Source organism: Peptoniphilus sp. HMSC075B08, from assembly GCF_001815405.1.
In the GTDB taxonomy this organism is placed as follows: domain Bacteria; phylum Bacillota; class Clostridia; order Tissierellales; family Peptoniphilaceae; genus Peptoniphilus_A; species Peptoniphilus_A harei.
This window is the reverse complement of record NZ_KV820429.1, coordinates 46,622-104,292: the sequence shown is the minus strand read 5'-3', so window position 1 is coordinate 104,292 and position 57,671 is coordinate 46,622. Positions and strand designations below refer to the sequence as shown.

Annotated in this window: 50 protein-coding genes, 1 riboswitch and 1 other annotated feature (1 of these 52 cut by a window edge); of the genes, 41 read left to right on the top strand and 9 right to left on the bottom strand. The window is 35.6% G+C overall.

Going from position 1 to position 57,671, the window contains the following annotated elements; translation table 11 throughout:
* The 7 genes from HMPREF3023_RS00940 to HMPREF3023_RS00910 form a co-directional block, all read left to right on the top strand.
* Window positions 1-674: the final stretch of a TrkH family potassium uptake protein gene (locus HMPREF3023_RS00940; protein ID WP_070699992.1), read on the top strand. The gene continues 781 nt to the left of window position 1, outside the view; the window shows 674 of its 1,455 coding nt (coding positions 782-1,455); the start codon falls outside the window, past its left edge; it ends in the stop codon at window positions 672-674.
* Window positions 674-2,041: an NAD-binding protein gene (locus HMPREF3023_RS00935; RefSeq protein WP_070699991.1), complete on the top strand. Its 1,368-nt coding sequence runs from the start codon at window positions 674-676 to the stop codon at window positions 2,039-2,041. The genes HMPREF3023_RS00940 and HMPREF3023_RS00935 overlap by 1 nt, the downstream gene beginning before the upstream one ends.
* Before the next feature lie 4 nt (window positions 2,042-2,045).
* Window positions 2,046-2,717, top strand: coding sequence for a uracil-DNA glycosylase (locus HMPREF3023_RS00930; RefSeq protein ID WP_070699990.1), 672 nt, complete (start codon window positions 2,046-2,048; stop codon window positions 2,715-2,717).
* Window positions 2,718-3,101: 384 nt separating this feature from the next.
* Window positions 3,102-3,875 carry an alpha/beta hydrolase family protein gene (locus HMPREF3023_RS00925; protein WP_070699989.1) on the top strand — a complete coding sequence of 258 codons (774 nt, stop codon included), beginning with the start codon at window positions 3,102-3,104 and terminating at the stop codon, window positions 3,873-3,875.
* Between the two features lie 272 nt (window positions 3,876-4,147).
* Window positions 4,148-4,849, top strand: coding sequence for a DUF5058 family protein (locus HMPREF3023_RS00920; RefSeq protein ID WP_070699988.1), 702 nt, complete (start codon window positions 4,148-4,150; stop codon window positions 4,847-4,849).
* A gap of 10 nt (window positions 4,850-4,859) precedes the next feature.
* Window positions 4,860-5,528, top strand: coding sequence for a hypothetical protein (locus HMPREF3023_RS00915; RefSeq protein WP_070699987.1), 669 nt, complete (start codon window positions 4,860-4,862; stop codon window positions 5,526-5,528).
* Between the two features lie 8 nt (window positions 5,529-5,536).
* Complete coding sequence (locus tag HMPREF3023_RS00910; RefSeq protein WP_070699986.1) at window positions 5,537-6,646, top strand: M20/M25/M40 family metallo-hydrolase; 1,110 nt, start codon at window positions 5,537-5,539, stop codon at window positions 6,644-6,646.
* A 251-nt stretch (window positions 6,647-6,897) separates the two neighbouring features.
* On the opposite strand, the gene rd is transcribed toward HMPREF3023_RS00910, so the two are convergent.
* Window positions 6,898-7,059 carry a rubredoxin gene (gene rd, locus HMPREF3023_RS00905; protein ID WP_070699985.1) on the bottom strand — a complete coding sequence of 54 codons (162 nt, stop codon included), beginning with the start codon at window positions 7,057-7,059 and terminating at the stop codon, window positions 6,898-6,900.
* Between the two features lie 121 nt (window positions 7,060-7,180).
* Between rd and HMPREF3023_RS00900 the strand changes: the two genes are divergently transcribed.
* Window positions 7,181-7,618 carry an ATP-binding protein gene (locus HMPREF3023_RS00900; RefSeq protein WP_246829156.1) on the top strand — a complete coding sequence of 146 codons (438 nt, stop codon included), beginning with the start codon at window positions 7,181-7,183 and terminating at the stop codon, window positions 7,616-7,618.
* A gap of 149 nt (window positions 7,619-7,767) precedes the next feature.
* Here the strand turns inward: HMPREF3023_RS00900 and pepD are convergent, their stop codons facing one another.
* Both pepD and tyrS read right to left on the bottom strand, forming a co-directional pair.
* Window positions 7,768-9,159 (bottom strand): beta-Ala-His dipeptidase, encoded by a 1,392-nt coding sequence (pepD, locus tag HMPREF3023_RS00895; protein WP_070699984.1) that lies wholly within the window; start codon window positions 9,157-9,159, stop codon window positions 7,768-7,770.
* Window positions 9,160-9,166: 7 nt separating this feature from the next.
* The gene (gene tyrS, locus HMPREF3023_RS00890; protein ID WP_070699983.1) at window positions 9,167-10,393 is read right to left on the bottom strand and encodes a tyrosine--tRNA ligase; all 1,227 of its coding nucleotides are present in this window, start codon (window positions 10,391-10,393) and stop codon (window positions 9,167-9,169) included.
* A 200-nt stretch (window positions 10,394-10,593) separates the two neighbouring features.
* Here tyrS and HMPREF3023_RS00885 point away from each other — a divergent pair, with 200 nt between their 5' ends.
* From HMPREF3023_RS00885 to HMPREF3023_RS00825, 13 genes are all read left to right on the top strand, one after another.
* Complete coding sequence (locus HMPREF3023_RS00885; RefSeq protein WP_070699982.1) at window positions 10,594-11,784, top strand: NAD(P)H-hydrate dehydratase; 1,191 nt, start codon at window positions 10,594-10,596, stop codon at window positions 11,782-11,784.
* A gap of 131 nt (window positions 11,785-11,915) precedes the next feature.
* Window positions 11,916-12,260: a type II toxin-antitoxin system PemK/MazF family toxin gene (locus HMPREF3023_RS00880; protein ID WP_070699981.1), complete on the top strand. Its 345-nt coding sequence runs from the start codon at window positions 11,916-11,918 to the stop codon at window positions 12,258-12,260.
* Window positions 12,261-12,419: 159 nt separating this feature from the next.
* The gene (locus HMPREF3023_RS00875; protein ID WP_070699980.1) at window positions 12,420-13,172 is read left to right on the top strand and encodes a WecB/TagA/CpsF family glycosyltransferase; all 753 of its coding nucleotides are present in this window, start codon (window positions 12,420-12,422) and stop codon (window positions 13,170-13,172) included.
* An 11-nt stretch (window positions 13,173-13,183) separates the two neighbouring features.
* Window positions 13,184-15,133, top strand: a complete 1,950-nt coding sequence (gene tkt / locus HMPREF3023_RS00870; RefSeq protein ID WP_070699979.1) for a transketolase — start codon at window positions 13,184-13,186, stop codon at window positions 15,131-15,133.
* Window positions 15,134-15,280: 147 nt separating this feature from the next.
* Window positions 15,281-16,198, top strand: a complete 918-nt coding sequence (locus HMPREF3023_RS00865) for a DMT family transporter (RefSeq protein ID WP_070699978.1) — start codon at window positions 15,281-15,283, stop codon at window positions 16,196-16,198.
* Between the two features lie 72 nt (window positions 16,199-16,270).
* Window positions 16,271-17,350 (top strand): hypothetical protein, encoded by a 1,080-nt coding sequence (locus HMPREF3023_RS00860; RefSeq protein ID WP_070699977.1) that lies wholly within the window; start codon window positions 16,271-16,273, stop codon window positions 17,348-17,350.
* Window positions 17,351-17,352: 2 nt separating this feature from the next.
* Entirely contained in the window at window positions 17,353-18,231 is an 879-nt protein-coding gene (locus tag HMPREF3023_RS00855) for a mechanosensitive ion channel family protein (protein WP_070699976.1), read from the top strand.
* A complete protein-coding gene (locus tag HMPREF3023_RS00850) occupies window positions 18,218-18,442 on the top strand; it encodes a DUF951 domain-containing protein (RefSeq protein WP_005957132.1) in 225 nt (74 codons plus the stop codon). Before HMPREF3023_RS00855 ends, HMPREF3023_RS00850 begins: the two co-directional genes overlap by 14 nt.
* Before the next feature lies 1 nt (window position 18,443).
* Window positions 18,444-19,652 carry a threonine ammonia-lyase gene (gene ilvA, locus HMPREF3023_RS00845; protein WP_070699975.1) on the top strand — a complete coding sequence of 403 codons (1,209 nt, stop codon included), beginning with the start codon at window positions 18,444-18,446 and terminating at the stop codon, window positions 19,650-19,652.
* A gap of 189 nt (window positions 19,653-19,841) precedes the next feature.
* Window positions 19,842-20,666 (top strand): triphosphoribosyl-dephospho-CoA synthase, encoded by an 825-nt coding sequence (locus HMPREF3023_RS00840; protein ID WP_070699974.1) that lies wholly within the window; start codon window positions 19,842-19,844, stop codon window positions 20,664-20,666.
* A complete protein-coding gene (gene citC / locus HMPREF3023_RS00835) occupies window positions 20,659-21,651 on the top strand; it encodes a [citrate (pro-3S)-lyase] ligase (protein ID WP_070699973.1) in 993 nt (330 codons plus the stop codon). The genes HMPREF3023_RS00840 and citC overlap by 8 nt, the downstream gene beginning before the upstream one ends.
* Window positions 21,638-22,162 (top strand): citrate lyase holo-[acyl-carrier protein] synthase, encoded by a 525-nt coding sequence (gene citX, locus HMPREF3023_RS00830; RefSeq protein WP_070699972.1) that lies wholly within the window; start codon window positions 21,638-21,640, stop codon window positions 22,160-22,162. The genes citC and citX overlap by 14 nt, the downstream gene beginning before the upstream one ends.
* 79 nt (window positions 22,163-22,241) lie before the next feature.
* Window positions 22,242-23,429 (top strand): NADP-dependent isocitrate dehydrogenase, encoded by a 1,188-nt coding sequence (locus HMPREF3023_RS00825; RefSeq protein ID WP_210400899.1) that lies wholly within the window; start codon window positions 22,242-22,244, stop codon window positions 23,427-23,429.
* Between the two features lie 89 nt (window positions 23,430-23,518).
* Here HMPREF3023_RS00825 and HMPREF3023_RS00820 read toward each other — a convergent pair whose 3' ends face one another.
* Window positions 23,519-25,795, bottom strand: a complete 2,277-nt coding sequence (locus HMPREF3023_RS00820) for a hydratase (protein WP_070699971.1) — start codon at window positions 25,793-25,795, stop codon at window positions 23,519-23,521.
* 370 nt (window positions 25,796-26,165) lie between these two features.
* On the opposite strand from HMPREF3023_RS00820, the gene HMPREF3023_RS00815 reads away from it, so the two are divergent.
* From HMPREF3023_RS00815 to metA, 8 genes are all read left to right on the top strand, one after another.
* Window positions 26,166-27,017, top strand: coding sequence for a DUF6282 family protein (locus HMPREF3023_RS00815; protein ID WP_070699970.1), 852 nt, complete (start codon window positions 26,166-26,168; stop codon window positions 27,015-27,017).
* 10 nt (window positions 27,018-27,027) lie between these two features.
* Window positions 27,028-28,323 carry an SLC13 family permease gene (locus tag HMPREF3023_RS00810; protein ID WP_070699969.1) on the top strand — a complete coding sequence of 432 codons (1,296 nt, stop codon included), beginning with the start codon at window positions 27,028-27,030 and terminating at the stop codon, window positions 28,321-28,323.
* 98 nt (window positions 28,324-28,421) lie between these two features.
* Window positions 28,422-29,342: a LysR family transcriptional regulator gene (locus HMPREF3023_RS00805; protein WP_070699968.1), complete on the top strand. Its 921-nt coding sequence runs from the start codon at window positions 28,422-28,424 to the stop codon at window positions 29,340-29,342.
* Window positions 29,343-29,559: 217 nt separating this feature from the next.
* A complete protein-coding gene (locus tag HMPREF3023_RS00800) occupies window positions 29,560-30,849 on the top strand; it encodes a 2-hydroxycarboxylate transporter family protein (protein WP_070699967.1) in 1,290 nt (429 codons plus the stop codon).
* 16 nt (window positions 30,850-30,865) lie between these two features.
* On the top strand, window positions 30,866-31,147 hold the full coding sequence (citD, locus tag HMPREF3023_RS00795; protein ID WP_070699966.1) for a citrate lyase acyl carrier protein: 282 nt from the start codon (window positions 30,866-30,868) through the stop codon (window positions 31,145-31,147).
* A 4-nt stretch (window positions 31,148-31,151) separates the two neighbouring features.
* A complete protein-coding gene (gene citE / locus HMPREF3023_RS00790; protein WP_070699965.1) occupies window positions 31,152-32,051 on the top strand; it encodes a citrate (pro-3S)-lyase subunit beta in 900 nt (299 codons plus the stop codon).
* Window positions 32,041-33,588, top strand: coding sequence for a citrate lyase subunit alpha (gene citF / locus HMPREF3023_RS00785; protein WP_070699964.1), 1,548 nt, complete (start codon window positions 32,041-32,043; stop codon window positions 33,586-33,588). The genes citE and citF overlap by 11 nt, the downstream gene beginning before the upstream one ends.
* A 444-nt stretch (window positions 33,589-34,032) precedes the next feature.
* Window positions 34,033-34,264 (top strand) — a binding site (T-box leader).
* Window positions 34,265-34,326: 62 nt separating this feature from the next.
* Window positions 34,327-36,123 (top strand): homoserine O-acetyltransferase/O-succinyltransferase family protein, encoded by a 1,797-nt coding sequence (metA, locus tag HMPREF3023_RS00780; protein WP_070700088.1) that lies wholly within the window; start codon window positions 34,327-34,329, stop codon window positions 36,121-36,123.
* 93 nt (window positions 36,124-36,216) lie between these two features.
* On the opposite strand, the gene HMPREF3023_RS00775 is transcribed toward metA, so the two are convergent.
* Both HMPREF3023_RS00775 and gap read right to left on the bottom strand, forming a co-directional pair.
* The gene (locus HMPREF3023_RS00775; RefSeq protein ID WP_070699963.1) at window positions 36,217-37,074 is read right to left on the bottom strand and encodes a PPK2 family polyphosphate kinase; all 858 of its coding nucleotides are present in this window, start codon (window positions 37,072-37,074) and stop codon (window positions 36,217-36,219) included.
* Window positions 37,075-37,190: 116 nt separating this feature from the next.
* Window positions 37,191-38,210, bottom strand: coding sequence for a type I glyceraldehyde-3-phosphate dehydrogenase (gene gap, locus HMPREF3023_RS00770; protein WP_070699962.1), 1,020 nt, complete (start codon window positions 38,208-38,210; stop codon window positions 37,191-37,193).
* 106 nt (window positions 38,211-38,316) lie between these two features.
* Here gap and HMPREF3023_RS00765 point away from each other — a divergent pair, with 106 nt between their 5' ends.
* The 3 genes from HMPREF3023_RS00765 (at window position 38,317) to HMPREF3023_RS00755 (ending at window position 41,248) form a co-directional block, all read left to right on the top strand.
* Window positions 38,317-38,907 (top strand): HDIG domain-containing metalloprotein, encoded by a 591-nt coding sequence (locus HMPREF3023_RS00765; protein WP_070699961.1) that lies wholly within the window; start codon window positions 38,317-38,319, stop codon window positions 38,905-38,907.
* Between the two features lie 90 nt (window positions 38,908-38,997).
* Window positions 38,998-39,222 (top strand): preprotein translocase subunit SecG, encoded by a 225-nt coding sequence (locus HMPREF3023_RS00760; RefSeq protein ID WP_070699960.1) that lies wholly within the window; start codon window positions 38,998-39,000, stop codon window positions 39,220-39,222.
* 22 nt (window positions 39,223-39,244) lie between these two features.
* On the top strand, window positions 39,245-41,248 hold the full coding sequence (locus HMPREF3023_RS00755; protein ID WP_070699959.1) for a sodium-translocating pyrophosphatase: 2,004 nt from the start codon (window positions 39,245-39,247) through the stop codon (window positions 41,246-41,248).
* Window positions 41,249-41,367: 119 nt separating this feature from the next.
* Here the strand turns inward: HMPREF3023_RS00755 and HMPREF3023_RS00750 are convergent, their stop codons facing one another.
* Complete coding sequence (locus HMPREF3023_RS00750) at window positions 41,368-41,970, bottom strand: CPBP family intramembrane glutamic endopeptidase (protein WP_070699958.1); 603 nt, start codon at window positions 41,968-41,970, stop codon at window positions 41,368-41,370.
* 232 nt (window positions 41,971-42,202) lie between these two features.
* Window positions 42,203-43,630, bottom strand: a complete 1,428-nt coding sequence (locus HMPREF3023_RS00745; protein ID WP_070699957.1) for a leucyl aminopeptidase — start codon at window positions 43,628-43,630, stop codon at window positions 42,203-42,205.
* A 174-nt stretch (window positions 43,631-43,804) separates the two neighbouring features.
* Between HMPREF3023_RS00745 and HMPREF3023_RS00740 the strand changes: the two genes are divergently transcribed.
* The 4 genes from HMPREF3023_RS00740 (at window position 43,805) to HMPREF3023_RS00725 (ending at window position 47,783) form a co-directional block, all read left to right on the top strand.
* Window positions 43,805-44,722 (top strand): DMT family transporter, encoded by a 918-nt coding sequence (locus tag HMPREF3023_RS00740; RefSeq protein ID WP_070699956.1) that lies wholly within the window; start codon window positions 43,805-43,807, stop codon window positions 44,720-44,722.
* A 73-nt stretch (window positions 44,723-44,795) separates the two neighbouring features.
* On the top strand, window positions 44,796-45,422 hold the full coding sequence (locus HMPREF3023_RS00735; RefSeq protein ID WP_070699955.1) for a cytidylate kinase-like family protein: 627 nt from the start codon (window positions 44,796-44,798) through the stop codon (window positions 45,420-45,422).
* A gap of 218 nt (window positions 45,423-45,640) precedes the next feature.
* Entirely contained in the window at window positions 45,641-46,633 is a 993-nt protein-coding gene (locus tag HMPREF3023_RS00730; RefSeq protein WP_070699954.1) for a helix-turn-helix domain-containing protein, read from the top strand.
* 97 nt (window positions 46,634-46,730) lie between these two features.
* Window positions 46,731-47,783, top strand: coding sequence for an enoyl-CoA hydratase/isomerase family protein (locus tag HMPREF3023_RS00725; RefSeq protein WP_070699953.1), 1,053 nt, complete (start codon window positions 46,731-46,733; stop codon window positions 47,781-47,783).
* Between the two features lie 38 nt (window positions 47,784-47,821).
* On the opposite strand, the gene HMPREF3023_RS00720 is transcribed toward HMPREF3023_RS00725, so the two are convergent.
* The gene (locus tag HMPREF3023_RS00720; RefSeq protein ID WP_070699952.1) at window positions 47,822-48,430 is read right to left on the bottom strand and encodes a DUF4230 domain-containing protein; all 609 of its coding nucleotides are present in this window, start codon (window positions 48,428-48,430) and stop codon (window positions 47,822-47,824) included.
* A 158-nt stretch (window positions 48,431-48,588) separates the two neighbouring features.
* On the opposite strand from HMPREF3023_RS00720, the gene HMPREF3023_RS00715 reads away from it, so the two are divergent.
* The 5 genes from HMPREF3023_RS00715 to HMPREF3023_RS00695 all read left to right on the top strand — a co-directional run.
* On the top strand, window positions 48,589-49,941 hold the full coding sequence (locus tag HMPREF3023_RS00715) for a hemolysin family protein (protein WP_070699951.1): 1,353 nt from the start codon (window positions 48,589-48,591) through the stop codon (window positions 49,939-49,941).
* Window positions 49,942-50,796: 855 nt separating this feature from the next.
* Window positions 50,797-51,717 (top strand): DnaJ domain-containing protein, encoded by a 921-nt coding sequence (locus HMPREF3023_RS00710; protein WP_070699950.1) that lies wholly within the window; start codon window positions 50,797-50,799, stop codon window positions 51,715-51,717.
* Window positions 51,718-51,759: 42 nt separating this feature from the next.
* Complete coding sequence (clpB, locus tag HMPREF3023_RS00705) at window positions 51,760-54,342, top strand: ATP-dependent chaperone ClpB (RefSeq protein WP_070699949.1); 2,583 nt, start codon at window positions 51,760-51,762, stop codon at window positions 54,340-54,342.
* A 298-nt stretch (window positions 54,343-54,640) separates the two neighbouring features.
* Window positions 54,641-56,434 carry an S-layer homology domain-containing protein gene (locus tag HMPREF3023_RS00700; protein ID WP_070699948.1) on the top strand — a complete coding sequence of 598 codons (1,794 nt, stop codon included), beginning with the start codon at window positions 54,641-54,643 and terminating at the stop codon, window positions 56,432-56,434.
* Between the two features lie 551 nt (window positions 56,435-56,985).
* Window positions 56,986-57,155, top strand: a riboswitch (Lysine riboswitch).
* Between the two features lie 106 nt (window positions 57,156-57,261).
* The coding region (locus tag HMPREF3023_RS00695) for a transporter substrate-binding domain-containing protein (RefSeq protein ID WP_144019619.1) at window positions 57,262-57,671 on the top strand (410 nt) is incomplete at its 3' end.

Below are 57,671 nucleotides of genomic sequence, written 5' to 3'. Positions count from 1 at the left end.
AGGAAGTTCTACAAAATGATGAATTAAAACTTTGGATTTCTATAATCATAGGAGCTATTACCCTAATAACTCTAGACCTATATTCTAAGGGTTATCCATCACTTTTCATGGCCTTTAGAGACTCAGCTTTCCAAGTAACATCAATATCCTCTACATCTGGTTTTGCCAATGCAGATTATGAACTTTGGCCAAGTTTTTCAAAATTCATCTTGTTGATCCTAATGCTCTTTGGTGGTTGTGCAGGTTCCACTGGTGGCGGGATGAAAATAGTAAGGATTTCAATTTTATTAAAATTAATAAAAAGAGAAATGAAGAAGGCCACTCACCCTAAGGCAGTTCTTCCTGTGATGTCAGATGGCAAGTCTTTGTCAGACGAAGTTGTCCTAGGTATTAACGCCTATCTAGGAACTTATTTTGTGATAGCAGTCCTATCAACAGCTTTAGTTACGCTTTCTGGAGTAGATGTTATAACAGGATTTTCTTCAGTTGCTACGACCCTATCAAATGTTGGTCCAGGCTTTGGAGATATTGGTCCTACGAAAAACTTTTATTTTTATAGCGACTTTTTTAAACTCTACTTCAGTGTCCTTATGCTTTTAGGTAGACTTGAATTCTTTACAATAATGGCACTTTTCACAAGAGGAAGACATAGAAAGGAAATTATTAAGTTATAATGAAGATTTTAATTATAGGTTCTGGAAAGGTTGGTTCAACTATTGCCAAGGCCTTGAGTCTTGAAAAATATGAAGTTGACCTAGTGGATAGGGACGAAAAAAACTTTGAAGAGATAACAGATAGCGTAAATAAAATAAGGGCCGACGTCTTGGAAGAAGAATTTGTCATTAACCATGACCTTAATAAGTACGACTACGCCATTATAGCAACAGATAGCGACAAGACTAACCTAATAATGGCGTCAATCTTTAAGGGACTAGATGTAAAAATAATTCTTCGTCTCGATGAAATGGAAAATATTTCTGAAATAGGAATTATAAAAAATTCTCTTCCAAATGTTGTGAATGTATTTAACTTAAGCCTTGAAACTGCAAAACTTGTTACCAAGCTAATTGGGTCTACAGAATATTATGAGGCAGACTATTTTGGCAAGGGCAAGATAGAAGTCACAGGTCATTACATTGACATGGATGAGGAATTTGAAAATCAAAAGATAAAGGACATTGGGTCTCTTTCTACAATCCTAGTTGTTGGAATCCTAAGAGAAGGGGACTTAATTGTTCCCGACGGAGAAACTGTCCTAAAGTCTGGTGACTATATCTACCTTATGGGCCTTTCCTTTGACATAAGAAACTTCAAACACGCCCACTTTGAAATCAAGGAAAAGGAAGAGGAGAGAGATGTTGTAATTGCATCGGGAGACTACAACTTCAACAAGCTTATCTCAAACCTTGAAAATATAAATTTAAAAATAATCGAACCAGACAGGGAAAAATTTGAAAATTACAGGAGAAATATAAACAGGGCATTTGTAGTAAATAAAAAACTTAAAAATGACAAAATTTTTAGGGAAGAAGCCATTTCTAAGGATGGGGTCTTCATATCCATGACAGACTCTGATGAACTAAATATTGTCCTTGGACTACTTGCAAGAAGTCATGGGATTGCAAAAAATATTATCATTCAAAAGGATAATAACTACGACACAATTTTGGAGAGCCTTGGAATTTATAGGGTCATTGATCCCAAAGTTATTGTTGCCAACGAAATCATCAAGGCAATAAACACTGACATGAAGGTGTCAATCAACTATATGTTTGGTGGCAAGGCTCAAGTTTATGAAATAAAAATTCCAGACGACTTTGTCTACATTGGCAAGAAACTTTCTGAAATCAATCTCCATAAGGAAATTATTATTGGTGGGATAATTAGGTACGACAACTCTGCCGTTATCCCAAGGGGAAATACGAAAATTGAAAAGGGCGACAGGCTTGTCATCTTCTCTACTAATGAAAGTAGAAAGGAACTTGAAGAGCTAATCGACCCAAGTCTAAAGAAGAGTATCTTTGACTTCTTCAGGAGGTAATTTTGTGAAGGAAATTTTAAAAAATGATTGGCAAGAAATTTTGGAAGAAGAGTTTGAAAAGGACTACTACAAGGACCTTAGAAAACTTTTAATTAAAGATTATAAAAATTATGAAATATTTCCAAAGGTTCAAGATATTTTTAACGCCTTTCACTACACTTCTTACAAGGACCTAAAGGTTTTGATCTTGGGTCAGGACCCCTACCACAATGTGGGCCAGGCCCATGGACTTGCCTTTTCTGTCAAGGAAGGTGTGGCAATTCCACCCTCACTTAGAAATATTTATAAGGAACTAAATTCTGACTTAGGAATAGAAATTCCACAAACAGGTTACTTAAAATCATGGGCAGACCAGGGGATAATGCTTCTTAACACCACCCTAACAGTTAGGGCCCACCAACCCATGAGCCACTCAAAAATTGGATGGGAGATCTTCACCAACGCAGTCATAGAAAAAATTAGCGAGAAGAAAGATCCAGTAGTTTTTATTCTCTGGGGCAACCACGCCAAGGCTCGCAAGAAGTTTATAAAGCCTGGCAACCACCTCATCATTGAAGGAGTTCATCCATCTCCACTTTCAGCATCGAGGGGATTTTTTGGATCAAGACCCTTCTCAAGAGCCAATGAATTTTTAAAAGAAAATGGTGTCACACCACCAACTTGGGAAATAAAATAATAAAGATTTAAGCAAGGAAACTATTCCTTGCTTTTTTATTGCCCAAATTTTTTAAAATTTTATAAAAAATTGACTTTGTAATAAAGTATAAGATTATAAAAATTTATGAAGTTATAAGAAATTTCAAGTTCATAAAAAACTGTGAAGTCACAAATATTTCTCAGGTCTTAACAAAATAAGAAGTCTTAAAAAAATATAAAGCTATAAAAAACTTCTAGGTCTTAATAAAATAAGAAGTCACAAAAAGTTAAGAGCTTACAAAAATTTATAAGTTCATAAAATTTTATTATTTAAAATAGAGGATTAATAAATCCTAAAAAATAAAATGAAAGTAAGTCTCCAAAATTTTTTCTTTTCTTTGCTATAATGGAATAGAGGTGAATTATGGAGTATTTAAAAACAAGCTATTCAGATATAAAGGAAGTTATGATAGGTAAAGTCCCTGCAGTAATAATTGAACCAAAAGAAGAGACTAATAAGACCCTAGTTTTTTATCACGGCTGGGGATCAGATAATGAAAGTCAAATCTTTAGGGGAAATATTTTTGCAGCTTATGGCTACAAGGTCGTCCTCCCAGAAGCCAGGTACCATGGTGAGAGAAATGTGGAAAAGATTGACCACGAAGACCAGGCTGTAGAGGGAAAATATATTTTAAAGGTCATTATGCACAACATAGAGGAAGCTCCTTCTATCTTTAACTACATTGAAGAAAATTATCCAGGAAATGAAGTCGCAGTGGGAGGTCACTCCATGGGTGCTATTACTGCTGGAGGACTTTATGCCTTTAAGAAAGACCTCAAGATGGCCTTTGTCTTTAACGGGATAAACAATTGGGAAGAACTTGTGCGTGGAGTTAATGAACTTAAAAATAAGGACAATATTGACGAGAGAGAATTTAGGATTAACGAATTTTTCCTAGACATGAACCCAATGGATAGTCCAGAGGCTTTTAAGGATAGGCCTATTGTTCTTTTTAACGGAAGAAACGATGATATAATCTACCCAGCTGGCCAAGAGTCCTTTGTCAAGGAAATTGAAAAAGTTTATGAGGACAAAAAACTCTTGGGCTTTAAACTTTTTGACATGACCTACCACCAAATAACAACTCAAATGCTTGAAGAAGCTATTAAATTTTCTAAGGAAATAGGTAAATTTTAATTAGAAAGACTTAATAAGTTAAAGAAAATTTAATTTATTAAAATGACGAATTAAACTATGATTTAATTGATTTTTTGTATTTAATAAAAAATAGAAAATAAAATAAAAAAATTTAAAAAATTTAATAAAACTTATGAAGACCTGATAAAAACTCTATTTCATCAGGTCTTTTTTGTTTGTTTTTATTAATTATTGTATTTAAGTATAGGTTTACAAGGAAAAAGGATTGTGTTATACTGTCGATAATTTATTCAAAAAAGGGAGGAATAATTATGAAAGATCAATGGCAGTTTGCCAACAGTCCACTTATGTATATGGTTTGTTCTGTTGGTATCATCTTAGTTCTTTTCCAAGGGACTTATCTTTTGAGAAGGGCCCTAAAGGCTACGAAGGAAATGAACATGGATAAGAAGAAAATCAAAAAGGGAATAGTGACAGCGGCGGTTTCATCTATTGGACCTGCACTTGGTATTTGTGGATCCATACTTGCACTTATTGTTACTCTTGGTGCACCAGTCACAGCTCTTAGGATGTCAGTAATTGGTGGAACAAATTACGAAACCATGGCTGCAAACTTTGGTGCCAAGGCAATGGGTTCAGAACTTGCTACAACAATGGACCCAACAGTTTATGCCAATGCTCTTTGGACACCTGCTCTTGGTGTAATGGGTTGGTTAATCTTTATGATAGTTTTTGGCCACAAGATGGAATCTGTAAACCACATCCTTACTGGTGGTAGGAAGGCACTTCTTCCTGCAGTTTCTGTGGGAGCTATGCTTGGAGCCTTTGCATATTTTTGTGTAGACAACCTATCAAAGGTAAACACAAATCCAAAGGTTACTTTTGCAACTGTATTTGGCTTCATAATTATGTTTATCTGCCAAAAGTTGGGCAAGAAGTACGCTTGGTTAAAAGACTGGGGACTTACTTTTGCAATGTTTATTGGTGCAATTGCATCTCAATTAATATTTTAAGGAGGAAAAAATGACAGCTTACGAAAAATTTTCTCAATCAATTCACAAGTTTGGAAGACTTACAATGGCTCTTGGCATGATTGCTGTACTTCTTCCACCAATGCTTATGACTTTTTATTATGGATATAATCCAGGTCTAGCAGCCATAATAGCAGGTGCAATTTCACAAATGTCTGTATCAGGAGCCTTTTACTTTTCAGAACCAATTGCCAACTATCCAATAATTGGGGCAGCAGGTCTATACATGTCAACCCTATCAGGAAACAGTGTCAATTTAAAAATTCCTGCGGCAGTATCAGCAATTTCTGGTTCAGGCTACAAGCAAGGAACAGATGAAGGTTCAATGATGGGAACAATAGGTATTGCAGTTTCAATTTATGTTGCAACATTCTTTGTAATTATATCAACAATTTTTGCCCAAACTGTAATCGTCAATTTGCCAGACCACGTCAAAGAAGTTTTGACTCTTATAATTCCAGCACTTTATGGAGGAATCTTTGCACAATTTTCTGTTAAATCTTTTAAGACAGGAGTTTTTGCCTTAGTTGTTGCCTTTGTTATGTCTAAGATTGTTGCCCTAATACCATTTAATGCAACATTCCTAATAACTCTTGTTACAGTTTTCTCATCAATTTACTTTGCAAAAACACAATTGGAAACTATTAATAAGAACTCATAGGAGGAAATATGAAGGACTTTGAAAGAGAAAAACTTTTAGAAATTTTTGAAGACTTACTTTTGATCCACTCTCCTTCTTATAGAGAAGAGAAAGTGGCAGAATATATAATAAATTTTGTAAAAGAACTTGGTGGAGAAGTCTATCTAGACCAGTCACAAGATAAATATGGGGGCAAGGCTCCTACAATTTTTGCAAAATTTAAGGGAGATGGAGAAGGTGTTACTTTTTCATCTCACATGGATGTAATTGAACCTAACAAGGGTTTAAAAATTATAAAAGAGGATAAAATTTGGAAAAGTGATGGCAACACAACTCTTGGAGGCGACGACAAGGGAGGGCTTGCAGCAATTCTATATTCAATTTATTATCTTGTTAAAAATAATATTAAACACAGAGACATTTATGCAATTTTCACACCTGGAGAAGAAGTGGGAATGCTTGGTGCAAGAAATATAAATTGGAAAGAAGTTTATAAAAATATGAATCCTGCCAAAAATATGATTGTAGTTGATAACGCAGGATCTTGTGACAAGGTGGCCTACAAGGCACCTACATCTTATTCTTATAAATTCAAGATAGGAGGCAAGTCTGCCCATGCAGGCATTGAGCCAGAGAAGGGAATATCAGCAATTATGATTGCAGCTAAGGCTCTATCTCAATTTAAGAACCTAAGGATTGACGAGTTTACAACAGCAAATGTCTCTAAGATAAATTCTGATTTTCCAAAAAACGTCGTTCCAGATTATCTCGAATTCTCTGGAGAGATAAGAGGTCACGACAAGGACCATGTTTTAGAAATTTTAGACGAATATCAAAAAATTGTAGGGGGCTTGACAGAAGATTTTGACTTTGAAAAAACTTTGGACTATCCAGCTCTTGCTCCAAGTGATATGGAATTTGCAAAAGAAGTTATAAAATCTTACAAGAATGTAGGGGTAGATGCAAAAGAAGTAATAATTGGTGGTGGATCTGATGCCAACTTCTTTGCCGAAGAGGGCTTTAACTCTCTTATAGTTGGAGTTGGAATGGAAAAGGTCCACACAAAGGAAGAGTATATAGTTTTAGAAGATCTAGAAAATACCACGAGAGCTCTTATAGATTATCTGAAGCTTGATTAAGAAAAAATAAATATGAGAAAGAGGTCATGAGTTTTATATAAAAGAAGGCTCATGACTTTTTTATTTGAGATTTTAGAAAATATTATAACTGTGGATAAATAAAAAGAAATTAGAGAAAAAATCTCATAGATATTTATAAAAAAGTGGATATTAATCTACAAATGTAGATAAAAAAAGAAAATTGTGGATAAAAATTTAAAATTTATAAAAAGCTACACAAAAAAAGAAGGCCTAAGCCTTCTTTAATATTATTATTCAACAGGTTCGAAGTCTGATTTTTCTGCTCCACAAAGAGGGCAAACCCAATCTTCAGGTAGATCAGCAAATGCAGTACCAGCTTTAACGCCGTTATCTTCGTCGCCTACTTCAGGATCATAGATGTATCCACAAAGTGTACATTCGTATTTTTTCATTTTTATCTTCCTCCTATTAAAATTTATGCTTTTTTCCAAGCTTAAATACATTATAACAAATTGCTAAATATAATACAGTAAAATTTTAAAATTAAATACCTTCATAGTTTTTGGAGTTTAAATGAGAGAAGTAATGGGTAATTTTCTAGTAGATGGAGTGAGAATTATGGATACTTTATATAGATTTAATGGTTCTGTATATAGCGATTTATCTCTAATAAAGGGTTTTTTGGATTCAGCCATGAGAGATTTAAATCCTTATATTGCCGACCAAGAGAAATTATTTGATATAAAAGTTATTTTAAATGAGCTTGTAATAAATGGAGCAATCCATGGTAACCAAGAAGACCTTAGAAAGAAGGTCTATTTGAATTTGCTTATAAAAGATGATTTTTTAAAAATTATTGTTTCAGATGAGGGAAGGGGCGTTGACCACGACACTTCCTCCTATGATTGTGGAGAAAAAAAGTGCAATGGCAGGGGTCTAGTTATTGTTGAGGCCTTAACTGACCAGTTAATCCTAAATCATAACGAGGTCATCGCAATTAAAAATCTTTGATACTTTATTAATTGATAAATTATATATATAGGAAATTTATGTAATTTATTAATTTATAAATAATAGAATAATTTTTATAGAGAAACCCCTAGGGGTTTCTTTTTTTGCAAGAAAAAATGGCTGCCAAATGACAGCCATTCTTTATTTTATTAAAGAGCCTTTAAAACTTTTACAAGATGGTCGTAAACCCTCTTAGTTGAAGAAATTGAAAGAGTTTCCTTTTGTGTGTGAGCTCCAACAGTGTCTGGTCCAATGGAGATGATGTCTAAGTCTTTATTTTTCTTGTAGAAGACACCACATTCAAGTCCGCCATGTGTGAATTCTTCTTCCATTTCCTTTCCTGTAATCTCTTTGTAGATTTTCTTTACAATTTCTCTAAAGTCAGATTCTTTTCTGTATTCCCATTCTGGATAAGGATTGATAAATTCTGCTTGGCAGTCATATTTTTCAACTATATCCAAGTAAATTTTGCCAAATTCTTCTGAAAGTGAAGAAGATGCAAATCTTAGTGAAACAAAAACTTCTATTGCGTCATCAAGTTTTTTTGCAATAGCAAGATTTGATGATGATTCAAGAACTTTTTTCTCTTCATTTAAGAAAGTGTGTGGTCCAGTTGGAAGTTCTAATAAATAGTTTGCAAGTTTTTTAGTGTCATCCTGAGTTAAGACTTTTCCCTTGTGAGAAATTTCCTTACATTCTATTATAAGTTCTCCTGCCACATCCTTGAACTTATCTTTTACAAAGTCAATTGCTTCTTCAAGAGCTTTTTCATCTGCCACAAGAGAAAGTCTACCTTCTCTTGGGATGGCATTTTGTTTTGTTCCACAGTTGATGTCAATTAATTTTGCATCATCAAGCTTATTGATGATCTCAGCCATAACCTTGATCATGTTGCCCCTGTTGTTGGCAATTTCCATACCAGAGTGTCCACCTAAGAAGCCGTGAAGGTGAAGGTCAAAGGCCTTGCCAGAATAATCTTCTTCTTTAAAGATAAATCTTGATTTAAGAAGTTTTCCACCTGCAGATGAAACTGTTAGGACACCTTCTTCTTCAGAGTCAATGTTGATAAGGTACTTGGCATCAAGATGTTTTGCATCAAGGTCCTTGGCACCGTGCATGTCAGTTTCTTCTGACACTGTTACTATTATCTTTAGTGGACCGTGTTCTTCTTCTGCAAGAGCCATTGCCATGGCAACACCAATTCCATTGTCTGCTCCAAGAGTTGTGTCATTGGCGTGAAGAGAATCTCCATCAACAATAAGTTCAATTGGATCAGTTTCAAAGTTGTGCTTAGAGTCCTTGCCCTTTTCACAAACCATGTCCATGTGACCTTGTAGGATAACCTTAGGCTTATCTTCCATGCCACTTGTTGCAGGCACTTCCATAATAATATTTAGGCTGTCATCTTGAACAACTTCGTAGCCCCTTTCTTCTCCAAACTTCTTTAAAAAGTCTGAAACTCCCTTTTCATTACCAGATTCTCTTGGAATTTGTGATAATTCTTCAAAATAATCAAAAACTTTTTTTGGTTCTAAATTCATCTTAACCTCACTTTATAATAACCTTGTGGTAAACTTTTTTACCCTTCCTAATGATAATTTCTCCATCCTTGAAGCTATCTTTTGTGATTTCAAGTTTAGGGTCATTTATTTTTTCGTCGTCAATGCTAACGCCACCTTGTTGGATTAGTCTTCTACCTTCGGAGTTTGTCTTGATAAGTCCAAGCTCAGTCATAAGGTTTAAGATTCCCACAGGTTCGTCAAACTTTGCAGCTTCAAATTCAGTTGAAGGAATATCTTCTGATGCCTTGTCGCCGCCAAATAGGGAGTGAGAAGCATCAAGAGCAGCCTTAGCAGCTTCTTCGCCGTGAATGTCCTTTACAACTTCAAAGGCAAGAACTTCTTTAGCCTTGTTTATTTCTGCGCCTTCTAATTTTTCGTATTCAGCAATCTTATCAAGTGGAAGCATAGTAAGAAGCTTCATGAACTTAATAACATCTCTGTCGTCGCAGTTTCTTAGGTATTGGAACATTTCGTAAGGTGTAGTCTTTTCTGGGTCAAGCCAAATTGCTCCTGCCATAGTCTTACCCATCTTGATTCCTGCTGCAGTAGTAAGAAGCTTAAATGTCATGGCATAAACCTTGTCGCCTTCAAGCTTTCTTACAAGTTCATAACCACCAAGTATGTTGGACCATTGGTCAGATCCACCAACTTCTAGCTTACATCCATACTTCCTGTAAAGGTATAGGTAGTCATAGGATTGCATAAGCATGTAGGAGAATTCAAAGAAAGTAAGTCCTTCTTCCATCCTGTTCTTGTAGCAATCAAATTGTAGCATCCTGTTAACAGAGAAGTGGATACCAATTTCTCTAACAAATTCTAGGAAGTTTAACTTAGTTAACCAGTCGGCGTTGTTTTCAATGTAGCCCTTGCCGTCAGAAAAATCTAAGAAGCTAGAAATTTGTTCCTTAAATCTTCTTGCGTTGTAATCAATAGTTTCCCTGTCCATAAGAGATCTCATGTCAGACTTGCCTGATGGGTCACCAATAGTTGTAGTTCCTCCACCAAGTAGGGCAATAGGCACGTGGCCAGCCTTTTGCATGTGTTGCATAACCCTAATTTGGATAAAGTGACCAAGAGTTAGGGAGTCAGCAGTTGCATCAAAGCCAACGTAAAAAGGAACTGATTCCTTGCCAAGCATTTCCCTCAGCTCGTCTTCATAAGTGCATTGGTCTAAGTAACCTCTCTCGCTTAAAATATCGTATACATTTTCCATAAATTCCTCCAAAAAAATAAAAAAGGCCCCGTGAACGAAAGGACGCATTCGTGGTACCACCTTTCTTCGCCGAGGCCTCAAAAATTAATAGACTCCAATATTGTAATTCAGCTTTCGCTTACTGTATATCTTCAACGTCTTATATTCATACTATTTATGATATAATAATCGAAAATAAAATAAATGTCAATGGTGATAAAATGCTTGGTATAGATATAGTAGAAATTTCTAGGATAAAAAAACTAATGGAGGAAAAGGAAAATTTTCTTCCAAAAGTTTTTAATGAAGATGAGATAGAAAGAATTAAAAAGAGAAAAGACCCCTATGAAAGGGCAAGTGGAATCTTTGCTGCCAAGGAAGCTGTGGCTAAGGCTCTTGGGACAGGTCTTGGAAAAATTTCTTTTAAGGACATAAAAATAAAATACCAGGGAGATGCCCCTTACGCAGAAGTATTTGATATGAAATTTGATTTATCTATCAGTCATGAAAGGGACTATGCAGTGGCAGTGGCAAAAGTCAGGGGAGATAATTTTATGGGAAAAAATCATGAAGAAGAAATAATTTTAGATGAAGAAATAAAATCCCTTTGGAAGGACAGGGACGACTTTGGCCACAAGGGAGACTTTGGAAAAATTGGAATCCTTGGTGGGTCCATGGGGATGACAGGGTCCTCTTACCTTTCATCAAATGCTGCCTTAAAAGCTGGTGCAGGTCTAGTTTATAATATTGTCCCAAGAGAAATCTTTGACATAATGTCCATAAAATACATTGAACCCATAGCAAAGAACTTTGATGGTTTAGATGAAATGGAAAAATTTATTGAAGGTCTAGATGTCCTTGCCATGGGACCTGGCATGGGACTTGGGGCTTATGGGCAAGAAGTCTTTAAGAGAACAATAAAAATTGAGAAAAACCTTTTAATAGATGCCGATGGCTTAAACATCTTGTCAAAAAATTTAAATTTATTAGAAGAGAGAAAAGACCTCACGACAATTCTAACACCCCATGAGGGAGAGTTTGCAAGACTAACTGGCTTGTCTTTAGATGAAATTAAAAATAATAGAAAAGAAGTTGCAGAAGAGTTTGCAAAAAAATATAAAGTCATCCTAGTCCTAAAGGGTCACGAGACAATCGTCACAGATGGAGAGAGAACTTACACCAATAGGACTGGCAACTCTGGCATGGCAAGTGGAGGATCAGGTGACGTCTTGACGGGCATAATCTCTGCCATGATGAAAAATTATGACCTTTATGATGCGGCAAGGCTTGGAGTTTATATTCACGGACTCTCAGGGGACCTCTTTGCAAGTAAAAATTCAAAGACCAGCCTAAGGGCAAGAGACCTAATAGAAGGCCTTGACCAAGTTTTTAAACTTTTTGAAAAAAAGTAAAAAAAAGGCAAGCAAAAGCTCAAAAAAATTTTTGATTAGTGGATATAATGGGAATAATTGTGATAGAATGATATAAAGGTTGCTCATAGATCAATCTTTTAATTCTCTCTTGCCTTAAAAGGTGAAAAGTTATGATGATAAAAAGAGGGGACATATTCTATGCCGACCTGTCGCCAGTTATTGGATCAGAACAGGGAGGAGTAAGGCCCGTAGTTGTTGTTCAAAATGACATTGGAAACAAATATTCGCCTACAATAATAATAGCTGCAATTACATCTCAACTTAACAAGGCGAAGTTACCAACCCACGTTAATGTGAAAGCTAAAGATGTTCCACTGCCAAAGAATTCTGTAATTCTTCTAGAGCAGTTGAGGACAATAGATAAAAAAAGGTTGAGAGAGAAAATCGGTAGATTCGACAAGGATGTCATAGATGAGATCGACGCAGCAATAAAAGTTAGCTTGGCGATAAAATAATTGGGCAACATACATATTGACTATCTCGTAAGAGGTAGTCTTTTTTTGTTTAAAAAATTTAAATAGTTTCTTATGATACTTGAAAAAATTTAAACTTTAAAAATCATTAACAATAGAAATGCTCTCGCCTATGTGATAAACTTATTAGCGGAGAGATTTATGGAAAAAGTAAAAATTTTTGGAGTTGAAATTTTTAACATTGATAATGCTGAGTGTGAAAATATTTTAAGGGACTTCTTAAAGGGAGATTCACTTAAAAAAATTTACACACCAAATACTGAAATCGTAATGGCAGCTAAGAGAGATGAAGATCTAAAGAATCTTGTTAACTCAGGAGATTTAATTCTTGCTGACGGGATTGGTCTTATCCATGCATCAAAGCTAAGGAATAAGCCTTTAAAAGAGAGGGTCACAGGTTTTGATACCTCTATTAAGCTACTTGAGCTTGCTGATGAGATGGGTCTCAACTTATATTTTTTAGGTGGCAAGGAAGGTGTTGCAAGGGATGCAGCAGAAGCTGTCAATGAAAAATATAAAAACTTAAATGTTGCAGGATTTCACAATGGCTATTTCAATTCCAAGCTAGACGGTGAGAAGTCTAGTGTAGAAGAAAAAATAATAGAAGAAATAAATTCCAAGGACATTGACATTGTCTTTGTTGGCTTTGGTTTTCCTCGTCAAGAAAAGTGGATTGACGCTTGGAAGGATGAAATAGATGCCAAGGTCATAATTGGAAATGGTGGAGTCCTAGATATCTTATCTGGCAGGGCAAACAGGGCCCCAGATATTTTTATTAAGCTAGGCCTTGAGTGGCTTTACAGGCTTATAAAAAACCCATCTAGGATTAAGAGGCAAATTGATTTGCCAAAGTTTTTGTTGGCGGTAATGAGAGATAAAAATTCAGTTGAGTGAGGAGAGGAATTTTGAATATCGAAAATAAAGCAGTTAATACTTTGAGAATGCTATCTGTTGATCAAATTGAAAATGCAAATTCAGGTCACCCAGGACTACCCCTTGGTGCTGCACCAATGGCCTATGCTCTTTTTAAGAATCATCTTGTGAGAGATTCTAAAGACTTAGATTGGAAAAATAGGGACAGGTTTGTCCTTTCTGCAGGACATGGATCTGCACTTTTATATTCACTTTTTTACTTATTTGACTACGGTCTAAGTCTTGATGACTTAAAAAACTTTAGGCAACTTGATTCTAGAACACCAGGTCACCCAGAGTACGGTCACACTATGGGTGTTGAAGCAACTACTGGACCTCTTGGCCAAGGGATTGCCATGGCAGTTGGTATGGCAATTGCAGAAGAAAAACTTGCTGCCCTCTACAACAAGGAAGACCTAAAACTTGTTGACCACTATACTTATGCCCTAGTTGGGGATGGATGTCTAATGGAAGGAATTTCCAACGAAGCATCTTCACTAGCTGGCACACTTAAACTCAATAAACTAATCGTACTTTACGATTCAAATAAAATTTCCATTGAGGGATCAACTGACCTTGCCTTCTCAGAAAATGTTTGTGACAGGTACAAGGCTCTTGGCTGGGACACTTTTGTAGTAGAAGATGGAAATGACTTAGATGAAATAAATGCAAAAATCGAAGAAGCAAAAAAATCTGACAAGCCTGCACTTATTGAAGTTAAGACAAAAATTGGCTACGGCTCACCGAGAGAAGACTCTGCAAAGGCTCACGGTGAACCCCTAGGCAAGGAAGACAGAAAGTCAACTCGTGAATTCTTTGGACTTCCTGATGAAGATTTTCATGTTGCAGAAGATGTGAAGGCTCACTTCCAAAAAATCGTTGAAGAAAACACTGCAAAGGTAAATGAAAAGAAAAAAATTGAAGAAGAATATGCAGCGAAATATCCTAAGGAATATGAAGACTATCTTGCTGCCTTTAAATTAGAAAAGAAGGAATTATTAGAAGATTCTTACTACGATTCCTTTGACAAGGACATGGCAACTCGTGCAATCTCTGGCGAAGTTTTAAATAAGATTGCCAAGGACAACATCCTCATCTTTGGTGGATCAGCTGACCTTGGACCATCAAATAAGACTATGCTAAAGGGAGAAGAATATTTCTCAGCTGACAATAGACTTGGAAGAAATATAACTTTTGGTGTTCGTGAAAATGCCATGGGTGCAATCACAAATGGAATCCTTCTTCATGGAGGCCTAAGGACTTATGCGTCAACCTTCTTGGTTTTCAGTGACTACTTAAAGCCAACAATTAGACTCGCAGCCCTTATGAATATTCCAAATGTCTACATCTTTACTCACGACTCCATTGGAGTTGGAGAAGACGGGCCAACTCATGAACCAATTGAACATCTTGCAATGCTAAGGTCCATCCCAGGAATTGTTGTATTAAGACCTGCTGATGGACGTGAAACTGCAGCTTCACTTAATCTTGCCTTCAATTCAAAGAACACACCTTTTGTCCTTGCCCTATCAAGACAAGGTCTTCCACAACTTGAAAACTCTTCAAAAGACATTTACAGGGGTGCTTATATAATTAAGAAGGAAGAAGGAGAACTTGAAAAAATTGTAATAGCTACAGGTTCAGAAGTTTCTCTTGCCCTTGAAGCAGCAGAAGGACTAAAGGGAGTTCGTGTGGTTTCAATGCCTTCTATGGAACTTTTTGATGCCCAATCCTCTGACTATAAGGAAGAAATTCTTCCATCAAATATCACTAAGAGGATCTCTATTGAAGCCCTATCATCCTTTGGATGGCACAAGTACATTGGTATGAAGGGAATGGCAATTTCCATTGATACCTTTGGTGCAAGTGGAAAGGGCGCTGAAGTATTTGAAAGATTTGGCTTCACAAAAGAAAACATCAGAAGAAAAATTCAAGAATTTTAATAGAATATGAAAGAGGAGGGCGACCTCCTTTTTTAATTTGAATTTTTATTTGTGTTTTTGATTTATTTTTTAGAGTTCTTAGTAAGACTAAATATTTTTAAAAATTTATTTTTATAAAATACAAAAATTTTGAGATTGGAGGGAGAAATGAAACTTATAAAAGAAAAGAGATGGGCAATAGTTTTTTCACTTTTGGCAATGCTACTTTGGGGCTCTGCCATACCCCTAATAAAGACAACTTACATTCATGCCAACATCTTGCCAGATGATCCTGGTGGGAAAATTTATATTGCCGGGATAAGATTTTTTATGGGAGGACTTTTGACCTTCATATACTTTTTTCTTTTCAACAAGGAAGAAGTAAAGAGAGAAAATGTAAATTTTAAATTTATTATAATTATTGGCTTGTTGCAGACCTGTTTACAGTATGGTTTTTACTATATTGGACTCTCCAACACCTTGGGGTCTCTTACTGCAGTTATACAATCGTCAAATGCTTTTATCACAGTTTTGTTTTCCGTCCTCTTAATTAGTGATGAGAGACTTACTAAGAAAAAGGTCATAGCCCTACTTGTTGGTTCAACTGGGTTACTTATAACAAATTTAAACTCACAGGGAAGCTTCCACTTTAAGTTTACTGGAGAAGGTTTTGTCTTAATTGCCCAAACTGTTAATGCCCTTTCCAGCGTCCTAATAAGAAAGTACGGAAGAAACTTAAATGGCTTTCTTCTTACTGGTTCGCAATTTGCCCTTGGGGCCCTGCCACTTATAATTATTGGGGCATTGACAAAGAAGTCTACTGTGAACTATGACTTCGTCTTATTCTTAATGCTATCCTATGGTGCCTTTATATCAGCAACAGCCTTTACAACTTGGACCTTTGTCCTTCAAAACTACAGTGCCAGTGAGTTTGGAATTTACAAATTATTTATTCCAGTCTTCGGGACAATTTTATCCATCTTGGTCCTTGGAGAAGACCTAACAATAAATATTGTCTTGGGACTTGTCTTTGTCCTAGCAGGGGCGATAATCTTAAACAAAAAACAAACTAAAAAGGGGGTTTGACCCCTCTTTTTTTATGCCATTTCAATGCAAAATTAAAAGTATAAATGTTATAATGAAGTCGGGAGTGGTATTTTGAGAATTAAAAAAAATCACGCAATAATTTTATTTTTATTACTTATATTTTTAGGATTTATATATTTTAACCATAAAAACTTTTCCAAGGATAGGACCATAGTAAGACTTAAGGGGGTAAGTGTTAATGAGCCCATAGAGGACTTCAGCCTTGCATCTAAGTCTGTATTTTTGTGGGCTGACCCAGTTCTATATATAACAGACAGGGAAGGGAATATTGTAAAGAAGATTCAAAGGGAAGATGAAAACATCGAGGCCTTCTTCGCCAATAACTACGCCTTCTTGTATGAGAAAGATTTGGGCAAGGTTCACATGTATTCAGAGATGGGCGAGCTTCTCTCAACCACAGATGTTAAGGGAGATATCTTTAACATTACTTATGAAAATGCAAATATAATTTTTCACGTCGTTGATGAGAAAAATGAAATTTTATATTTAATGGGCAACGACTCAACTCTTACAGAGATTTACAGGACAGGTAATCAAATCTTGACTCACGATGTAGTTGATGATAAAAATCTTTCTGTTGCAGAAATAAAAAATGAGACAAGTGGTTATACTTCTCTTGTTTATAATTTAAACAAGGGAGAAAAAACTTCAAAAAGCCTAAGCCACGAAATTGTCATGTACCTAAAGAAGGACAAGAGGTCAGTCTTGGCACTTACGGACAAGACAATTTATAGGTTTATGAATTCTGGCACAATATATGAGGACAGGGTCCCAAATATTTCTGACATCCTGGTGGAAGGCAAGAAGACCTACCTTCTTCATTCAGGAATTATCACAGAATACAATTACATCCTAAAGCCAGGCAAGAAAAAAATAATTGCAGCCAATGTCAACAAGATGGAAAATATTTCTGGATCAATTTATGTCTATGGACCAAGTGATGTTGGTGGAGAAATTGGAAACTCGGGAGAGTTTTACACAAGGTTGGGCTACTCCCTAGACAAAATTAAAATCAACGGACTTTTGATAGGGGCCTTGAGAAATGGGGACCTAAGTCTTTACTCCGTTGTAAATACAAATACAGTAAGAGAAGAAGATAGTAAAATTGAGACAACTTATAAAGAGGTGTAAAAGTGAACATAGAAAAAAATACAGACGCTGTTGCAAGTGAGGCAGACCAGGCCTTGAGATCAACCTTCGGTGGACTAGAGTCTTGGGAAAGGCTACTTGTGGTTGCCATTATAATTGTAGGAACTTTTATAATTTTAAAGTTAATCGATTCCTTTATAGGAAGACAATTAAATTCAGATAAGATAAAGGAAAAGGGATCCTACAACAGGATAGTTACAGTTACAAATTTAATCAGACGTATAATTAAGGTAGTCCTAATTTTTATTGGAATTACAATAATCATGAGTATCTTTAACATTTCAATTGCACCAATTATTGCAACTCTAGGTGTGTTTTCATTGGCAATAGGTGTTGGCGCCCAAAGTCTTGTTAAGGACTTTATCAATGGATTTTTTATAATTTTTGAAGACCAATATTCTGTTGGGGACTTAGTTGAGATTGGTGACATTCAAGGAATTGTTGAAGACCTTGGACTTAGGGTCACAAAAATTCGTGACTTTGATAAGATTCTTCACGTCATTCCCAACAGCAACATTTCAATTATTTCCAACAAGGAAAGGGCAAATATAAGGACAAAAATTGAATTTTACCTAGACAATTCTTGTGACCCAGACTTTGCCGAAGAAAAAATAAAAGAAGCCATAGAAAAATACAGGGACCACAAAGACATGGTAATGGGACCAAACTTCTGGGGAGTTACTGAAAATGGAAGGGATTTCTACAAGATGGCCCTTGTCTATTACACAAAGCAGGGGCAACAGTATGATCTTGAGTTTGCCCTTAGGTCCGAGATTATAAAAACAATGCAAAGAGAAAATATTGATCCCCCTATGATTAGAAATAAGTTTATAAAAGGAGAAATTGAAGATGCTTTACTATGAGTTAGGCGATATAGTTACCCTAAAGAAGGGACATCCATGTGGTGAAAACAAGTGGGAAATCGCAAGAAAGGGTGCAGATATGAAATTAAAGTGCCTGGGTTGCGACAGGGTAGTTTGGATGAGCCGTATGGATTTTGAAAAGAGAGTTAGAAAAATTTTAGAAGGAGATAAATTTGTAAGTATTGTCCATCATAAAAAAGAAGGTGAGTAAAATGGACGTGAAAGAAGTTTACGAAGCCAAGGAAAGACTCGAGGGTCACATAAAAGAAACTCCTGTAGTTTACGCACCAAACCTTGGAGAAGACATCTACCTCAAGGTTGAAGTCCTCCAAGATACAGGATCTTTCAAGTTGAGGGGAGCCTACAACAAGATTGTAACCCTATCAGATGAGGAAGCAGAGAGGGGAGTTGTGGCTTGCTCGGCAGGTAACCACGCCCAAGGAGTTGCCAAGTCAGCAAGTGAGAGGGGGATAAAGTCTGTTATCTGCATGCCTTATCACGCACCTCTTTCTAAGGTCAAGGCCACAAGAAATTATGGGGCTGAAGTTGAACTAGTAAAAGATTCCTTTGATGATGCAGCAGCCTTTGCAAAAAAATTATCTGAAGAGGAAGGCTACACCTTCATTGCACCCTTTGACGATGAAAAAATTATTGCAGGCCAAGGGACAGTTGGACTAGAAATTCTAGAAGAACTTCCTGACCTTGACATAATAGTTGTGCCAATAGGTGGTGGCGGACTAATCTCTGGTGTTGCCTTAGCAGCCAAGTCCATAAATCCAGACATAAAAATAATTGGAGTTCAAACAAAGATTGCCCCATCAATGTATGAATCAATAAGAGAGGGCAAGCGTCTAACAGTTACAGGTGGATCCACAATTGCCGATGGCATTGCAGTTAAAACTCCTGGAGAAATTACATATGAAATGGTAAAGGAATATGTAGACGACATAGTTCTTGTAACTGAAGGAGAAATTTCTTCTGCAATCTTAACCCTTCTTGAGGACAACAAAATCATAACAGAAGGAGCAGCGGCATCTACAGTTGCAGCCCTTATGTATAAGAAATTTAACCACAGGGGCAAAAAAGTTTGTTGTATTCTTTCTGGTGGAAACATTGACGTCACAAGAGTTTCAAAAGTAATTCAAAAGGGACTTTACAAGACTAACAGGAGGATGGAACTTAAGATAAAATTAGATGACCAGCCTGGACAAATATCCAAGATGTCAGCACTTCTTGAAAAGCAAGGGGCAAACATAGTAAAGATTAATCAAAACATCGACCTAGTTGGCGACACAATTGACTCCATGATAGTAAGCGTTGTTATTGATACCAAGGATAAGAACCATCAAGACGAAATCCTAACAGCTCTAAACCAAAATTCCTATGTATATAAGGCGAGGTACAACGACGCCCAATTTTAATTTGACTTTTAATTAAGATTAAAAATAAAATTTTGAAAATCAAACTTAAAAGAAATTAAACAATTTAAAATTTATAAAATTGAGAGGCTTGACCTCTCTTTTTTCTTGACAAAAATAAGAAGTCCCTCACACAAAAATAAAAAAGTAGATGAAAATTTTTTTATTTATTATAATGAAGGCGGAGGGATTATGTTAAATTCAGATAAAATCGCAAGACTTGCAACTTACGCTCTCATCTATGAGGTATCTTTGAGTCCCAAGCCAGGACTTGTCAGCCTAATAGATGTGGGCGCCCACGACGACATGGACTACATGGACTTTTTAAAATCATCCCTGGTCCTCTACGACTACTTCAAAATTTCCTATGAACTTGGAGAAAAATCTAATGGAGAAGATTTCTTGGAACTTAGAGAATATGGAAAGCTTTATGAAGACAAGATGAAAGAAGCAACAGGTGGAGTCAACACCCACAAGGGAATTATTTTTTCTCTAGGCCTCATGGTCTATGCTACTGCAATAGAAATTAGGGGAGAAGATTTTTCTTTTGAAAAGGTAATTGATAGGGTGGCTTATCTCAATCGTGGCATAAGCAATGAATTAAAAATAGATAAGGCCGAGACTCATGGCGAAAAAAACTACAAAAAATATGGCCTAAAGGGGATAAGAGAAGAAGCCGAAGAAGGTTTTAAGAAGGCCCTTATGGGACTGGACTTCTTAAAGGAAGCTGAGAAAGAAACAAACTTTGACTATGCTCTTACTGGTACCCTGTTTTATTTCATGTCCCTTGTCGAGGATTCAAACATAATCAAAAGAGGAGGGCTTGAAGGTCTAGAATTTTTAAAAGAAACTTCAGCCCATGTCCTTGAAAACAAGTTGTACGAAAATGAAAATGGAATGAGAGAAATCCAAAAAATAAATGAAGAATACAAGAGGAGGAACCTAAGTCCAGGTGGCTGTGCCGACTTTTTGATTCTAACCTTGTATTTCTATCTCTTGGAGGCTAACATTGATTGATTACAGACAAGTTATGAAATTTGAAAAAAAGAATATTGAAAAATTTTTGGAAGACTTTGACATAAACTATGAGAGGGATGTGGACTACACTCTTGCTGCCTTTGATGGCGACAAAATTGTTGGGACAGGATCCTGTGCAGGAAGAGTCTTAAAATGTTTTGCCATTGACCCGACCTACCAAGGCATGGGAATAACCAACGCAATAATCACAAGACTACTTGACCACCAATACGAGAATGGCAAAAATCACCTCTTTATCTTTACAAAGCCAAAAAATATCAAGATTTTTACAGACTTTGGTTTTTCTCTGGTTGAAGAGACAGAGGATGTTGCCCTCTTAGACAACAAGATAGATGAACTCCATAAACTCTTAAAAAATATTGAAGATGAGAGAGAGTCTGGTGCAATTGTAATAAATGCAAACCCAATGACCAAGGGTCATCTCTATTTAATTAATGAAGCAAGAAAACAAACTGACCTCTTACACATCTTTATGGTGGAAGAAGATGGATCAACCTTTCCCTACGACTTTAGGTATAAGATTGTAAAAGAAGAGTTGGAAAAGTATGACGACGTGCTTGTCCACCCTGGCAACGACTATATAATTTCAAAAAATACCTTCCCAACATATTTCTACAAGGATGAAAAAACTATTTTAAAGGCCTATTCAGAGCTTGACACAAAAATATTTGGCAGATACTTTGCCAAGGCCCTAAATATAAAAAAGAGATTTGTGGGCAGTGAGGACAAGGACGTGGTGACAAAAAATTACAACGAAACCATGGAAAAAATCTTGCCAGAATATGGTCTAGAAGTTGTAGAAATTCCAAGGGCAAGCTTGGATAATGAAATAATTTCTGCTTCAAAAGTTAGGACCCTTTTGAAAGAAAGAAAATTTGAAGAAGCTTACAAATATTTGCCAGAAGCTACAATTAAGGCCCTAAAGTCAGAAGAAGGACAGAGGATAATAAATGATAGACTCTAAAATACTTGCCATGAATAGGATGCTCGAAGCAAAAGAAAAAAGATACTACAAGATAAAATCTTTGACAGAAAAGTTTGAATCTCCAGTACTTTCCTTTATGTTAAACATTCCTGGAGAAGACAAAAACTTTAAAGAAGCTGTGGACTTTCATAAGAAATATATAGAAAAGATTAAAAAACTTTTAGAAGGAAATAAAATAAAAATTTTATTTGAAGAATATGAAAATTTAATCACAGGCATGGAATATATAGGAGTCTTAGATAGCGATGGAAGAGAAATAAAAAAACTTATGATGGAAGTGGAAGAAGAATCCCTTGGAGGGAGGCTTTTAGACCTTGACATCTACGACAAGGACTTCTCACAAATCTCAAGATCATCCTTGGGACTTCCCGAGAGAAAGTGCATAATTTGTGGCGACACAGCAAGGACCTGCATAAAGAAAGAAAGACATAATCTAGAAGAACTAGAAGAAAAAGTTAGGGAAATCATAAAAAAAGATTTAGAAATATAGTTTTTAACTATAATTGACTTTATTTTTATCTATTAGTTCTATAAATAGACCTTTGTTATAATTTTTTAGAGGTGATTTTTTGGAAAAAATAAAGATGCAAAATCCTATCGTTGAGATGGATGGAGATGAGATGACTAGGGTCATCTGGAAGGACATAAAAAGTGAATTATTAGAGCCATATATTGACTTGAATATTGATTATTATGACCTTTCAATGGAAAATAGAAATGACACTGATGATAAAGTGACTCTAGAATCTGCCAAGGCTGTTGAAAAACACAAGGTTGGAGTGAAGTGTGCGACTATCACTGCTAATGAGGACAGGGTTGAGGAGTTTAACTTAAAGAAAATTTATCCATCGCCAAATGCAACTATAAGGGCTTATCTTGATGGTGTAATGTTTAGAGAGCCCATAGTTTTTGACTGCTTGAATATCTTAGTTCCCACTTGGAAGGCGCCAATAGCTATAGCAAGACACTCCTTTGGAGATATTTATGTTTCTAAGTCTTTTGACGTAAAGGAAGGCGATGAGCTTAAAGTTACAATAAATGGGGAAGAAAAATATTCCTATGCTCCAGATTATCACGCAATTTTCTTGACTCAATACAATAAGATTGAATCCATAAAATACTTTGCTCATGAGTGTTTCAAGCATGCACTTGAAAAGAAAATGGATTTAGTTTTTTCAACTAAGGATACAGTTGTGCCAGGATACGATTCTGTTTTCAAAGATATTTTTAATGAAGCCTATGAAGACTATAAAGGTGACTTTGAGAAAGCTGGCATAAGATATGATTATTATTTAATTGACAATGCCATTGCAAAAATTATGAGGTCAGAAGGGAATATTCTCTGGGCTCTAAAAAACTACGATGGCGATGTAATGAGTGATATGATTTCAACAGTTTTTGGTTCCCTATCACTTATGGAGTCTTCAATAATTGGCAAGGACACTTATTTATATGAAGCTGCTCACGGAACAGTCACTGCCCATTATAGGAGATACCAAAAGGGAGAGATAACTTCCACAAACTCTGTTGCTTTAATCTTTACTTGGGCATCGGGACTTGAAAAAAGAGGAGAACTTGACGGCAACAAGAACTTAAATGAGTTTGGAATAAAATTAAAGAAGGCTGTTAAGGATACTATTGAAGCAGGTTTTATAACAGGAGACTTAATTTCAACCTACAATAAAAAAGATTATGTAAAGGTAAATTATTTAGAATTTATCCAAAAGGTAAAAGAATTTTTAGAAAAATCTCTATAAATATAAGTTAAGGGCAAGGATGACTTGCTCTTTTTTGATAATTTTTAGCAAAAGAAAAACTCGGAGGATTTCCCCGAGTTTTATTTATATTATTTATTTTTTCTCTTGAAGTTAATCAAGCAGCCTTCTTTAATAATTTCTCTTTCAAGGTCAGTAAGTGGGCTGATGTAAAGTGAGATTTCCTTTATTTCATCACCAACTACATAGGCCTTGATGTCATTTAGGTCGCCATCAATAGCTTCTCTTATATTTGGAACAAAAATGTAGTCGCCAACTTCAAAGTCTGGAGATTCTTTCATTTGGAAAGGTATCATTCCCCAGTTGATAACGTTGGAACGGTATCTCTTTGTGGCATATTCTTCGCAGATGTTTGCAAGTCCACCCAAAACCCTTTGACAACTTGCAGCTTGTTCTCTTGCTGAACCGTCTCCTGGCTTTATAGCGTAAATCATAGAACCAATTTCTGTTTCCTCTGCTTTAACATCAGCAAACTTATTAGAAATCTTTTCAAAAACTTTTGCAAGTTTGCCTTCAACTTCTAAGCTTTTATCCTTTCTTGCAAGTTCAAGTTCTCTAACTTCTTTAGATCTTCCCACATACTCTGGGTCTCTTCTTGAGAGAGTGAACTCTGCAAGTCCAAGTGGGTTTGAACGGTAGGATGAAGTTTCTCCTGATGGTATAAGCTCATCAGTAGTTGTAACTGGGTCCATTATTTTTGAACAAACTTTTAGCAAGATGTTGTCTGTTAACTCAGACATTTCTGGCCAATCCTTGATGTTTGGCCCAAGGATTAATTCTTCGTCCTTGTCTTCGTTTTTAAATCCCTTGTAAACTTTTGACCTATAAGCAGAATCATCGTAGTGGTATTCTGGAACTTCGTAGTCTCTTGCAAACTCTTCTGCTGATGTCAAGATTCCCTTGTTTCTTGCAGTAGCGGCAATTGAACGAGCATCCATTAGGGCAACTCCTGACATTTGTCCTTGGATTGGCTTAGAACCTTCTCTGTTAGGGAAGTTTCTAGTTGTGTGCCTGATACTTAGGGCATTGTTTGCTGGAGTGTCTCCTGCACCGAAGCATGGACCACAGAAGGCAGTCTTAACTGCTGCACCTGAAGCCATAATTTCATTCATGGCACCATTTTTGATTAGCTCCATAAAGATTGGTTGAGATGATGGATAAACAGAAAGGGAGAATTCGCCACTGCCTGTTGATGATCCCTTCAAGATATCTGCTGCGGCCATAATGTTTGAATAAGTTCCACCAGCACAACCAGCAATTATTGCCTGCTCAACGTGGAGTTTATTGTTTTTAATTTTACTTAAGAGGTCGTAGTCGATGTTTGGATTGTTGGTAATCTTCCTTGCCTCTTCTTCCACTCCTCTTAAAATATCCTCTAAGTTTTCATTTAATTCATCAATTGTGTAAGTGTTAGATGGGTGAAATGGAAGGGCAATCATTGGTTTGATTTCACTTAGGTCAACATAAACTATGCCATCGTAATATGCCAAGTTTTCTGGATTTAATTCCTTGTAGTCCTCTTCTCTCTTATGGACTCTCAAGAACTCTTTTGTGTCTTCGTCAGTTCTCCAAATAGAAGTTAGGCAAGTTGTTTCAGTTGTCATTACATCGATTCCATTCCTGTAGTCAGTCTTTAAATTAGAAACTCCAGGGCCAACAAATTCCATTACCTTATTCTTAACGTAGCCATTCTTAAAAACTTTTCCTATTATTGCTAGGGCAATATCCTGTGGTCCAACTCCTGGCCTTGGCTTATTGTCTAAATATATTCCAACAACTTCTGGATATTTGATGTCGTAAGTGTCGCCAAGGATTTGTTTAACAAGTTCTCCTCCGCCTTCACCAATTGCCATAGTACCAAGAGCTCCATAACGAGTGTGGGAGTCTGATCCAAGAATCATCTTGCCACAGCCTGCCATTTCTTCTCTCATATATTGGTGGATAACTGCCATGTGAGGTGGCACATAGATTCCACCGTATTTTTTAGCAGCAGTAAGTCCAAAGATGTGGTCGTCTTCGTTTATAGTTCCCCCAACAGCTGCAAGTGAGTTGTGACAGTTAGTAAGTACATAAGGAACTGGAAATTTGTCAAGTCCTGATGCTCTTGCAGTTTGTATAATTCCAACAAAAGTAATGTCGTGAGAAGTTAGGGCATCAAATTTTATCCTAAGGTCTTCTAAGTCATCTGACTTGTTGTGGGCTTCTAGTATTCCATAGGCAATAGTCCCCTTTTTTGCTTCTTCCTTGTCAGGATTTCCTATTTTACCAGCAACTTTTTCAAAATCAGTTTCGTCGATTATCTCTCTTCCATTTAAAAGGTAGGCACCCTTTTCATATAATTTAATCAAATCCATCCTCCTTATCTAACAACAGATTAACCAAATATTATTTATTAATTAATGGTAAATTCATATAAATAGTAGATATACTATTCTTTAAAAGATACTTTATAGTATTTAATGAAATAAATAAAATATAAAAACTTAATACACGATATAGTTAAAAACTATGTTGTCGGTATTAATATAGTTTATTATTTTTCAAATAAATGATTTTTGATTTTAGAATGGTTTATAAACAAAAAAATTAAATATTTTATTATCGCTTTTATTAATTGAGATAACAAACGACATAGGAGATTTGTATATCTAGTATTGAAAAAATATATTTGAAACATTAACGTTATCATTATAATATTGGGGTAAAGGAGGGAACTATATGGATTTTATGAAGGGTATTATAGATATGCACGTTCATTCAAACCCTGATTTAAGAAAAAGAAGGTACGATGATTTTGAATTAACAGATGCAGCTATAAATGTTGGTGCTAGAGCTATTGTTATTAAGACACACCAAGGAACTACAGTTGATAGAGCGTACTTATGTAATAGGTATAAGGAAATCGTTTATGGTGATAAAACAGATTTTACTATGTGTGGAAGTGTTACTTTAAACAGACAAATAGGTGGAATAAATCCATGGGCTGTAGAGAGTGGATTAAAATTAGGTGCAAAAGTTATTTGGTTACCTACAGCATCAGCGAGAAATCATTTAAATAAAATGAATAGTAACTTGGATAATGCTGTAGATGTCTTAAAAGATGGAAAAGTTACGAATGAGCTTAAAGATGTTTTTAAACTAATTAAAGATCATGATGCTGTTTTAGCAACTGCGCATATTTCACCTGAAGAGTGTTTTGTTGTTGTTGAGGAAGCAAAAAAACAAGGAATAGATAAGATAGTAGTCACTCATCCAGAATGGTGGGTTGTTGACATGACTTTAGAGGACCAAGTAAAGATAGTTGAAGATTACGACGTTTTTCTAGAAAGGTGTTATGCTTCAAATATGGGTGGAGGTAAGTACAAGAGCAACTTACAATCTAATCTAGAGTGTATTAAAGAGGTTGGAGCAGATAATATTATTATCTCAACAGATGGCGGTCAAGTTGAAAATCCAAATTGGGAAATTGCATTGAATGAGTATGTAACTTATATGTATGAAAATGGAATTTCAAAAGAAGATATTTTTAAGATGACTAGAGACAATCAATTGAGATTGTTAAACTTATGAAGGTGATTTTATGCTAAGTTTATTGATAGTTTTGGCTATACTGGTAGCTGTGATAATAGGATACAAAACAAAAATTAATACAGGTTTAGTTGCAATGGCATTTAGCTATATAATTGGAGCGTTTTTGATGGGTTTGAAACCAAAAGAAATAATAGGTGGATGGCCAGTTACAACTATGTTTGTAATTTTTTCTGTATCCCTATTTTATAATTTTGCTTTATTAAATGGAACTTTAGAAAAGACTGCTAGATCACTTTTATATTCATGCAGAAATTTTCCGGCACTATTACCATTCGCACTCTATTTTGCAAGTGCAATTATTGCAGCGCTAGGGGCTGGTTTTTTTACTGTTATGGCTTTTATGGCGCCAATAACTCTTTTAATATGTAAAGAGGCAGAGATGGATGAACTTATAGGTGCTGTTGCGATTAATTGCGGGGCTCTTTCTGGAGCAAACTTTATGACTAGTGGTAGTGGTGTTATTTTTAGAGGTTTGATTGATGAAGCTGGTTTAATGAGTGATTCTTTTAGTATAAGTATAGTAATATTTATTTCTAGCGTTATATTTTCTTTACTATTAATTTCTTTATTTATGATTCTGGGAAAGAGAAAAATGGGAGAAATTAAAGCAGAAAAATTTACAAAGCCAGAAAAGTTTGATGAAAAACAGAAATTTAATTTGATACTTATGATATTAATGATAGTTATATTACTTACTTTCCCGATATTAAATATAATAATTCCAAATAATGAATTAATTGCATATATAAACTCCAAAATGGATGTAGGATTAGTGGCTATTATATTTTCATTAATAGCATTGTTTACAGGAATGGCTGACGAAAAAGAAGCAATAGCCAAAGTTCCTTGGAACACAATAATTATGATTTGCGGAGTTGGAATGTTAATTAGCATAGCAATAAAAGCAGGAACAATCGATTTACTTGCTTCTTGGGCAAGTGGAAATCTGCCTGTTTGGATAATACCTTTAGCATTTTCGCTAATTGGTGCTATAATGAGTTTCTTTTCTTCAACTTTAGGTGTAGTATGCCCTGCATTATTCCCTATAGTACCTGTAATAGCTGAAGGAACAGGAATAAATCCTCTAATATTATTTACAGCTATTGTAATAGGGGCTCAAAGTTCAGCCATATCTCCATTCTCATCAGGAGGAAGTCTAATTCTTGGATCTTGCACAGAAGATGAAGAGAGAGAAAGTATGTTTTCAAGGTTATTATTTATAGCTGTTCCAATAAGTGTTTTATCAGCGATGCTTTATAACTTTGCTTTAGGTTTAATTTTATAAGGAAACGAAAGAACTGGGATATTTATCTCAGTTCTTTTTTTTAAAAATAGAAAAATTCATTTTAGTAAAAGTGTTAAAATATGTACAGGAGGGATACGATGAACGAGAGAGAATTGCTTTACATAAAAACTATTGCCGACACAAAATCAATATCCAAAGCTGCTGAAGAACTTTTTATTGCTCAGCCAAGTCTTAGCCAAGCCCTGCAAAGAATTGAGAAAGAATTGGGGACCCATCTCTTCATTCGTGAACCAAGGGGGATGAAGTTAACTTACGCTGGAGAAAAGTATTACCTAATGGCAAAAGAAATTTTGGATATTTATAGTGACTTTAAATCTGAAATCACCCACATCAATGAATTAAAATCGGGTAGACTTGTAATCGGGGTAGCAAGATATATGGGGATGAATATTCTTCCAAATGTACTGCCAGATTTTAATAAAAATTATCCCAATGTTGAGCTTGTAGTTATGGAGAGGAATACAAAAACTCTTGAAAGTTTGGTTTTAAGTGGGGATGTTGACTTTGCCATTGGACATGTTCACATAAAAGATTTAAATGAAAAAATTGACTACGAGATCTTGAGAGAAGATTATTTTGTATTGGTGACAGAGAAAGACTATTTAAAAGATTTTTCTAAAATAATAAAAAAAGATGGAAAGAACTTTGTCGACCTAAGAGATTTAAAAGATGAAACTTTTATAAATCTTGATGTAAATAAAGGAATAAGGAAGGTTCAAAATAGAGTCTATGATTCTTACAAGATTAAACCCAAGGTCGTAATGTCTACAAAAAACTTTGAAACTGCAAAGAGGTTGGCTGCCAAGGGATTGGGACTTACAATCTTGCCGCGAGATTATTTAAATATTTTTACTGAAGACAAGGATTATGACACCTACAATCTTTTGGGGACTGAAGAGAATTCTTGGTTTACTTCTATTTTGACAATTCCTGATATTTATAAATCTCAAGCGAGTAAAGTTTTCATAGAAGAAGTTAAAAAATTTTTAGACAAATAGAGTAAGATATATCGAAAAAATATAAAAACTATCGTTGATAAAGATTAGAAAAATCCTTGTTTCCACCAAATTAATTAGTTGGATAGAAGTTTGGTTACAAATTAAATTTGTTACACTAACAATTTTATATTTGCTTAAGATAGCCAGTATTAGGCCTTTAATATCTTGAATAGGAAGCCCTTTCTAGGGTATTATAGATAAAAAGGAGGTTTTTTCTATGAAGAAAAAATATTTTGGACTTAATCTTCCAATGTTATTGGTTTTATCAATAATTATTTTTATAGCGACTTACTTGGGAGTTTTGTCTAAGGATTTAGCGGGCGGAGTTGCACTGATGTTCGCAATAGGTATTATCCTATATGAAATTGGTGAGAGAATTCCAATTTGGAACACTTATGTTGGTGGTGGACTTGTTCTTGCCTTCTTGGGTACAGCAGCTTTAGTTTATCTAAATGTTATCCCAGAAGAATATGCAGAACTTATTTCATCTGTTAACTCAAAACCAATGGGACTACTAAACTTCTTTATCATTATGCTTATCTCTGGTTCACTTCTTGGACTAAATAGAGACCTAATGATTAAGTCTTTTGCAGGATATATCCCAGCAATTCTTGGTGGAGTTTTAGGTGCTGCCATTCTTGGTATTATTGGTGGACTTTTCTTTGGAGTTTCTCCAGCTAACACTATTTTAAAATACGTTCTTCCTGTAATGGGTGGAGGTAACGGTGCAGGTGCTGTTCCTCTAAGTCAAATTTATGAAAGGGTTACAGGAGATTCTGCTGCAAACTATTATGGCTTTGCTATTTCAATTCTTACAATTGCTAACATTTTTGCTATTATTGCTGGTGGTATTTTAAATAAACTTGGAAGCAGTAAACCAGAACTTACAGGAGATAAGAAAACTCTTATGAGATCTGCTCCTGAAATTGAACAAAAAGAAGAAAAGTTTACTACACAATTAAAGGACTACGCTGGAGCAATTTTAATGGGTCTTACTTTCTATCAATTAGGTAGACTTGTAGCTGATAAGGTTTGGGATCCACTTGTTCCTTCAGTGCCAATTCACCCATTTGCTTTTATGATTATTATTGTTGCTCTTGCTAATGGATTTGGACTTGTTCCAGGATCACTTAGACAAGCTGCAAAGGAAGTTCAATCTTTCTTCACAAAAAACATTGTAATCTTAATCATGGTTGGTGTTGGTGTTGAAACTGACTTAATTGAACTTAGAGATGCCATCACTTTTGGTAATGTTGTTATGTCATTCTTAATTATTGTTGGTGCTGTTATTGGTTCAGGATTTGTTGGACACCTTGTAGGTTTCTTCTTTGTTGACTCTGCTGTTACAGCAGGCCTATGTATGGCTAACAGAGGTGGATCTGGTGACTTGGCAGTTCTTGGAGCAGCTGACAGAATGGATTTGATTTCTTATGCACAACTTTCATCAAGACTTGGTGGGGGAATAATACTTGTTATAGGATCAATACTCTTTGGAACGCTCATGTAGACTAGGAGGGATTTTTTTGAAACTAAAAAAAGAAGCAATGGCCGGAACTCTTGAGTCAAATGATATTTTAATCACTGTTGACGACGGAGAAGGCATATCTATTGAACTGGAAAGTTCAGTAAAGAAACAATTTGGTAAACAAATTGAAAAAGTTATAAGAGAAACTTTAAAAGAATTAGATGTAGAGAATGTGAAACTTACTGCAGTAGACAAGGGTGCCTTGGACTACACAATTAAAGCAAGAGTAGCAGCAGCATGTTTTAGAGCAGCTGAAAGCACAGAATATAATTGGAGCTGATATTTTGAAAGAGAGATTAAGAAGAACAATGATGTTTCTTCCAGGTAACAACCCTGCAAACATCACTGATGCTCACATCTATGGTCCTGATTCAATTATGATCGACCTTGAAGATGCTACGAGCATAAATCAAAAAGACGCGGCAAGATTTTTAGTTTACAATGCACTAAAAACTTTAGACTACGGAGACACTGAAGTTGTTGTAAGAATCAACGCCCTTGATACACCTTATGGACGTGAAGATATTAAGGCAGTTGTTAAGGCTGGGGTAGATGTAATTAGACTACCAAAGTCAGAAACTGCACAAGATGTTATTGATGTAGATAAAATCATAACAGAAGTTGAAGAAGAAATGGGATGCCAAGGAAGAACTCTAATGATGGCAGCTATTGAATCTCCAACTGGAGTTATTAACGCAGTTGATATTGCAAAGGCATCACCAAGAATGATGGGTATTGCACTTGGAGCAGCTGACTATGTTACTAACCTAAAGACTCAAAGGTCAACTCATGGTTGGGAACTTTTCGCAGCAAGAAGTCAAATTGTTTTAGCTGCAAGAAACGCAGGCATTGCTTGCTTCGATACAGTTAACACAAACCTTGATGACATGGATGCTTTTAGGGAAGAAGTTCAATTTATTAAGGACCTAGGATTTGACGGAAAATCTGTTATCCACCCTAAACAAATTGCAGTTGTAAATGAAGTTTATACACCAACTGAAAAAGATATTACGAAATCACTTCGTATTATTGCAGGTTCTAAGGAAGCTGAAAGAAAGGGATCTGGAGTTATTACAGTTGACGGCAAGATGGTTGACTATCCAGTTATAGCTGGTGCACAAAGAGTTCTAGACCTTGCAGTTGCAAGTGGAGTGCTAAAGAAGGAGGATATTGATGAACTATAATAAAAACGCAGTAGGAAGAGATATCCCTGAATCCCTTGAAGGCATTGGCGAACTTGTTCCTTTCAAAGGCGAAGGCAAATATCTTAGAACTGAAAGAAAGGCTTCTCCAAAAATTAGATACGGAAATAGAGACGAGAAAAAACTTCTAGGCTCTATTGAAGAAGCTGTTAAGAAGAGTGGACTTAAGGACGGAATGACAATTTCCTTCCACCACCACCTAAGAAATGGTGACTATGTTGTAAACATGGTAATGCAAGTTATTGCTGATATGGGAATCAAGGACCTAACTCTTGCTCCATCATCACTTTCACCATGTCACGACAAGTTAATTCCATTAATTGAACAAGGTGTAATAACTGGAATTCAATCATCTGGACTAAGAGGAGAACTTGGAGAAAAAATTTCACAAGGTATCCTTAAAAAACCTTGCATTATCCGTTCTCACGGTGGACGTGCAAGAGCAATTGAAGATGGGGAACTTCACATTGACGTTGCCTTTTTAGCAGCACCAGCATGTGACGAATATGGAAACATAAATGGTAGAGAAGGAAAGGCAGCTTGTGGATCACTTGGCTATGCAATTGTTGATGCACAATATGCTGACTGTGTAGTTGCAATTACAGACAACCTTGTACCATTCCCAAATATTCCTGCTTCAATTGGCATGATGTATGTTGACTATGTTGTAGAAGTTGATGCAATTGGAGATCCAAAGGGAATTGTTTCTGGATCAATTAGATTCAACGACAACCCTCGTGACTTACTAATTGCCAACAACGCAGTTAAGGCAATCAAGGCTTCTGGACTTTACAAGGAAGGCTTTAGATTCCAAACTGGAGCAGCAGGCTCAACTCTTGCAGTTGCAAAACTTCTTCGTGAAGAAATGAAGAAGGATAACATCAAGGCATCAATGGCCCTTGGTGGAATCACAGGCTATATGGTTACAATGCTTGAAGAAGGTCTTATCGATGGTATATATGATACACAATCCTTTGACCTTGACGCAGTAAGATCAATCCGTGAAAACACAAAACACTTTGAACAAACTGCATCTTCTTACGCAAACCCTAACAACCCAACACCTGCAGTTAACACTCTTGACTTTGTATTACTTGGAGCTCTTGAAGTTGACACTGACTTCAACGTAAACGTAATGACAAGATCAGACGGAGTTATTAACCAAGCTGTTGGTGGTCACCAAGATACAGCACCAGGTGCAGAAATGTCACTTATACTTGCACCACTTGTAAGATCAAGAAACCCAATTGTCAAAGACAAGGTTACAACAGTTTGTACACCAGGCGAAGCTGTTGATGTGATCTGTACTGACTACGGTATTGCTGTAAATCCAAAGAGAAAAGATTTAATCGAAAAATTCGAAAAAGCTGGAATTGAACTTAAAGACATCAAAGAACTACAAGAAATGGCAGAAAAACTTACAGGTAAACCTGAAGAAGTTGAATTCTCTGACGAAGTAGTTGCAGTTGTAGAATACAGAGACGGTTCTATAATCGATGTAATTAAGAAGGAAGCTTAAAAATAAAATATAACCATACTCATAAAAGGGAGGCAAGAGCCTCTCTTTTTTTGCAGAAAATTTGGAACTTGTAAATATTTATAAGTTTCAAAAAATTATAAAGTGATAATATTTTATGACTTGAGAAGAAATTATGAAATGATAAAAATATATGAAGTGATAAGAAAATCTTAAGCTATAAAAAAATATGAAGTGATAAAAATATATTAAGTGGTAGAAATTTATTAAGTAATAAGAAAATCTTAAGTTATAAAGAAATATGAAGTCACAAAAATATATTAAGTGATAGAAATTTATTAAGTCATAAAAAATAAGAAAGTTAGAGATAATTATGAAGTGTTAAAAATTTATCAAGTTATAAGAATTTACAAGCTGGCAAAAATTAAAAATTCCACAAAATTTTTGCAATTGACATTAAGGTTTTTTGGTGCTATTATAATGAAAAATAACTCAATAAGAGGAAGAGTATCCTTCTTGACTGATTAAAGAGAGCTTCGTTTGGTGAGAGAAGTAGAGGAAGATTGGGAGAACATGGTCCTTCTTGAGGGTCTATCGATATTTAGATAGGCACGGGCGCGCCCGTTACAGCGATAGAGTATGATAGTACTTGAAGAGTCTTCCATCGTGAGTTGGAAGAGAATTAAGGTGGTAACACGAAATAGCTTTCGTCCTTTAGGGATGGAAGCTTTTTTTATTGTCTTCCTTCCTCAAGTACAAATAAAAAAGAGGAGAATAAAAATGCCATTAATAATACCTAGAGATTTAATTGTTGAAGAAGTTTTGCAAAGAGAAAATATTTTTACAATGAGGGATTCCTCTGCCATTAAGCAGGACATAAGACCCCTTAGTATTGCTATTGTAAACTTGATGCCCAAGAAGGAAGAAACTGAACTTCAACTCTTGAGGATGCTTTCCAACACAGCCCTACAAATTAACATTGACCTTGTGAGGATGGAGTCTTACAATCCAAATAATTCTGATGCCAAGAGGTTGAAGTCCTTTTACAAGACTTATGACGATATAAAAAACAATAAGTATGACGCCATGATAATTACTGGGGCCCCTATTGAGACCCTAGCCTATGAAAAGATAAAATACTGGGAAGAACTAAAGACAATTTTTGAATTTGCCAAGAAAAATGTCTATTCAACAATGTTTATATGCTGGTCTGCCCAAGCTGCCCTCTACCATTACTACAAGATTGAGCACAAGCTTAGCGATGAGAAAATCTTTGGGGTTTTTGAATTTGACAAACTAAAAGACAATAAAATTGTCAAGGGATTTGATGACAGTTTCTTGGTCCCAACATCAAGACACACTTATGTTGACCTTGAAGACTTTGAAGGCTTTTCAGACCTTGAAGTCCTTGCAGCAAGGCCTGACACTGGAGTTTCCCTTGTTACAACAAAGGATAACAGGTTTGTCTTTAACTTTGGCCACTGGGAATATGATAAAGACACCCTCCACAATGAGTACATCAGGGATCTTTCTCAAGGCAAAAAAATCAGTCCGCCAATAAATTATTATGAAGACAACGACCCTAAGAAGGAGATAAAAATTAGGTGGAGGTCTGCGGGCAATCTCTTCTTCTCCAACTGGCTCAACTACTGTGTCTACCAAGAAACACCCTTTGCCATTGATAGCATTGAGGGCAAGTCAGTTTCAAAATTTGGCGGCAGCTCTCTAAAGGATGCTGGACAATTTGCCAAGGTGAAAAAAATTATTTTCTCCAAGGAAGACAGGGACGTGATTGTGGTTTCTGCTCCGGGAAGAAGATTTAAGAAGGACACAAAGATTACTGACGAATTGATCTCCCTTTCTGACAAAAATTTGAGGATTGAAGAAGTGAAAGAAATCATAAAATCTCTTGAAGAGGAATTAGAAGTCCAAAGTCTAAGCCGTGACAAGCAAGTTGAAAAAATTAAAAAGAGGTTTTTATCTATTGCCGAAGACCTAAGTCTTGAAGAGTTTTGGAATGATGAATTGAAATTTGTTTTTGATGATATAAAAGAGTCCAGAGACAAGGACTTTATTGTATCAAGAGGAGAGTACTTAAATGCAAAGCTCCTTGCAAAATATTTGAATTATGATTTTATTGATGCCAAGGACCTAATAATCTTTGATGAGAGAGGACAAGTTGATATAGAAAAGTCTAAGAGGGCCATCCAAAGTCAAATTGGAGAAAATAAAAAGGCAGTTGTCCCAGGTTTTTATGGGAGCGACAAGAAGGGAAACATTGTGACCTTTACCAGGGGAGGCAGCGACTACACAGGCAGCCTCATTGCCTATGCCCTTGACTCCAAAGTTTATGAGAACTGGACTGACGTAAATGGAATTATGACATCTGACCCCAATAGTGACCCAGATGCCAAGACTATTGACAAGCTTTCTTACACAGAACTAAAAGAAATTATTGGCGAGGGCGCACAAGTCTATCAAGAGGATGCCATAAATCCCGTTGCCAAGAAAAATATAACTATAAAAATTTTAAACACCAATGATCCAGAAAATCATGGGACAATTATAAAGGATTAAAAAAGGACCAAGGCTCACACACCTTGGTCTTAAATTTTCTTCTATTATATTGTAAATTTATATTGAAAAGCTTTTAAAAGTAATTTAAAAAAATTAAATTTCTTTATTTCTTAACTTGTCAGCAATTTCTTCTGCCTTTTTCTTGTCTTCGCCTGCGAAAGTCGGGTACTTTGGATTTATTTCTTCCATTGTTTCAATAAGGGCAAGAGTTGCAATTTTTCTTGCTAGCCAAGGATTGTCTGCTGGAAGTACATACCATGGGGCAGTTTCTGTTGAAGTATTGTTTAACATTTCTTCAAAGGCAACTTGGTACTTGTCCCAATTGTCCCTGTCATCTAAGTCGGAAAAGGAGAAGTCGGCATTCTTCTTTGGTTCTTCGATTCTCTCAAGAAGTCTCTTTCTTTGCTCATCTTTGGAAACATTGAAGAAAAATTTCACGACCTTAAATCCATTTTCAACAAGGTATTCCTCAAAGTTGTTGATGTGCTTGTATCTCTTTTCCCAAAGATTTTCATCATTTTTTATTTCATCTGGAAGATGGCCTAGAGTGTCATAAATTTTTGGCGAAATAATATCTTCGTAGTAGGAACGGTTTAGGATGGCAACTTCGCCCCTTTTAGGAAGGCCCTTAGCCATTCTCCAAAGATAGTCGTGGGCATTTTCTTCATCAGTAGGCTTGCCATAGGAAGTGTTCTTTAGGCCTTGAGGTTCAAGGTTTGAGAAGATGTATTTTATTATCTCGTCCTTACCTGCAGCGTCAATTGCTTGGAGGACAACAAGGATTCCCTGTTTTGATTCTGCAAAAAGTTTTTCGTGAAGTCCTCTTAGCCTTGGGACAAGTTCTTCATAAAGTTCTCTTTTTATTTCATCATCTTTTTCTTTACTTACAATTTTTTCTTCCAAGTCTTCTATTTTTATTTTCTCGCCACTTATTTTATATTTATTAATCATTAAGACCTCCTATTTAAGTCCATAAAATATTTTCTACTAATTTATAAAACAATGATAACTTATAATAAAAACTTAGGCAAACAAAAAAGGCCTGCCTAAGCAAGCCTTAAATTATCTTATAGAGATTCAACAATTTTTTCTGTTAGGTCAATAACTCTTTCAGTGTAACCCCATTCGTTGTCATACCATGAAACAAGTTTAACCATTTTTCCGTTAACAGTTGTAAGAAGTGAATCGAAAATAGAAGAGTGTTCGTCGCCAATAATGTCAGAAGAAACAAGCTCGTCTTCTGAGTAAGCAAGGATACCCTTTAATTCATTTTCAGAAGCCTTCTTGATAGCTGCGTTGATTTCTTCAACTGTAGCTTCTTTTTCAAGTTCAAAAGTTACGTCAACTAGTGATCCTGTTGGAACAGGAACTCTTAGGGCAAAGCCAGTTAAGATTCCGTCAACTTCTGGAATAACTTTTCCAACAGCTTTTGCTGCACCAGTTGAAGTTGGAATTATATTTTCTGCGCCCATTCTTGCACGTCTCATGTCCTTCTTGTGAACACCGTCGTGGATGTTTTGGTCGTTAGTGTAAGCGTGAACAGTGGACATAAGTCCCTTCTTGATTCCAAAGTTTTCTAAGATAACCTTAGTCACTGGAGCAAGACAGTTTGTTGTACAAGACGCGTTAGAGATAATGTCGTGTTTTTCTGGATCGTACTTGTCGTCGTTAACTCCCATAACAACTGTAAGCATGTTGCCCTTGCCTGGAGAAGTTAAGACAACTTTTTTTGCACCACTTTCAAGGTGACCTCTCGCTTGTTCTTCGTCCTTGAAGGCACCAGATGAATCAATAACAACATCAACACCAAGGTCCTTCCAGTTCATCTTGTCAGGAGTCTTTGATTCAACGAAAGTAACTTTCTTTCCATTGATAATCATTCCGTCGTCAGTGAATTCAATTTCACCAGGGAACTTTCTATAGATTGAGTCGTATTTAAATAGGTGAGTTCTTTCTTTTAAAGTTTTGTCTAAATTTCTAACAGCTACGTGAGTAACTTCAAAATTAACATCGTCTCTTAGGGCCCAGATTCTTAGAGCATCTCTACCAATTCTACCAAAGCCCATTATGCCAACATTTTTTTTCATAAAAACCTCCATTGTTCATTGCATTCTTACCTTCATTATAACACAAGTAGATAAAAGTGAAATTCAAAAATTATTGTGATAAAATTAGGCAAAAGGAGTGGGTCACATGAAGAGTGGAATAAGTAGAGAAGATGGATTAAAACTTTTAAAAGAATACAACAAGGAAGAATTTCACATAAGACATGCCTTGACCCTTGAAAATGTTATGGGATACTTTGCAGAAGAGCATGACAAGGACAATGTAGATTTTTGGAAGATGGCAGGACTCCTTCACGATGTGGACTATGAAAGATATCCTGAAGAACACCTAAAGAATACACCAGAAATCTTAAGAGAAGCAGGTGGAAGTGATGAACTCATCCATGCAATTATGGCCCACGGGTCAGGGATTTGCTCTGATGTTGAACCAGAACTCTTCATGGAAAAGGTCCTCTTTGCAACTGATGAACTCACAGGTTTAATTTATGCAGCGTCACTTATGAGGCCATCAAAGAGCACCAAGGACATGAATCTAAAGAGCGTGAAGAAAAAATTTAAGGACAAGAAGTTCGCAGAAGGCTGCTCTCGTGATGTAATAAAAAGAGGAGCAGAAAAGCTAGGTTGGGAGCTTGATGAATTAATAGAAAAGACTCTTCTTGCCATGCAGGAGATGGAAGATATTATTGAAGAAGCCTTAAAAAGGGAAATAAGCTATTAAAAAATGCCAAAATATCCTATAAATTCGTTGCTTAGCAAGCCTTGCTGTGTTAGAATTTATATGTTATAGAAATTTAAGGGAGGTATAAGTTTGCAAACTTTATTATCTATTATAATTATTATTGCGAGCATAATTGTAATAAGTGTAGTTGCACAAATGGAATCAGAACAAGCTGGTCTAGGAACTCTTCAAGGCGAAGAAACTAGCATGTGGGGATCTCACAAGGGTTCTAGTAAAAAAGATATCCAAAACAGAATTGTTATTGGTTCGAGCATCGTTTTTGCACTTGCACTTATTATTTTAGCTGCAATTTAATTAAAATTTAAGGAGGATTAGAATGGATATGTTATATCTAGCTCCTATAGTCGGCGTTTTGGCACTACTTTTTGCTGCATTTAAGGCAAGTTTCGTGTCAAAACAAGATGCCGGAAATGAAAGAATGAAAGAAATTTCTTCTTACATTTCAGAAGGAGCTATGGCATTTTTAACAAGAGAATATAAGGCTCTTGTTGTATTTGTAATTGTACTTGCAATTATCTTGGCAGTAGGACTTAAATCAATTCCAACTGCTATTTGTTTCGTAGTAGGAGCTATCTTTTCAGTAGCTGCTGGTTATGTTGGTATGAAGGTTGCTACAAGAGCAAACGTTAGAACAACAAACGCAGCATGGAAGGGTGGCCTAGGTAAAGCCCTTGACGTTGCCTTTTCAGGTGGAGTTGTAATGGGAATGTGCGTTGTTGGTCTAGGAATTATTGGTATTACTGGCGCATATTTCATAACAGGTGGACAAACTGAAATTATTACAGGATTTTCACTTGGAGCATCATCTATTGCACTTTTCGCAAGAGTTGGTGGTGGTATCTACACTAAGGCTGCAGACGTTGGAGCTGACCTTGTAGGTAAAGTTGAAGCTGGTATCCCAGAAGACGACCCAAGAAACCCTGCAGTTATCGCTGATAACGTAGGAGATAACGTTGGTGACGTTGCTGGAATGGGAGCTGACTTATTTGAATCTTACGTTGGAGCACTTCTTTCAGTTATTACTCTTGGAGTTGTAGCTTATGGAGAAGAAGGTGTTAAATTTGGTATTCTTGTTGCAACAATTGGTATTTTAGCATCAATTGTAGCTGCTTTCTTTGTTAAGGGAGACAAGAACCCACAAAAAGCTCTTAACGCAGGTGAATATGTAGCAGCTGGTGTTACAATGATAGCTTCAGCACTTTTATCAAACTACATCTTTGGAAGTTTTGCACCATTTGCACCAGTAATTATTGGTATTGCAGTTGGTCTAATAATTTCTAAATTTACAGAATATTACACAGCTGAAGATTATGCACCAGTTAAGAGAATTGGGGCAGAATCAGAAACTGGTTCTTCAACAAATATTATTGCTGGACTTTCTGTTGGTATGATGTCAACAGTTGGACCAATCATTGTTATTGCTATTGGTATTATTGCAGCTTACATTGGAGCTGGCGGAAACGCTGACCCAATCGTAGGACTTTACGGAATTTCTCTTGCAGCTGTTGGTATGCTTTCAACAACTGGTATGACAATTGCCGTAGACGCTTATGGACCAATCGCAGACAATGCTGGTGGTATTGCAGAAATGTGTGAACTACCAGAAGACGTTCGTGATATCACAGACTCACTTGACTCTGTTGGTAATACAACAGCAGCTATAGGAAAGGGATTTGCAATTGGATCAGCAGCACTTACTGCCCTTGCACTTTTCGTTTCTTATATTAACGCTACTGGCCTAACAGGAATTGACATTTCTAAGCCAGAAGTTATTGCTGCAACATTCGTTGGTGGTATGCTTCCATTTGCCTTCTCTGCACTTACTATGTCAGCAGTTGGTAACGCAGCATCAGAAATGATCGACGAAGTTAGAAGACAATTTAAAGAAATTCCTGGAATCATGGAAGGTAAAGCAACTCCTGACTATGCAAGATGTGTTGACATCTCAACAGGTGCTGCTCTTAAGCAAATGATCGTGCCAGGACTAATCGCTGTAATTGTTCCAATCCTTGTAGGTCTACTACTTGGCACAGAAGCCCTAGGTGGTCTTCAAGCAGGAGCTCTTGTAACTGGTGTATTAATGGCAATCTTTATGTCAAACGCTGGTGGAGCTTGGGACAACGCTAAAAAATACATCGAAGGTGGAGCACACGGTGGTAAAGGTTCAGAAGCTCACAAGGCAGCTGTAACTGGAGACACTGTTGGTGACCCATTCAAAGATACATCAGGACCTTCTCTTAATATTCTAATTAAACTTATAACTGTTGTATCCCTTGTATTCGCACCACTATTTGTTGCATACGGCGGACTATTCCTATAAAAAAATAAATCTGTTAGAGAGAAATCTCTAGCAGATTTTTTATTGCAAACTATATTAACTTTTATGGACTCTGTCAGAATTTATCTGGCAGGGTCTTTTATAATTTAAAGAAAACTAAATTAAATATAAAAGGCAGCATAAAGACCAGCAATCAAATTTGAAATTGCATGTATAATCCAGCTGGGAATAATTGATCCACCTGAAATTTCTTCATTGACGTAACCCATAGCAAAGGCTGCAAGGCTTGTTAATAAAATAATTAAAATAGTTTTTAAATTCCCGACAAGAGGAAAGAACATTACTCCATGCAAGAGACCAAATAGTAGTCCTTGTATAAAATTTGCCTTAGTAAATCCTAGCTTATTGGCAAGTCTTTTTAAGATAAAGCCTCTGAATAAGATTTCTTCAGGAAAAGACGTATTAAAGACTGCATAAATAAAAATTGCAGGAAGGGCAGCAAAGCCAAGTCCTTGGAATTCTGAAGTTGCGCTTTCAATGTTATTTAAGCCTTTTAGAAAAACTAAACTTATTGCCAAATAAAAAACTGTTACAAGAATAATTGCAAGAGCTGTCTTCTTAGCTCCCTTTATTTTTTTCAGTCCTATCCAATCTGTAAACCTTTCTTGTTTTCTTGCTGAAAAGTACCAGAAAAGAAAGGGAAGGAGAGAAAATAATATAATTTCTAGTAAACTGTTGATGATTTTATTTATTGCTAAGGTCATTTTGCACTTCCAATTAAAATAATATTTGTAACCACTTAGACATAAAATCTAAGAAACTAACTAATGCTTAAAGTATGAAAACTTTAAAGGTTACTTAATATTTTTTTAGTATAGCACAAGAAAATATTATTTTTTCTAGCTTCTTTTAAAATTTTTGTAAAATTTTTATAAAAGTTTCTTACAAAAAAACCACCAGCCTGTGAACTCAGCCAGTGGTTGTGATATAAAAATTTTAGCAATCTGTTGGGTCTAATAGATTGTTTAAAGTCTTAACGTGAATACCTGTTGCATTCTTTGGAAGATAGCCTGCCTTCTTGTCCCTGTATCCAGTTGCTGCTATGTCTAGGTGAACCCATGGAGTATTTTCTTTTACGAACTCACCAACGAAAAGTCCTGCTGTAACAGTGCCTGCATGTCTACCAGAAGTGTTCTTGATGTCAGCAACTTCTGACTTGTTTAATTTCTTGTAGTCTTCGTCATAAGGGAAGGCCCAGATTTTTTCTCCAGATAATTTTCCTGCTTCAAGGACTTCATTGTAGAAGTCTTCGTTATTTGTAACTGCACCTGTGTAAACTTCTCCAAGGGCAATTGTAACTGCACCAGTAAGTGTTGCAAGGTCAATAATTTTTTCTGCTCCAAGGTCATTTGTTGCATAGTGAACTGCATCGGCAAGGGTAATTCTTCCCTCAGCATCTGTATTTGCAACTTCAATTGTAAGTCCCTTCATGGAGTCAATTACATCGCCAGACTTGTAAGCATGACCTGAAATCATATTTTCACAAGCGGCAACTACACCAACAACATTTGTCTTTGCCTTGTTCTTTGCAAGGGCATAGATTGTTCCAATAACTGTGCCAGCTCCACCCATGTCGCAGTGCATGTAGTTCATGCCAGATGGAGACTTGATGTTGTAACCACCTGAATCGTAAGTTAGTCCCTTACCAACAAGGGCAACTTTTTCTGTGTCGGCATTATTGTATTCCATTACAATAAGTCTTGGACGGTTTGTTGCACCAGCTGCAACTCTTAAAAAGGCCTTCATGCCAATTTTTTCGATTTCATCTTCTTCATAAACTGTAACCTTAACGCCAGCTTCTTCCAATTTTTCCTTTGTAATATTGGCAAGACTTTCTGGATAAATTACATTGGCTCTTTCATTTACAAGGTCTCTTGCAAGGAAGACCCCATCCATAATATTTTCTATCTTATCAAGACCTTGTCTCAATTTTTCTTCAGGTCCCTTAAAGGCAGAATAGTTGACAGTTATTTCAAAGTCAGCCTTTTTTTCCTTTACGTTAGTTTTCTTTGTGAATTCATATTCACCTTGGCGAAGTCCTTCATAAGCTGCCATAATAGTCTTTCTGTTGCACATACCAAGATCTGGCATTTTTATTTCGACTTCATGTTCTTCATTGTCTCTTAAAATATTTCCAAGTTCAAAGAAAAGATTTCTCACATCTTCTAGGTCAAGCTCATCATTGCCTAGTCCCATAAAAATTTCTGATTCTTCTTCAAAGCTTGGAAGGTATAAACTTTCCTTAAACTTATAAGCGAACTTTTTCTTTTCAAGATATTCCTTAATTTCACTTGGAAGTTCCCCATCTTTTTTTACGAAGTGGACCTTTAGTCCTCCTTCTTTATACAAATTAAATTTTATCATAATTCACCTCTTACTCTAATTATACATGAGATTGTAAAAAGGTCTAAATAAAAATATGTGAAGAAGCATTGCATTACTATTTTTCTTAGATAAATTGTGATAATATTAAATTATAGAATTTTAACATCAATTTAGACTTTAGTTTTGAATTGGTGTTTTTTGGGTGGTGTAAAAATGAGAAAAGAAGTAAAAGCATCAATAATGTTATTTGCAACAGCAATAATTTGGGGACTTGCCTTTGTGGCACAAGCAGCAGGCATGGAGCACTTAGGGCCCCTTTCCTTTACGGCTACAAGGTGTTTTGTAGCAGTAGTATTTTTATACCTAACCTATAAATTTTTTATGATAAAGTCAAAGGCTTATAGGGAAGAGAAGTTTGATATGAAGAGGACTCTTGTGGGAGGGACAATTTGTGGCCTGGTTTTTACAATAGCCATCAACCTCCAACAAGTTTCTCTTATTTATACAACAGCTGCCAAGGCAAGCTTTTTGACAGCCCTCTACATAGTTTTTATTCCAGTAATAGGACTGTTTTTTGGAAGAAGACCAAGTGTAAAAATTATACTTTGCATCTTCCTTGCCATGGTGGGGACCTACCTCTTGTCAATAAAGGGTGGACTTAACATAAATAAGGGAGATTTAGTTGTAATCCTATCGGCTCTTATCTTTGCCATCCACATCTTACTCATGACAAAGTATTCAAGAGACACAAATGCAGTTTTGCTTTCTCTAGTTCAATTTGCAGTTTGCGGCATCATTTCTCTTGTGGGAGCCCTGGTCCTCGAAGATATAAGCATGGATGGGATTTTAAAATCCTATGTGACTATCCTCTATGTGGGAATTCTTTCTTCTGGGGTTGGCTTTACTATCCAGCTTATGGCCCTAAAGGACCTAGACCCAGTAGTGGCGTCCATGATCTGTTCCCTTGAATCAGTTTTTGGTGCACTCTTTGGTTGGATGATTTTGTCACAAGAGATGACTGAGAGAGAAATATTTGGGGCTATAATAATTTTTGTGGCAACCCTACTTGCCCAAGTCCCAATAGAAGCTTATATTGAGAAAAAATTAAAAAGAAAGCTAAAGAGAGGATAAAATTTCACAAGAATTTTAAATAGAATAAAAAAATTTTCACATTACTAGGATATAATTATGGGGAGGTGAAGATATGTCACTATTTGAAAAAATTTTCCAAAAGCCTGGAAAGAAATTAATAACTATAGATGGAGAATATGGCTCAGGTGCAAATGAAATTGCCAAGAAGGTTGCCGACAAATTAAAATATGAATTTTATGACGAAAAATTAATAGAGCTTATGAGTCTTGAGAAAAAAGTCAAGCCAGAAGAGATAAAGAAGGACGACTCCTTCTTGCAGGGGACAATTTATGATCTTTATAGGCAAAATTATTCCTACTCCCAAGAAGACATTGCAACAAATGACGCAGCCTTCCTCTTGGACTCAAGGACAATTAGGGAGATTGCAAAAAAGAAAAAGGCAGTTATCTTTGGCAAGTGTGGTGACTTTGTCTTAGAAGACTTCCCAAAACTGTCAGTATTTATCTACGCATCAAAGGACTTCAAGGAAGAGAGAATTTTAAATACCTACAAAATCAAGAAAGACAAGCTTGAATTAAAGATGACACGTGAGAACAACAGACGTGCCAACCACTACTCCAGAAACACTGGAAGAGTTTGGGGGGAACCTGCCAACTACGACATCTTGATTAATTCATCATCCTTTGACTTCGAAAACATAGCAGAACAAATTGTAGAAATTTCACAAAATAAAAAATAAGAATCCTGACAGTCGTCGGGATTTTTTATTGTCTAAAATCATGAAAAATTTACATGGTCTTTATAAAAAACATACAAATCTTTTAATAGGGGTTTGTAAAATATATAAAAATAGGATTTTAGCGAGATTGCAACTGTGGGTTTACAAATTGCAAAGATAAATTTATAGATTGCTACTTTAAAAATATATAAAATTTAAATAGAAAAGGAGGTAGAATTATGATTTTAGGAGATAAAATTATGAATCTTAGGAAGAAAAATGCTTGGTCTCAAGAAGAACTTGCAGAAAAACTTGGTGTAAGCAGACAATCTATTTCAAAGTATGAAAGTGCCCAAGCAGTACCTGACATGGAAAAGGTTTTAAAGTTAAGTAGAATTTTTGGAGTTACAACAGATTATTTGCTTAAAGATGAAATTGAAGAACTTGAATTTTTGGATGAAGACTTCGAGGAAGACAAAAAGCTAATAAAAGTTAGCATGGAAGAAGCAAATGAGTATCTAGACTTAAAAGAAATATCTGGAAGGAATATTGCACTTGGAGTTTCTCTTTGCATAATCTCGCCTATATTTTTATTGCTTTCTTCACAAGCTTATGAGAGCAATCTTATATCAGCTCCAGAAAATGTAGTAGATGGAATCTCTCTTACAGTTTTAATCTTATTTATAATTGTAGCCCTAGGCATATTTATAAGGGAGTCTATGAAATTAAAAAAATATGAATTTATAGAAAATGAAGACATAGATACAGCTTACGGTATTGATGGAATGGCAAGGGAAAGAGGAGAAAGCTTCCACGATTACTATGTGAGAAGTAATACACTCGGAGTTTTGCTCCTGGTGGCGTCAGTTATTCCAATTTTTGTTGGAATGATTGTCTCAGTGGAAGACATGACCATGATTATTTCAGTGGTTATTATGCTCCTTCTTATAGCTATTGGGGTGAATCTTTTGGTTAAAACAAATCTTTATATGAACTCTATTAATGCAATATTGGAAGAGGGAGACTTTAGAAGAAAAAATAAAAAATTAAAGAGGAGAATAGACCCTTATTGTGGAATTTATTGGATTGCAGCAACTGCAATCTATGTAGCCTATTCTTTTTTGACGAACAATTGGGATAGGTCTTGGATTATTTGGCCTGTTGCAGGCGTATCTTTTCCAATTTATTATATAATCTTAAAATCTATTTTTGAGTCCAAGACAAAAGATTAAGAAAGATAGACTGGAAAATTTTCTTTTCTTTAGAATCACCAATTCTTTAATTATTAATTGGGTAGAAATTAAATAGGATTAAAGAGACGGTGATAAAATGAAAAAAGATGATTTAATAATTGAGAAAGTTATAAAAAATGTTGGAGTAATTTATTTTAACAGACCCGAGAAAATAAATGCTCTTAATTTAGAGATGGTAAGAGATATAAAGAGGATACTTGAGAAGTGGGAAGATGACGATAATATAAGAGCAGTTCTTCTTGATAGTAAGTCAGACAAGGGATTTTGCTCTGGTGGAGACTTGGTCCACCTCTATGAGGACTTCATAATGGATGATGATTGCCATGACAAGGACCAACTATTCGTTGAGGAATTTGAACTAGATAAGTATGTTGAAGCTTACAAAAAACCTATAGTGTCCTATTGGAAGGGGATAGTCATGGGTGGTGGGGTTGGCATAAGCATAAACTCCGATCTTATCCTTTGTGACGAGACTGTAAAGTGGGCCATGCCAGAGACTGACTTAGGCTTTGTACCTGATGTAGGCGTAGGTAAATATATCTCTAGCTTACCCCAAGCCCTTGGCCAATATGTAGGACTTTGTGGTGGAGTCTTAGAATCTCCTGACTTGATAAAACATGGACTAGCCCACGTCTATATTGATTCAAAAGATTATGAAAAGATAAGAGAAAAGTTTTTGGACTTATCAGAAAAATATTCTGGTCAAGGATTAATTGACAAGTTAAGAGAAGAAGCAGATAAATATAAAAAGGAAAGTCACGAGACTTTTGTTGAAAAAAACAGGGACAAGATAGAAAAATATTTCTCTAAGGATAGCTTGGAAGAAATTTATAAGCTTCTAGAAGAAAACCAAGATGATGACTTTGCAAGAGATATTTTAAAAGACTTGAAAGGCAAATCTCAATTTAGCCTGGCCCTGCAGTTTAAAAAATATTTTGTGGGCAAGAACTTGACCTACTCAGAAATGGTGGACCTAGACCTAAAAATTTTGAGATACTCATTAGAGATTGGCGAAATGGAAGAAGGCATAAGGTCCAAGATGATAGACAAGGACAATGAGCCAGATTGGAAATATAAGAACTTGGAAGATGTGAAAGACGAGGATATAAAAAAATTATTAGGTGTTTAAAATAAAGGAAGGGCATTCATCTTGAATACCCTTCTTTTTTATTTCAAATTTTCGTCTCTTATGATTTTTATGTCGTACTTGCTTAAAATTGTGTCGCCCATAAGAATTTCTTCAATTGCCCTTTTAGATTCTTCATCAGCTTCCTTTAAGAGGCCTTTTTTTATTGCCTTCTTTTCTATCTCAGACTTTTGGTCCTTGGAGAAGTCATTGTAGTCCTCGATGTCAATCCTGTTAAAAATAGATTCCCTCTCATCATAAACCTTTAGGGAGTCCTCATAAATTTCGTGGCTCAAAATCTCAGCAGCTGGAATCCTAACTTCGATAGACTTGTCTCCTACATCAACCTTCATCTTGTTAAGATCAATGCCAGCATTTATTAGCCCTTCATAAGATACGATGAACTCCTTAGAAGTGAAGGGGACCTTGTAACCGTAAAAAGTATTTTGATTTTCAAAGTGGCCCATGTTTGTATAGTGGTACTTTAAAGTTGTAAGCTCCTTGGCAGAAACTAACTTGTTGTAAATCAAGCTAGAAGTGATTTCTGGCTCCATTTCGCTTTTCATTTGCTTCTTCCCATAGAAGAAGGCAGCAAAGAGGGCGAGACCAATAAGTAAAATTATAATAAAAATTCTCTTAACTTTTTTCATTTAAAACCTCCATTTTAGTCTGTAAATAATTTTTACCACAAGAGAAAATTCCTAAACCTTAGAATTTAGCTAAAAACCTTGATAAGATTTATTATTTTATTGTCACAAGTATAAATTCTCTGATATAATTAAGCAAAAAGATAATGGAGGAAGATTTTATGGACGATGGCGCCTTGTGGGCTAAGCTCATATTAATAGCAATACTAACTAGCATAAACGCATTCTTTGCGTCAGCTGAAATGGCAATGGTTTCAGTAAACAACAACAAGATAAAAGAATTGGCAGAAGAAGGAGACAAGAGGGCCAAGACCCTTATGGATATATCACAAGATCAAACGAGATTTTTATCCACAATCCAAGTAGCAATAACCTTGGCAGGATTTTTCTCATCTGGATCTGCAGCAACCTCTATCTCAAAAGTATTTGGAGAATTTTTAAGAGGATATGGGATACCCTATGGCGGAACTGTAGCCTTTATTTTGGTGACACTTATCTTGTCTTATATAACACTTGTTTTTGGAGAACTAGTGCCAAAGAGGATTGCCCTACAAAACTCAGAAAGAGTTGCCCTAAAATCATCAGGTGCAATTGCCTTTGCATCAAAGATATTTTATCCCTTTGTAAAACTACTTTCAGTTTCAACAGTATTAGTATTAAAAATTATGGGAAAATATTCAGAAGACGTAGAGGAAAAAATTTCAGAAGAAGAATTAAAATCCTATATAAAAGTTTCAACCCAACAAGGAGTAATAAACTCAGCTGGGGAAGAAATGATAGTTAATATAATGGACTTTGATGACAAGTTGGCCTACGAAATAATGACACCAAGGACTTCCATCTATATGCTGGATTATGACGAGTTCACAACAGAAACAATAACAGAAGTCTTGAAGATGGGATACTCAAGGATGCCAGTCTATCGTGAGAACACAGACAATATCCTGGGAACAGTCTACATCAAGGACCTCTTTGTTGAATATGCAAAAAATAATTACGAGTCCATAAACTTGGACAATTGCATAAAGTCCCCTTACTATGTGCCAGAAACCAAAAAAATTGATATGCTCCTAAAAGAGCTTCAAGCATCAAAAAACTATGTAGCAATCCTAATTGACGAGTACGGAGGATTCTCAGGCATGGTGACAGTAGAAGACATAGTAGAAGAAATAGTTGGAGAAATCGAAGACGAGTACGACAAGGAAGACAACAGCGTAGAAAAAATTGGCGAAAACGAGTATATAGTAGACGGATCCATGGACATAGAAGACATAAACGACGCCCTTGGTCTATCCCTATATTCAGAAAATCACGAGACAATCTCTGGCTTGATAATAGAAAAACTTGGCTTTATCCCAGACGAAAAACAAAAGAAAAAACTTAGCGTCAAGACAGGAGGCTGCATCTTGACAGAGCTAGCAGTAGCAGAAAAAAGAATAATAAAAGTCAGCATCAAGGTTATACCAGAAGAACAAGAAGAAGCCAAAAGAGAATACAAAGAATTCAATTCATAAAAATTAACAGGTCCTAGGGCCTGTTTTTTGATGGGATTTTATTGGAAATTATAGGGCTAAAAAATTTATAGACTAAAAAATGGCAAAAAAAATTGCCGAGATAATCTCGGCGAGTAAAAGGAATTTAATTAAAAAAGTGTATTAAATAATCTGTTATCAGTTTAACATAGTAACACGAATAAGACAATAATAATTTTAAAAATATTTTATTAAATTAAAAAATTCTTAGTTTTTTTAGTTTTATTTCCTTGTGAAGCCCCATGAGTTGCTAGATTTTTATGAACCCATAGACTTTTGTAACTTTGTAAATTTTTGACACTTTATAATTTTTCATGTACTCATAAAATTTTGTGGCTTTATAAATTTTTGTGACTTAATTAATTTCTATGACTTGCTAGAATTTTATGACTTCACAGATTTTTAAGAATTTATAGATTTTTATTACTTAATAGGCTTTAGTGATTTTGCAATTTTTAACAACTTAGTAAATTTTTATGACTTTGCAGTTTTTTCTTACTTTCTAATTATTTAAGACTTTGTAATTTCTTATTATTTTCCATTTTTCACGACTTTAGAGAAAATTAAAAAATTTTAAAAAATAAATTAGCAGACCACTTGCAAGAGTGCTAATGATGTTGTATAATTTAGATGGTCAAAGATAGTCAAAGATAGTCAAACTAAATTTGACCATGATTTTTATCTTAATTTTATGGAAACAGAAATGAAAACAAACATGAAATTAAATAAAAATCTTAATTTTATTCCGTTTAATTAATTTCTATTATGTTGCAATATTTTTTATTGGGATATAAATAGATAGAGATTAAATGTTTATATATATGAGGAGGTAAGATTTTGAAATACAAAGATTATTATGAAATCCTTGGAGTTTCTAAAGATGCAGATGAAAAGGAGATAAAGAAAGCTTATAGGAAGCTTGCGAAAAAATATCATCCTGACGTCAACCAAGGCGACGAGGTAGCTGCAGAAAAGTTTAAGGAAGTTTCTGAGGCCTACGAGGTCTTGTCTGACGCCGACAAGAGAAAAAAATATGATACTTTTGGATCTAATTATGATTTTTCATCTGGTTATGATTTTGACCCTTCTCAATATGGTTATACTTATACCACAGGAGGAAGCGGTGCAGATTTCTCAGACTTCTTTGAAACAATTTTTGGCTCATCTAAGTCTGGAGGCAACTTCTCTGGTGGCTTTAACATAAATGACATCTTCGGAGATTTCTCTTCTAAGGGAAGGGGAAGGAGTCAAAAGAAGGCGAGAAATAAGTTTGAATCTGAACTTTCTATTTCTATTAAGGAAGCCTTTCTTGGTGTGACAAAAAATGTTTCCCTAACTTACAAGCAAAAGGAATATGACATAGCTGTCAAGGTTCCTGCTGGAATCACTAGGGGCAAGAAGGTCAAGGTAAGGGGAGAAAAGTTTGGTCTTCCTGGCGACATCTTATTCAAGATTAACATCAAAGATGAAAAAAATCTTGCTCTTGATGGCCTTGATGTGACTAGGACTGTGGACATCTATCCATGGGAAGCTGCCCTTGGATCTTCTAAAACTGTAGAAAGTCTCAGCGGCAAGTTAAAGTTAAAGGTTCCAGAAGGTTTTGTTGGTGGAAACAAGATGAGGATTCCTTCCAAGGGTTTTAAGGACCTAAAGGGAAATGTTGGAGACCTTTATGTTGTCTTTAACATTGTGAACCCTCACGACTTAACTGAAGAACAAGTAAAACTATATAAGGAATTAGAAAAATTAAGTAAATAACAAGATTAAATTGATTAAATAAATAATAAATGAGGTGTTTATATGAATTTTGAAAAATTTACTCAAAAATCCCTTGAAGCCGTTCAAGGCGCCTACAATATTGCGAAGGAATACGGCAATCCAGAGGTAAAAGAAATTCACATCAACTACGCCCTCTTAAATGACAAGGAAGGCCTTATTCCTAGGGTCTTGACATATATGGACAAAAATCCTGATATGTTAAAAAGTGACGTCTTAAAGGTTATTGAAAGACTTCCAAAACAATCAGGTGCAGAAGTTTATGCCGACTCTTCTTATAGGGAACTTTTCCAAAAGGCAGAGGGCTTTAAAGAAAAGATGGGCGACGATTACCTTTCTGTTGAACACATCTACCTTGCTCTTTTAAATATGAAGGGGACTGACTCTTCTTCTGTCTTTAACAAGAATAAGATTGATGCTGATGGATTCTTAAATGCCCTCAAGAAAATCAGGGGCAACCAACACGTAACAACTGATAACCCAGAAGGGACTTACGATGCTTTAAAGAAGTATGGTCAAGACTTAACTGAACTTGCTCGCGAAGGCAAGCTTGATCCAGTTATTGGTCGTGATGAAGAAGTTCGTAATGTAATCAGGATTCTTTCCCGTAGGACTAAGAACAACCCAGTTTTAATTGGTCCTCCTGGAGTTGGTAAGACTGCCATAGCTGGTGGACTTGCTCAAAGAATTGTCTCTGAAGACGTGCCAGAAGGCTTAAAAAATAAAACTGTCTTTTCACTTGATATGGGTGCCCTAATTGCTGGTGCCAAATATCGTGGTGAGTTTGAAGAAAGATTAAAGGCTGTCTTAAACGAAGTCTTAAAGGCTGATGGAGATATAATTTTATTTATCGACGAAATCCACAACATTGTGGGAGCAGGCAAGACTGACGGTGCCATGGACGCATCAAACCTTTTAAAGCCAATGCTTGCTCGTGGCGAACTTCACGCTATTGGGGCAACAACTCTTGACGAGTACAGGAAGTACATCGAAAAAGACCCTGCTCTTGAAAGAAGATTCCAAAAGGTCATGGTAAATGAACCAAGTGTTGAAGATACTATTGCAATCCTTCGTGGTCTTAAAGATAAATATGAAATTTACCACGGAATTAGGATTTCTGACCCAGCAGTTATTGCTGCAGCAACTTTGTCCGACAGGTATATAAGCGACAGGTTCTTGCCAGACAAGGCAATTGACCTAATGGATGAAGCCTGTGCAATGCTTAGGACAGAAATCGACTCCATGCCAACAGAAATTGATGAAGTTAGAAGAAGAATTTTGCAACTTGAAATTGAAAATCAAGCCCTTAAAAAGGAAACTGATGAAGCAAGTGCTGAAAGACTTAAAAAACTTCAAGGCGAACTTTCTGAAGAAAAGGCAGAGTTTGACAGGTTGAAGTCAAAGTGGGAGGCAGAAAAGAAGGAACTTGATTCTACAAAGGACATCAAGAAGAAAATCGAAGAAACCAACCACGCCATAGAGGAAGCTGAAAGAAATTACGACCTAGAAAGACTTTCTGAATTAAAATACGGCACTCTTCCAAAGTTAAAGGAAGAACTTGCAGAGAAAGAAAAGACATCTACAAAGGACGAGTCATCTATGGTGAAGGAAGAAGTAACAGAAGATGAAATCGCCTATGTAGTTAGCAGGTGGACAGGAATTCCTGTTGAAAAATTAAATAAAACTGAAAGGGATAAGTTACTTGGTCTTGAAGACATCCTCCACAAGAGGGTTATTGGTCAAGATAAGGCAATTGAACTTGTGTCTGACGCAGTTTTAAGAGCAAGGGCTGGACTAAAGGATCAAAACAAACCAATAGGTTCCTTTATCTTCTTGGGACCAACTGGAGTTGGTAAAACTGAAACAGCCAAGGCACTTACTGAAACACTTTTCGATGACGAGAGAAATCTAATAAGGATTGACATGTCCGAGTACATGGAAAAACACTCCGTGTCAAGACTTGTGGGCTCTCCTCCAGGATATGTAGGTTATGATGAAGGTGGCCAACTTACTGAAGCAGTAAGGAGAAAACCATATTCAGTAATCCTATTTGATGAAATCGAAAAGGCCCACCCAGATGTCTTTAACATCTTGTTACAAGTTCTTGATGATGGTAGGCTTACTGACAACCAAGGTAGGACTGTGGACTTTAAGAACACAGTTATTATAATGACATCAAATATTGGATCTCACTTCTTGATTGATGGAATCGATGAAGATGGCAAGATCAAAGAAGATGCAAGAGAAAATGTAATGGCTGACTTGAGGGCATCCTTTAGGCCAGAATTTTTAAACAGGGTTGATGAAATTGTCCTATTCAAACCACTTCAAAGAAGTGAAATTTATGGCATCATCAAAAAGAGTATTGCAGAAGTTGAAAAGAGACTAAGAGATAGGGACATCCACATCGAAGTTACAGATGGAGCTCTTGACTTCATCTTGAACGCATCTTTTAGCCCACAATACGGTGCAAGACCTGTTAAGAGATACATCTCTCACAAGCTTGAAACAATTATCTCCAAGCTTATAATCAGAGGCGACGTCATGGACGGAGACACAATTGTTGTTGAAGTGGAAGCAGACGACTTGTCTGTAAAAGTAAAATAAATATAAGGACTTGCTTAGGCAGGTCCTTTTTTTTAGAATTTTGTGATTGGAATTAGGTGAATTTTTAGCGAGTAAGGTTTTTTGTGATAGAAATTTTTGGAAAATACTTAGGGACTTATTAGTTTTTTTAATAGAAAAAATTATTTCCGTAAAATTACAAATTATTAAAAAAAGATTAAATCTAATAAAAACCTCTAAGTTATCACATTCCTATCACAAAAAGGATTTAAACTCAGTGACATAGTATGAATTAAGAAGTATAAAAATATTTTATATTTTAATTAGGAGGAAATTTATAATGAAACCATATAGCAAGAAATATTTAACCCTAGCCTTAGCAGGAGTTTTAGCAGCATCAATCCCAGTATCTGCTTTTGCAAATGGAGCTACAGAACCAACAACACCAGGTTCTTCAGTGACAGATACAAAAAACACTGGAAATTCAACAAATTCTAAAGCAGATACAGAAGAAACAAAAACAGATGCAGAAAAGAGCAATCTATCAGAATTCAACTACAATCTTGATAGGGGAGAAAGATTCTATACTAGAAATATTGATCTACCTGATGGAGCAAAGGTAATTGGAAATGAAACTTATGAATATGACAAGAGTGGAAATCATTACGAACATGTAACAGTTGAATTTAAAGATGGATCTACAAAAAAAGTAAGACTTAACTTTAGAGTAAATGATAGATACGATAGATATGATAAAAAATATGGAAAAATCACTCTTAACAATGTAAGATACGATGGAACTAATATCAAGGGCGAAACTTCATCTGATGCAAAAATTTATGTTAGAGATTATGAAAGAAGAAGTTCAAGAAGAGAAGAATATTTAGGCAGGGCTGAAGATGATGGAACTTTCTCTTTTAAATACGACATTAAAGAAGGCAAGAGCGTAACAATTTATGCTGAAGATAAATACGGTCATTCAAAAGATGTAGAAGTTAAAAATGACAACTACAAGGATATCAAGGGATCAAAAATAGATGCAACTGATCTTAGACTTATGGGTAGAACTTTGACAGGATTTATCAAAAACCATCCTTTCGAAAACATTAGAGTTTACAGGGACGGCGAACTACTTGGAAGCTTTAGAACTGATAAAAAATCATACTTCACAGTTGTTTTAAGCGAAAGCCTTAGAGAAAGAGATCTTGAAGACCTAAGATTCTACACTGATAAAAAAGAAGTTGAAAACAAAAAATTCAAAATTACTGAAGCTCTTGACGGACAAAAACTTGTAAAGGGTACTGCAAACACTGATGATGAAATCACAGTTTATGACGCATCTGGCAAAAAAATCTCCAACACTTATGTAAACAATGCTGGAGTATTTACAGCTTTCTTAGATAGAGCCCTAATCTATGGCGAGACAATTAAAATCGAAGCAAAAGATAAAGACAAAAATATCACTAAGATTGACTATAAAGTTACAAAAAATGCAGTAGAAGAAGTTAAGGCAATTGCTTACATCAAGGGATATCCAGATGGAACATTTAAGCCACAAGCAAATGTAACAAGAGCAGAAGCAGCTCAAATGTTTGCTACACTTCTAAATGGTGGAACAAACTTTGGAACATCTGGAGCAACAAAGTTCTCTGATGCAAGTGACGATTGGTACTCAAAGGCAGTTAACTATGTTGTTGGCAAGGGACTAATCTCTGGTTACCCTAATGGAACATTTAAACCAAACGAAAGCATCACAAGAGCAGAATTTGCACAAATGATCTCTGGCTACATCAAGAATGAAAAAGCTGGATCATCAGACTTCCAAGATGTTAAAGATCACTGGGCAAAGGATGCAATTGACAAACTTAATGGCAACAAAAATGTTACTGGTTACCCAGATGGATCTTTCAAACCAAATGCTAAGATCACAAGAGCAGAAGCTGTTACAATCCTAAACTCTGTATTTAACAGAAACACAAACAAGAACTCACTTAACAATGTGAACACTTCATCACTTAACAAGTTCTCTGATGTTAAGGAAGGCTTCTGGGCTTACTACAACATTCTTGATGCAGCAAACACTCACGATAGAGAAAGACTAAACTCAACTTCTGAAGTTGACATGTGGAAATAAAAATAAAATTTTAAGGACTCCCCTAGGGGAGTCTTTTTTATTGCCTTTAAAAGTTTATTGGTAGGTAAGAATTATTGACTTGATAAAAAACTATAAAGTTCTAAAAATTTTTAACTAATAAAATTTTGATAATTAAAGAATTTTTATGAAGTGCGAAAAAATTGTTAATTCATAAATATTTATAGACTTGCAAAAATTTATGAACTTACAAAAATTTATGATTTAATAAAAAAATGTTACTTCAAAAAGATTTGTGACCTTATAAATTTTTATGATTTTACAAAACAAAAGATCCTAAGTATTACAAGATTTTAAAAGTCGCGAAAAATTAAAAATAGATAGATTTTAGAGAAATTTTATAAAAAATTTATAGAAATATTTACAAACTAATAAAATCTATCTAAAGATTCATTTATCAATCTTATTGAGGATTTTATTTGCAATGAAAAAGAAAGAATTTTTGACAATCTTTAAAGAAAATGAAAATTGTCCTTGACTTTTAAAAATCTCCCTTATATAATTGACGAAACAATTATATAAATTGTATTGAAAAATACGATAGAGGCGCGGGACCTATCAGTAATCTCTCAGAGCAAGACCATGCGATGAAGAGAGATGAAAGGAGATTTCGCCGAAGTGTATTATTGGTAACAGATAATATGCTGGGCATGCAAACAACATTTGCATGACTGTCACGATTTAGTGGGGAGCTATCTAAGGTTAAATACTTTGTCTTACATAATTAGACATTTTAACAGTTTGGATTTCCCAAACTGTTTTTTTTATTACTTTTTGATAGTTACCGAAGATTTTTACGGAGGTATATCATGAATTTAAGAAGAAACGCAAGAAGATTACTACTAGTTGGAGCTATGGCAGGAACAATGCTTTTAACAGCTTGTAACCCAAAGGGTGATGGGGGATCAGCTGCTGCACCAGCTGACTCAGACACATTAAGAGTTGGAATGGAATGTGACTATGCTCCATTTAACTGGACACAAACTGGTGAAGAACACGGCTACGCAATTGCAGCAGGCGGTTACGCTGGCGGATACGACGTTGAGATAGCAAAGAAAATTGCTGAGTCCATGGACAAAAATCTAGAAATTGTAAAAACTGAATGGAATGGTCTTACTCCAGCTATTACATCTGGAAAAATCGACCTTATTATAGCAGGCATGAGTCCAACTGAAGAAAGAAAGGAAACTCTTGACTTCTCTGACACTTACTACACATC

Excerpts from the sequence above, each read along its gene's own strand:
- HMPREF3023_RS00935 (WP_070699991.1), top strand. The coding sequence starts at position 674 with ATGAAGATTTTAATTATAGGTTCTGGAAAGGTTGGTTCAACTATTGCC.
- HMPREF3023_RS00925 (WP_070699989.1), top strand. The coding sequence starts at position 3,102 with ATGGAGTATTTAAAAACAAGCTATTCAGATATAAAGGAAGTTATGATA.
- HMPREF3023_RS00920 (WP_070699988.1), top strand. The coding sequence starts at position 4,148 with ATGAAAGATCAATGGCAGTTTGCCAACAGTCCACTTATGTATATGGTT.
- HMPREF3023_RS00915 (WP_070699987.1), top strand. The coding sequence starts at position 4,860 with ATGACAGCTTACGAAAAATTTTCTCAATCAATTCACAAGTTTGGAAGA.
- HMPREF3023_RS00910 (WP_070699986.1), top strand. The coding sequence starts at position 5,537 with ATGAAGGACTTTGAAAGAGAAAAACTTTTAGAAATTTTTGAAGACTTA.
- rd (WP_070699985.1), bottom strand. The coding sequence starts at position 7,059 with ATGAAAAAATACGAATGTACACTTTGTGGATACATCTATGATCCTGAA.
- HMPREF3023_RS00900 (WP_246829156.1), top strand. The coding sequence starts at position 7,181 with ATGAGAGAAGTAATGGGTAATTTTCTAGTAGATGGAGTGAGAATTATG.
- pepD (WP_070699984.1), bottom strand. The coding sequence starts at position 9,159 with ATGAATTTAGAACCAAAAAAAGTTTTTGATTATTTTGAAGAATTATCA.
- tyrS (WP_070699983.1), bottom strand. The coding sequence starts at position 10,393 with ATGGAAAATGTATACGATATTTTAAGCGAGAGAGGTTACTTAGACCAA.
- HMPREF3023_RS00885 (WP_070699982.1), top strand. The coding sequence starts at position 10,594 with ATGCTTGGTATAGATATAGTAGAAATTTCTAGGATAAAAAAACTAATG.
- HMPREF3023_RS00880 (WP_070699981.1), top strand. The coding sequence starts at position 11,916 with ATGATGATAAAAAGAGGGGACATATTCTATGCCGACCTGTCGCCAGTT.
- HMPREF3023_RS00875 (WP_070699980.1), top strand. The coding sequence starts at position 12,420 with ATGGAAAAAGTAAAAATTTTTGGAGTTGAAATTTTTAACATTGATAAT.
- HMPREF3023_RS00865 (WP_070699978.1), top strand. The coding sequence starts at position 15,281 with ATGAAACTTATAAAAGAAAAGAGATGGGCAATAGTTTTTTCACTTTTG.
- HMPREF3023_RS00850 (WP_005957132.1), top strand. The coding sequence starts at position 18,218 with ATGCTTTACTATGAGTTAGGCGATATAGTTACCCTAAAGAAGGGACAT.
- ilvA (WP_070699975.1), top strand. The coding sequence starts at position 18,444 with ATGGACGTGAAAGAAGTTTACGAAGCCAAGGAAAGACTCGAGGGTCAC.
- HMPREF3023_RS00840 (WP_070699974.1), top strand. The coding sequence starts at position 19,842 with ATGTTAAATTCAGATAAAATCGCAAGACTTGCAACTTACGCTCTCATC.
- citX (WP_070699972.1), top strand. The coding sequence starts at position 21,638 with ATGATAGACTCTAAAATACTTGCCATGAATAGGATGCTCGAAGCAAAA.
- HMPREF3023_RS00815 (WP_070699970.1), top strand. The coding sequence starts at position 26,166 with ATGGATTTTATGAAGGGTATTATAGATATGCACGTTCATTCAAACCCT.
- HMPREF3023_RS00810 (WP_070699969.1), top strand. The coding sequence starts at position 27,028 with ATGCTAAGTTTATTGATAGTTTTGGCTATACTGGTAGCTGTGATAATA.
- HMPREF3023_RS00805 (WP_070699968.1), top strand. The coding sequence starts at position 28,422 with ATGAACGAGAGAGAATTGCTTTACATAAAAACTATTGCCGACACAAAA.
- HMPREF3023_RS00800 (WP_070699967.1), top strand. The coding sequence starts at position 29,560 with ATGAAGAAAAAATATTTTGGACTTAATCTTCCAATGTTATTGGTTTTA.
- citF (WP_070699964.1), top strand. The coding sequence starts at position 32,041 with ATGAACTATAATAAAAACGCAGTAGGAAGAGATATCCCTGAATCCCTT.
- metA (WP_070700088.1), top strand. The coding sequence starts at position 34,327 with ATGCCATTAATAATACCTAGAGATTTAATTGTTGAAGAAGTTTTGCAA.
- HMPREF3023_RS00775 (WP_070699963.1), bottom strand. The coding sequence starts at position 37,074 with ATGATTAATAAATATAAAATAAGTGGCGAGAAAATAAAAATAGAAGAC.
- gap (WP_070699962.1), bottom strand. The coding sequence starts at position 38,210 with ATGAAAAAAAATGTTGGCATAATGGGCTTTGGTAGAATTGGTAGAGAT.
- HMPREF3023_RS00765 (WP_070699961.1), top strand. The coding sequence starts at position 38,317 with ATGAAGAGTGGAATAAGTAGAGAAGATGGATTAAAACTTTTAAAAGAA.
- HMPREF3023_RS00755 (WP_070699959.1), top strand. The coding sequence starts at position 39,245 with ATGGATATGTTATATCTAGCTCCTATAGTCGGCGTTTTGGCACTACTT.
- HMPREF3023_RS00750 (WP_070699958.1), bottom strand. The coding sequence starts at position 41,970 with ATGACCTTAGCAATAAATAAAATCATCAACAGTTTACTAGAAATTATA.
- HMPREF3023_RS00745 (WP_070699957.1), bottom strand. The coding sequence starts at position 43,630 with ATGATAAAATTTAATTTGTATAAAGAAGGAGGACTAAAGGTCCACTTC.
- HMPREF3023_RS00740 (WP_070699956.1), top strand. The coding sequence starts at position 43,805 with ATGAGAAAAGAAGTAAAAGCATCAATAATGTTATTTGCAACAGCAATA.
- HMPREF3023_RS00735 (WP_070699955.1), top strand. The coding sequence starts at position 44,796 with ATGTCACTATTTGAAAAAATTTTCCAAAAGCCTGGAAAGAAATTAATA.
- HMPREF3023_RS00730 (WP_070699954.1), top strand. The coding sequence starts at position 45,641 with ATGATTTTAGGAGATAAAATTATGAATCTTAGGAAGAAAAATGCTTGG.
- HMPREF3023_RS00725 (WP_070699953.1), top strand. The coding sequence starts at position 46,731 with ATGAAAAAAGATGATTTAATAATTGAGAAAGTTATAAAAAATGTTGGA.
- HMPREF3023_RS00720 (WP_070699952.1), bottom strand. The coding sequence starts at position 48,430 with ATGAAAAAAGTTAAGAGAATTTTTATTATAATTTTACTTATTGGTCTC.
- HMPREF3023_RS00715 (WP_070699951.1), top strand. The coding sequence starts at position 48,589 with ATGGACGATGGCGCCTTGTGGGCTAAGCTCATATTAATAGCAATACTA.
- clpB (WP_070699949.1), top strand. The coding sequence starts at position 51,760 with ATGAATTTTGAAAAATTTACTCAAAAATCCCTTGAAGCCGTTCAAGGC.
- HMPREF3023_RS00700 (WP_070699948.1), top strand. The coding sequence starts at position 54,641 with ATGAAACCATATAGCAAGAAATATTTAACCCTAGCCTTAGCAGGAGTT.